49 protein-coding genes (2 of these 49 only partly in view) are annotated in these 57,671 nt (G+C 74.5%); 29 read left to right on the top strand and 20 right to left on the bottom strand.

Translation table 11 applies throughout. From position 1 onward, the window contains the following. A protein-coding gene (locus tag GA0070558_RS07310) for a 4a-hydroxytetrahydrobiopterin dehydratase (RefSeq protein WP_043965764.1) crosses the window boundary here: on the bottom strand, positions 1–131 show its start. 178 nt of this gene lie to the left of the window's left edge; the window shows 131 of its 309 coding nt (coding positions 1–131); its start codon is at positions 129–131; its stop codon lies off the left edge, out of view. A 183-nt stretch (positions 132–314) separates the two neighbouring features. Between GA0070558_RS07310 and GA0070558_RS07305 the strand changes: the two genes are divergently transcribed. Next, positions 315–767: a (deoxy)nucleoside triphosphate pyrophosphohydrolase gene (locus GA0070558_RS07305; protein WP_091277097.1), complete on the top strand. Its 453-nt coding sequence runs from the start codon at positions 315–317 to the stop codon at positions 765–767. Positions 768–870: 103 nt separating this feature from the next. Here the strand turns inward: GA0070558_RS07305 and GA0070558_RS07300 are convergent, their stop codons facing one another. The 6 genes from GA0070558_RS07300 to GA0070558_RS07275 all read right to left on the bottom strand — a co-directional run bounded on the left by GA0070558_RS07300 (position 871) and on the right by GA0070558_RS07275 (position 8,626). Then, the gene (locus tag GA0070558_RS07300) at positions 871–1,935 is read right to left on the bottom strand and encodes a succinate dehydrogenase/fumarate reductase iron-sulfur subunit (RefSeq protein ID WP_091277095.1); all 1,065 of its coding nucleotides are present in this window, start codon (positions 1,933–1,935) and stop codon (positions 871–873) included. Continuing rightward, positions 1,935–3,851, bottom strand: a complete 1,917-nt coding sequence (locus tag GA0070558_RS07295; protein WP_091277092.1) for a fumarate reductase/succinate dehydrogenase flavoprotein subunit — start codon at positions 3,849–3,851, stop codon at positions 1,935–1,937. The genes GA0070558_RS07300 and GA0070558_RS07295 overlap by 1 nt, the downstream gene beginning before the upstream one ends. A 10-nt stretch (positions 3,852–3,861) precedes the next feature. After that, positions 3,862–4,668 carry a succinate dehydrogenase subunit SdhC gene (gene sdhC / locus GA0070558_RS07290; RefSeq protein ID WP_091277089.1) on the bottom strand — a complete coding sequence of 269 codons (807 nt, stop codon included), beginning with the start codon at positions 4,666–4,668 and terminating at the stop codon, positions 3,862–3,864. Between the two features lie 286 nt (positions 4,669–4,954). Then, positions 4,955–6,454, bottom strand: a complete 1,500-nt coding sequence (locus tag GA0070558_RS07285; protein WP_091277088.1) for a metallopeptidase TldD-related protein — start codon at positions 6,452–6,454, stop codon at positions 4,955–4,957. 76 nt (positions 6,455–6,530) lie between these two features. After that, a complete protein-coding gene (locus tag GA0070558_RS07280) occupies positions 6,531–7,967 on the bottom strand; it encodes a TldD/PmbA family protein (RefSeq protein WP_074472625.1) in 1,437 nt (478 codons plus the stop codon). A gap of 110 nt (positions 7,968–8,077) precedes the next feature. Continuing rightward, positions 8,078–8,626, bottom strand: coding sequence for a Uma2 family endonuclease (locus tag GA0070558_RS07275; protein ID WP_091277206.1), 549 nt, complete (start codon positions 8,624–8,626; stop codon positions 8,078–8,080). A gap of 225 nt (positions 8,627–8,851) precedes the next feature. Between GA0070558_RS07275 and GA0070558_RS07270 the strand changes: the two genes are divergently transcribed. The 6 genes from GA0070558_RS07270 (at position 8,852) to GA0070558_RS07245 (ending at position 15,685) form a co-directional block, all read left to right on the top strand. Next, positions 8,852–9,907 carry an ABC transporter ATP-binding protein gene (locus tag GA0070558_RS07270; RefSeq protein WP_091277204.1) on the top strand — a complete coding sequence of 352 codons (1,056 nt, stop codon included), beginning with the start codon at positions 8,852–8,854 and terminating at the stop codon, positions 9,905–9,907. Further along, positions 9,904–10,971, top strand: coding sequence for an ABC transporter ATP-binding protein (locus GA0070558_RS07265; protein ID WP_091277085.1), 1,068 nt, complete (start codon positions 9,904–9,906; stop codon positions 10,969–10,971). Before GA0070558_RS07270 ends, GA0070558_RS07265 begins: the two co-directional genes overlap by 4 nt. Next, positions 10,968–11,969, top strand: a complete 1,002-nt coding sequence (locus GA0070558_RS07260) for an ABC transporter permease (protein ID WP_091277082.1) — start codon at positions 10,968–10,970, stop codon at positions 11,967–11,969. The genes GA0070558_RS07265 and GA0070558_RS07260 overlap by 4 nt, the downstream gene beginning before the upstream one ends. 12 nt (positions 11,970–11,981) lie before the next feature. Then, the gene (locus GA0070558_RS07255) at positions 11,982–12,968 is read left to right on the top strand and encodes an ABC transporter permease (RefSeq protein ID WP_091277080.1); all 987 of its coding nucleotides are present in this window, start codon (positions 11,982–11,984) and stop codon (positions 12,966–12,968) included. A 37-nt stretch (positions 12,969–13,005) separates the two neighbouring features. After that, on the top strand, positions 13,006–14,748 hold the full coding sequence (locus tag GA0070558_RS07250; RefSeq protein WP_091277077.1) for an ABC transporter substrate-binding protein: 1,743 nt from the start codon (positions 13,006–13,008) through the stop codon (positions 14,746–14,748). 169 nt (positions 14,749–14,917) lie between these two features. Continuing rightward, positions 14,918–15,685, top strand: a complete 768-nt coding sequence (locus GA0070558_RS07245) for a hypothetical protein (protein ID WP_141722171.1) — start codon at positions 14,918–14,920, stop codon at positions 15,683–15,685. 60 nt (positions 15,686–15,745) lie between these two features. On the opposite strand, the gene GA0070558_RS07240 is transcribed toward GA0070558_RS07245, so the two are convergent. Next, on the bottom strand, positions 15,746–17,890 hold the full coding sequence (locus GA0070558_RS07240; RefSeq protein WP_091277071.1) for a S9 family peptidase: 2,145 nt from the start codon (positions 17,888–17,890) through the stop codon (positions 15,746–15,748). A gap of 86 nt (positions 17,891–17,976) precedes the next feature. Between GA0070558_RS07240 and mshB the strand changes: the two genes are divergently transcribed. The 3 genes from mshB to GA0070558_RS07225 all read left to right on the top strand — a co-directional run bounded on the left by mshB (position 17,977) and on the right by GA0070558_RS07225 (position 19,910). Next, positions 17,977–18,906, top strand: coding sequence for an N-acetyl-1-D-myo-inositol-2-amino-2-deoxy-alpha-D-glucopyranoside deacetylase (mshB, locus tag GA0070558_RS07235; protein ID WP_091277068.1), 930 nt, complete (start codon positions 17,977–17,979; stop codon positions 18,904–18,906). A 17-nt stretch (positions 18,907–18,923) separates the two neighbouring features. Continuing rightward, positions 18,924–19,364: a hypothetical protein gene (locus GA0070558_RS07230; protein ID WP_091277202.1), complete on the top strand. Its 441-nt coding sequence runs from the start codon at positions 18,924–18,926 to the stop codon at positions 19,362–19,364. Between the two features lie 81 nt (positions 19,365–19,445). Further along, positions 19,446–19,910 (top strand): hypothetical protein, encoded by a 465-nt coding sequence (locus GA0070558_RS07225; RefSeq protein ID WP_091277065.1) that lies wholly within the window; start codon positions 19,446–19,448, stop codon positions 19,908–19,910. An 18-nt stretch (positions 19,911–19,928) separates the two neighbouring features. On the opposite strand, the gene GA0070558_RS07220 is transcribed toward GA0070558_RS07225, so the two are convergent. After that, the gene (locus GA0070558_RS07220) at positions 19,929–21,035 is read right to left on the bottom strand and encodes a GNAT family N-acetyltransferase (RefSeq protein WP_091277062.1); all 1,107 of its coding nucleotides are present in this window, start codon (positions 21,033–21,035) and stop codon (positions 19,929–19,931) included. Between the two features lie 78 nt (positions 21,036–21,113). Here GA0070558_RS07220 and fdxA point away from each other — a divergent pair, with 78 nt between their 5' ends. The 5 genes from fdxA to GA0070558_RS07195 are packed head-to-tail and all read left to right on the top strand — an operon-like array spanning position 21,114 to position 25,040. Continuing rightward, complete coding sequence (fdxA, locus tag GA0070558_RS07215) at positions 21,114–21,440, top strand: ferredoxin (RefSeq protein ID WP_007072862.1); 327 nt, start codon at positions 21,114–21,116, stop codon at positions 21,438–21,440. Continuing rightward, a complete protein-coding gene (gene dapC / locus GA0070558_RS07210; RefSeq protein WP_091277200.1) occupies positions 21,437–22,552 on the top strand; it encodes a succinyldiaminopimelate transaminase in 1,116 nt (371 codons plus the stop codon). Before fdxA ends, dapC begins: the two co-directional genes overlap by 4 nt. Before the next feature lie 9 nt (positions 22,553–22,561). After that, a complete protein-coding gene (locus GA0070558_RS07205) occupies positions 22,562–23,683 on the top strand; it encodes a prephenate dehydrogenase (RefSeq protein ID WP_256091797.1) in 1,122 nt (373 codons plus the stop codon). Positions 23,684–23,742: 59 nt separating this feature from the next. Further along, entirely contained in the window at positions 23,743–24,393 is a 651-nt protein-coding gene (locus tag GA0070558_RS07200) for an SIMPL domain-containing protein (protein WP_091277059.1), read from the top strand. Continuing rightward, positions 24,393–25,040: a nucleoside/nucleotide kinase family protein gene (locus tag GA0070558_RS07195; RefSeq protein ID WP_091277056.1), complete on the top strand. Its 648-nt coding sequence runs from the start codon at positions 24,393–24,395 to the stop codon at positions 25,038–25,040. The genes GA0070558_RS07200 and GA0070558_RS07195 overlap by 1 nt, the downstream gene beginning before the upstream one ends. A gap of 91 nt (positions 25,041–25,131) precedes the next feature. On the opposite strand, the gene GA0070558_RS07190 is transcribed toward GA0070558_RS07195, so the two are convergent. Both GA0070558_RS07190 and GA0070558_RS07185 read right to left on the bottom strand, forming a co-directional pair. Beyond that, complete coding sequence (locus GA0070558_RS07190; protein WP_091277051.1) at positions 25,132–27,747, bottom strand: hypothetical protein; 2,616 nt, start codon at positions 27,745–27,747, stop codon at positions 25,132–25,134. Positions 27,748–27,864: 117 nt separating this feature from the next. Next, positions 27,865–28,422: a sugar O-acetyltransferase gene (locus GA0070558_RS07185; RefSeq protein WP_091277048.1), complete on the bottom strand. Its 558-nt coding sequence runs from the start codon at positions 28,420–28,422 to the stop codon at positions 27,865–27,867. A gap of 190 nt (positions 28,423–28,612) precedes the next feature. Here GA0070558_RS07185 and GA0070558_RS07180 point away from each other — a divergent pair, with 190 nt between their 5' ends. Further along, complete coding sequence (locus tag GA0070558_RS07180; protein ID WP_091277045.1) at positions 28,613–31,945, top strand: S8 family serine peptidase; 3,333 nt, start codon at positions 28,613–28,615, stop codon at positions 31,943–31,945. A gap of 103 nt (positions 31,946–32,048) precedes the next feature. On the opposite strand, the gene dapD is transcribed toward GA0070558_RS07180, so the two are convergent. Continuing rightward, positions 32,049–33,008 carry a 2,3,4,5-tetrahydropyridine-2,6-dicarboxylate N-succinyltransferase gene (gene dapD / locus GA0070558_RS07175; protein WP_091277042.1) on the bottom strand — a complete coding sequence of 320 codons (960 nt, stop codon included), beginning with the start codon at positions 33,006–33,008 and terminating at the stop codon, positions 32,049–32,051. A 24-nt stretch (positions 33,009–33,032) separates the two neighbouring features. Here dapD and dapE point away from each other — a divergent pair, with 24 nt between their 5' ends. After that, on the top strand, positions 33,033–34,106 hold the full coding sequence (gene dapE, locus GA0070558_RS07170; RefSeq protein WP_077936743.1) for a succinyl-diaminopimelate desuccinylase: 1,074 nt from the start codon (positions 33,033–33,035) through the stop codon (positions 34,104–34,106). Between the two features lie 139 nt (positions 34,107–34,245). On the opposite strand, the gene GA0070558_RS33295 is transcribed toward dapE, so the two are convergent. After that, positions 34,246–34,413 (bottom strand): hypothetical protein, encoded by a 168-nt coding sequence (locus tag GA0070558_RS33295; protein ID WP_176734129.1) that lies wholly within the window; start codon positions 34,411–34,413, stop codon positions 34,246–34,248. Between the two features lie 162 nt (positions 34,414–34,575). Here GA0070558_RS33295 and GA0070558_RS07165 point away from each other — a divergent pair, with 162 nt between their 5' ends. The 7 genes from GA0070558_RS07165 (at position 34,576) to GA0070558_RS07135 (ending at position 46,037) form a co-directional block, all read left to right on the top strand. Continuing rightward, positions 34,576–35,460: an LOG family protein gene (locus GA0070558_RS07165; protein WP_091277038.1), complete on the top strand. Its 885-nt coding sequence runs from the start codon at positions 34,576–34,578 to the stop codon at positions 35,458–35,460. 4 nt (positions 35,461–35,464) lie between these two features. After that, positions 35,465–36,010 carry an LOG family protein gene (locus tag GA0070558_RS07160; RefSeq protein WP_091277035.1) on the top strand — a complete coding sequence of 182 codons (546 nt, stop codon included), beginning with the start codon at positions 35,465–35,467 and terminating at the stop codon, positions 36,008–36,010. Between the two features lie 503 nt (positions 36,011–36,513). Beyond that, on the top strand, positions 36,514–40,026 hold the full coding sequence (locus tag GA0070558_RS07155; protein WP_256091807.1) for an ATP-dependent helicase: 3,513 nt from the start codon (positions 36,514–36,516) through the stop codon (positions 40,024–40,026). A gap of 37 nt (positions 40,027–40,063) precedes the next feature. Next, entirely contained in the window at positions 40,064–43,558 is a 3,495-nt protein-coding gene (locus GA0070558_RS07150) for an ATP-dependent helicase (protein ID WP_091277032.1), read from the top strand. 222 nt (positions 43,559–43,780) lie between these two features. After that, the gene (locus GA0070558_RS07145) at positions 43,781–43,984 is read left to right on the top strand and encodes a cold-shock protein (RefSeq protein WP_043965813.1); all 204 of its coding nucleotides are present in this window, start codon (positions 43,781–43,783) and stop codon (positions 43,982–43,984) included. Between the two features lie 196 nt (positions 43,985–44,180). Further along, the gene (locus GA0070558_RS07140) at positions 44,181–45,593 is read left to right on the top strand and encodes a DEAD/DEAH box helicase (protein WP_077938420.1); all 1,413 of its coding nucleotides are present in this window, start codon (positions 44,181–44,183) and stop codon (positions 45,591–45,593) included. Positions 45,594–45,815: 222 nt separating this feature from the next. Further along, positions 45,816–46,037 (top strand): hypothetical protein, encoded by a 222-nt coding sequence (locus tag GA0070558_RS07135; RefSeq protein WP_043965817.1) that lies wholly within the window; start codon positions 45,816–45,818, stop codon positions 46,035–46,037. 107 nt (positions 46,038–46,144) lie between these two features. Here GA0070558_RS07135 and GA0070558_RS07130 read toward each other — a convergent pair whose 3' ends face one another. The 4 genes from GA0070558_RS07130 to GA0070558_RS07115 are packed head-to-tail and all read right to left on the bottom strand — an operon-like array spanning position 46,145 to position 49,367. Further along, complete coding sequence (locus GA0070558_RS07130) at positions 46,145–46,654, bottom strand: RrF2 family transcriptional regulator (protein ID WP_091277028.1); 510 nt, start codon at positions 46,652–46,654, stop codon at positions 46,145–46,147. 1 nt (position 46,655) lies between these two features. Then, positions 46,656–47,537: an ABC transporter permease gene (locus tag GA0070558_RS07125; RefSeq protein WP_091277025.1), complete on the bottom strand. Its 882-nt coding sequence runs from the start codon at positions 47,535–47,537 to the stop codon at positions 46,656–46,658. After that, positions 47,527–48,306, bottom strand: coding sequence for an ABC transporter ATP-binding protein (locus GA0070558_RS07120; protein ID WP_043965821.1), 780 nt, complete (start codon positions 48,304–48,306; stop codon positions 47,527–47,529). Before GA0070558_RS07120 ends, GA0070558_RS07125 begins: the two co-directional genes overlap by 11 nt. Continuing rightward, complete coding sequence (locus tag GA0070558_RS07115; protein ID WP_091277022.1) at positions 48,303–49,367, bottom strand: ABC transporter substrate-binding protein; 1,065 nt, start codon at positions 49,365–49,367, stop codon at positions 48,303–48,305. The genes GA0070558_RS07120 and GA0070558_RS07115 overlap by 4 nt, the downstream gene beginning before the upstream one ends. Positions 49,368–49,510: 143 nt before the next feature. On the opposite strand from GA0070558_RS07115, the gene GA0070558_RS07110 reads away from it, so the two are divergent. Genes GA0070558_RS07110 through nudC form a run of 4 tightly spaced genes read left to right on the top strand, consistent with a single transcriptional unit; the run spans position 49,511 to position 54,234 of the window. After that, entirely contained in the window at positions 49,511–50,590 is a 1,080-nt protein-coding gene (locus tag GA0070558_RS07110; RefSeq protein ID WP_077938424.1) for an LLM class flavin-dependent oxidoreductase, read from the top strand. Between the two features lie 22 nt (positions 50,591–50,612). After that, on the top strand, positions 50,613–51,923 hold the full coding sequence (locus tag GA0070558_RS07105; protein ID WP_091277019.1) for a M16 family metallopeptidase: 1,311 nt from the start codon (positions 50,613–50,615) through the stop codon (positions 51,921–51,923). Beyond that, positions 51,920–53,260: a M16 family metallopeptidase gene (locus GA0070558_RS07100; RefSeq protein ID WP_077938426.1), complete on the top strand. Its 1,341-nt coding sequence runs from the start codon at positions 51,920–51,922 to the stop codon at positions 53,258–53,260. Before GA0070558_RS07105 ends, GA0070558_RS07100 begins: the two co-directional genes overlap by 4 nt. Continuing rightward, entirely contained in the window at positions 53,257–54,234 is a 978-nt protein-coding gene (gene nudC, locus GA0070558_RS07095; RefSeq protein WP_091277016.1) for an NAD(+) diphosphatase, read from the top strand. Before GA0070558_RS07100 ends, nudC begins: the two co-directional genes overlap by 4 nt. A 473-nt stretch (positions 54,235–54,707) precedes the next feature. Here the strand turns inward: nudC and GA0070558_RS07090 are convergent, their stop codons facing one another. The 3 genes from GA0070558_RS07090 to GA0070558_RS07080 all read right to left on the bottom strand — a co-directional run bounded on the left by GA0070558_RS07090 (position 54,708) and on the right by GA0070558_RS07080 (position 56,478). After that, a complete protein-coding gene (locus GA0070558_RS07090) occupies positions 54,708–54,953 on the bottom strand; it encodes a hypothetical protein (RefSeq protein ID WP_043965829.1) in 246 nt (81 codons plus the stop codon). 221 nt (positions 54,954–55,174) lie between these two features. Beyond that, positions 55,175–55,414, bottom strand: a complete 240-nt coding sequence (locus GA0070558_RS07085; protein WP_091277014.1) for a DUF397 domain-containing protein — start codon at positions 55,412–55,414, stop codon at positions 55,175–55,177. A 65-nt stretch (positions 55,415–55,479) separates the two neighbouring features. After that, complete coding sequence (locus tag GA0070558_RS07080) at positions 55,480–56,478, bottom strand: helix-turn-helix domain-containing protein (RefSeq protein ID WP_091277010.1); 999 nt, start codon at positions 56,476–56,478, stop codon at positions 55,480–55,482. Positions 56,479–56,645: 167 nt separating this feature from the next. Here GA0070558_RS07080 and GA0070558_RS07075 point away from each other — a divergent pair, with 167 nt between their 5' ends. Further along, positions 56,646–57,671, top strand: partial view of an MFS transporter gene (locus GA0070558_RS07075; RefSeq protein ID WP_091277007.1) — the 5' portion only. 243 nt of this gene lie beyond the right edge of the window; the window shows 1,026 of its 1,269 coding nt (coding positions 1–1,026); the start codon lies at positions 56,646–56,648; its stop codon lies off the right edge, out of view.

Genomic DNA, 57,671 nt, shown 5'->3' with positions numbered 1-57,671 from the left:
GCGGCGTGCTGGGTGTCGTCGATCACCAGCGTGCGCCGGATCTGCTCGCCCTCGCGGGTCCACCCGGTCAGCAGGGTGAGTGCGTCGCTCAGGTAGTCGTGCTTCGCCCGGCTCCTGAACAGCACCCGCATCACCGCACCTCCCAGGCGTCGTTGCCGGCTTGTGGCCAAATCGTCGCCGTCCCGTGTCTAAGTCGGTAACCCCAGTCTGTCGTCCGACCGAGGGTGTGTCCACGCCCACACTTCCCACTTCTACTGGCCTAGCGGACGGCCACGGTACCCAAACCGCCGATTGATCTGGCACGCTGGGAGCCCGTGCGGACCGAACGGGCTAACGAAAGCGGACAGACCGAGCGACGGGATCCGAAGGTGGTCGTCGGCGCGGCGATCATCGCGGACGGGCGGGTGCTCGCCTGCGCCCGGTCGGCCCCGCCCGAGGTGGCCGGCATGTGGGAGTTCCCCGGCGGCAAGGTCGAGCCGGGCGAGAGCGAGACCGCCGCGCTGGTCCGCGAGTGCGCCGAGGAACTGGCCGTACGCGTGGAGGTCGGCGACCGGGTCGGCCGCAACGTGCGGATGGCCCACGGCCGTTCGGTGCTGAAGGTGTACGCGGCCCGCCTGCTGCACGGCGACCGGCCGAAGGCCCTGGAGCACTCGGCGCTGCGCTGGCTCTCCGCGGCCGAGCTGGACACCGTGACCTGGCTGCCCGCCGACGCCCCCATCGTCGCCGCCCTGCGCCCCCTGCTCGCCGCCGCCCGAGCCGCCGACTGAGCCGCCGCCCGAGCCGCCGACTGGACCGCAGGCGCAGCAGCCCGCGGAAACGCCGACGGGGGCCGGCGGCCTGTGCCGCCAACCCCCGCCGTCGCTGTCGTCGTCAGTGCTTGTCCTGCTCCGGGTGGGCGAAGTTGAGGTGCTCCGGGGGCAGCGGGAACTGCACGTCGTCGCCGAACGGCGACGGCGCGGCGGCCCGGTCGAAGGTGAGCTCCGTCAGCGGCAGCTTGCCGTTGTCGTCCACGGCCGGGGCCGTCGGCTTCGGCACCTCGCGGTGCCAGTTGACGCCGGCCTGGGCCTGCGCCTCGGCGGCCGGGTCGTGGGAGCCACCCGCGTGCGAGTGGACCCCGCCGGCGGCGGCGTGGGAGTGCACGGCGCCGCTGTGCGAGCCGCTGGTCACGCTGGTCTGAGGCACCTGACCCCTCCGGAAGATCTTGCTACCGAGCCATACCAGGGGATCGTACCTGCGGTCGACCACGCGTTCCTTCATGGGGATGATCGCGTTGTCAGTGATCTTGATGTGCTCGGGGCAGACCTCGGTGCAGCACTTGGTGATGTTGCAGAAGCCGAGGCCCTGCTCCGCCTGCGCGTACTCCTTGCGGTCGGTCTTCGCGTCGAGCGGGTGCATGTCCAGCTCGGCGGCCCGGATGAAGAACCGGGGACCCGAGAACGCCTGCTTGTTCTCCTCGTGGTCGCGGACCACGTGGCAGACGTTCTGGCACAGGAAGCACTCGATGCACTTGCGGAACTCCTGCGAGCGCTCGACGTCGACCTGCTGCATCCGGTACTCGCCCGGGGCCACCCCGGCCGGCGGCGCGAACGCCGGGGTCTCCCGCGCCTTCTCGTAGTTGAACGAGACGTCGGTGACCAGGTCCCGGATGATCGGGAACGTGCGCAGCGGCGTGACCGTGACGGTCTCGGCCTCCTCGAACGTCGACATCCGGGTCATGCAGCCCAGCTTGGGCATCCCGTTGATCTCCATCGAGCAGGAGCCGCACTTGCCGGCCTTGCAGTTCCACCGGCAGGCCAGGTCCGGCGCGTCGGTGGCCTGGAGCCGGTGGATGACGTCGAGGACCACCTCGCCCTCGTTGACCTCGACCTGGTAGTCCTGCAGGTCGCCGCCGCTCTCGTCGCCCCGCCAGATCCTGAAGTGACGCTTGGTTCCCATTACTTGCCCGCCTCCTCAGCGAGGGCGTCGAAGTCCGCGAGCTCCTCGTCGGTCAGGTACTTGGCCAGTTCGGCCCGGTCGAACAGGCCGACCAGCTCGGCGCGCATCTTCGGCAGCGGCTTGTGGGTCAGCCGCACCGTGTCGCCGTCTAGGGCGCAGACCAGGTTGACCCGGCGCCACTTCGGGTCCATCGCCGGGAAGTCCTCCCGGGTGTGGCCGCCGCGCGACTCCTGCCGCTCCAGCGCCGCCTTCGCGGTGCACTCCGACACCACCAGCATGTTGCGCAGGTCCAGCGCGAGGTGCCAGCCCGGGTTGTAGCGCCGCCCACCGGCCGCGCTGACCTTCGCCACCCGCTCGCGCAGCTCGGCCAGCCTGCTGAGCGCGTCCTCAAGCTCGCCGTGACGGCGGATGATTCCTACTAAATCTCCCATGACCGCTTGCAGGTCCTGCTGGAGGTGGTACGGGTTCTCCCCGGTGTCGCGCTGCAACGGCGCGAGCGCCGTCTCCACGGCGGCCTCGACCGCGCCGATCGACACCTTCGGGCGCGAGGTCAACTGATCGGCGTACGACGCCGCGTGGCCGCCCGCCCGCTTGCCGAAGACCAGCAGGTCCGACAGCGAGTTGCCGCCGAGCCGGTTGGAGCCGTGCATGCCGCCCGACACCTCACCGGCGGCGAACAGACCGCGCACCGTGCCATACGCCGCGCCCGAGTCCGGGTCCACCTCGACGCCGCCCATCACGTAGTGACAGGTCGGCCCGACCTCCATCGGCTCCTTGGTGATGTCGACGTCGGCCAGTTCCTTGAACTGGTGGTACATCGACGGCAGGCGACGGCGGATCTCCTCGGCCGGCAGCCGGGACGCGATGTCGAGGTAGACGCCGCCGGCCGGCGTGCCCCGACCGGCCTTGACCTCGCTGTTGATCGCGCGGGCCACCTCGTCGCGGGGCAGCAGCTCCGGCGGACGCCGGTTGTTGTCCGGGTCCTTGTACCAGCGGTCCGCCTCGGCCTCGTTGTCCGCGTACTGCTTGCGGAACACGTCCGGGACGTAGTCGAACATGAACCGCTTGCCGTCGGAGTTCTTCAGGATGCCGCCGTCGCCGCGCACCGACTCGGTGACCAGGATGCCCTTCACCGAGGGCGGCCACACCATGCCGGTCGGGTGGAACTGGAGGAACTCCATGTTGATCAGCGTCGCCCCGGCGCGCAGGGCCAGCGCGTGCCCGTCGCCCGTGTACTCCCAGGAGTTCGACGTGACCTTGTACGACCGGCCGACGCCACCGGTGGCCAGCACCACGGCCGGGGCCTCGAACAGGATGAACTCGCCGGACTCCCGGTAGTAGCCGAACGCCCCGGCGACCTTCTCGCCGTCGAGCAGCAGCTCGGTGATCGTCGTCTCGGCGAACACCTTGATCCGGGCGTCGTACGAGCCGAACTCGGCCTTGTCCTCCTGCTGGAGGGAGACGATCTTCTGCTGGAGGGTGCGGATCAGCTCCAGGCCCGTCCGGTCGCCGACGTGCGCCAGCCGGGGGTACTCGTGGCCACCGAAGTTGCGCTGCGAGATCTTCCCGTCCTTGGTGCGGTCGAACAGCGCACCGTACGTCTCCAGCTCCCAGATGCGCTGCGGCGACTCCTTCGCGTGCAGCTCGGCCATCCGGAAGTTGTTGAGGAACTTGCCGCCGCGCATGGTGTCGCGGAAGTGCACCTGCCAGTTGTCCCGGCTGTTCACGTTGCCCATGGCGGCGGCCGCGCCGCCCTCGGCCATCACGGTGTGCGCCTTGCCGAACAGCGACTTCGAGATGATCGCCGTCTTCTTGCCCGCGAGCCGGGCCTCGATCGCCGCGCGCAGGCCGGCGCCGCCGGCCCCGATCACGACGACGTCGTAGTGGTGTCGTTCGATGCGATTCGTGGTCGTCATGTCAGGCCCTCTAGTTGATGAACCGCAGGTCGTTGAACCAGCCGGCCGCGACCGCCATGACGTAGAAGTCGGTCAGCGCCAGGGTGCCGAGGGTGATCCAGGCGAGCTGCATGTGCCGGACGTTCAGCCAGGACACGCCGGTCCAGGCCTTGTATCGCACCGGGTGCTTGGAGAAGTGCTTGAGCCGCCCGCCGATGATGTGCCGGCAGGAGTGGCAGGAGATCGTGTACGCCCACAGCATGACCACGTTGACCAGCAGGACGATGTTGCCCAGCCCGAAGCCGAAGCCCTCCGGCGAGTGGAAGGCCAGCACCGCGTCCCAGGTGTTGATCAGCGAGATGATCGCGGCGGCGTAGAAGAAGTAACGGTGCAGGTTCTGGCCCAGCAGCGGGAACCGGGTCTCGCCCGAGTAGCTGTCGTGCTTGTCCGGCACGGCGCAGGCCGGCGGCGACAGCCAGAACGACCGGTAGTACGCCTTGCGGTAGTAGTAGCAGGTGAGCCGGAACAGCAGCAGGAACGGCAGCGTCAGCGCCGCGTCCGGGATGATCCACCAACCGGGCAGGAAGCGGCCGAAGTGGGCGGCCCCCTCGACGCACCGCTCGGTGACGCAGGGGGAGTAGAACGGGGTCAGGTAGTGGTATTCGTCGACCCAGTAGAAGTCGTGCATGAAGACCCGGACCGTCGCGTACGCCACCCAGGCGCTGAGCCCGATGACGGTGATCAGCGGAGCGAACCACCACCGGTCCGTCCGCAACGTCTTCGCCGCTATGGCGGCGCGCGCTCGCGCTCCCCGCGGCCTCGTTGCCGTTGAAGTCATTCGGTCGTCTCCCTGACGGGGCCCTCACGGGCGGCAGTTGTTCCGGTCGGCACGCGGACCGGCGACCCCGTACCCGCTGCCACCTCACCGCGCACACCAACGACCACACCGGCCGTACCGGCGCAGCTAGTTGACACACGTTACGCCGATCTCCGTGGGCCGTCCGCGCAAGGGAGTGTCCCGTGTGTCCGGCCTGCGGAAAAGTCTCCGCAACACGATCGATGTCGGATGTTAAGAACCTCACTCCCCGGCCGCCGCCAGAACCGGCGAGGATCATCCGCCCGGGTCAGCCGGATGCGCCCCCGGTGAAGTTCCAGGCCGCCAGCCGCAGCGCCGGCGCGTCCCACCAGACGCCGTCGACGCGGTCCGGCTGCCGGACCGCCCGGCGGCCGATCCCGAGCACGGCCCCCGGCCCCAGCGCCCGGGGGTAGGACTCGGTGAACCGGAAATTCTGCACCGCCCGCACCGGCACCCCGCCCTCCACGAGCCAGACCCCGTTGCGGGTCAACCCCGTGATCACCAGGCTCTTCGTGTCCAGCACCCGGGTGTACCACAGGTCGCTGACCAGCAGGCCGCGTGCCATCCCGGCGACCAGGTCGGCCGTGGAGTCGTCGACCAGCGGCCCCGCCGGTGCCGGCGACCCGTGCCGAGCCCCGTCGCCGTGCCCTGCCCCGTCGCCGTGCCCTGCCCCGGCGGCGTGCTGAGGCCTGTAGCCGCCCGCCGGCGCGTGCGCCGGAGCACCGGCGTCGCCCGCCGGGGCGGGGCCCGACAGCCGCAGGTTGACCGGCATCGGGCCGAAGGTGGCCGCGTCCAGCGACGCGTGCCCGGTGGAGCCCACCCCGGCCGCCGCGCCGCTGCGCCGGTCGTGCGCCACCGCGACGGTGGTGCCGGCGTCGACAAGCGTCAGGGCCCGCCGGCCCGTGCCCTCCACGTCGAACGGCAGCCCCGACCCGGCGAGCGGGTCGTCGACCAGCGTGACCGCCGGGTCGAACTGGGCCACGCCCGGCTCGGCGAAGGACTGCCGCTCGGCGTGCCGCTTGCCGTTGAAGCCCCACAGGGCGAAGTTGTGCAGCAGGTCGGCGACGGCGGCCGGCTCCAGCACCACCTCGTAGCGGCCCGGAGGCAGCTCGACCGGGTCCACGGCCGCCCGTGCCTTCGCGGCGGCCCGGGCCCCCAGCGCCGCCCCGTCGAGGTCGGCCAGCCGGTCGACGTGCAGCCGGGCCACCCCGTCCGCGCCGCCGGTGCGGGCGATGCCGTCCATCGCGGCCTCGGCGGCGACGCCCTGCGCCGAGTGCCCGGTGGAGTTGGCGAACGCCGCCGCCCGGTAGCCGGTGCGGCAGTAGCCGGCGGCCTCCAGCCCACCCACGGCGTCGACGAACGCGCGCACCCGCTCGGCCCGTTCGCCCGGCTCGGCGAAGGCCGTGGCCTCGTCCCAGGCCGGGGCGGCGGGCACCGGCGAGCGCGGGGTCAGCCCCGGCCAGGCCGGATCCGGCGGGCAGAGGCGGGCCGCCGCGAGGGCCCGCTCGACCAGGGCGGCCAGCCCGTCCGGGGTGACCACGCTGCCGCCGCCGGCCGCCGTGCGCCCCTCGGCGTGCACGCGCAGCCGCACGGAGACGCCCGACTCGGCGACGTTCTGGTGCACGAAGGAGTTGGCGAACCGGGTCAGCGCCAGGTCGGCGCGGGTGACCACCACCTCCGCCTCGGCCCGCGGCCCGGCCAGCCGGCGGACCAGGTCGACCACCTGGTCGGCGAGCCCCAGCACCTCACCCGAAGCGTCCAGCCTCATGCGACCACCTCGCTGCGCTCGGCGGCCGCATGAGACCTCACCGCACCGAGCCTGATGATTCGCTCGCTCCGCTCGCTCATGCGCGCACCCCCACTCGGACGTTGCGGAACCGGGCCGGTGCGGCCGGGTGACCCGTGTGGCCGACCTGGCCGGGCTGGCCCTTGCCGCAGTTGGGCGTGCCCCAGGCGACGGTCTCGGCGGAGAGCATGTCCATCGAGCGCCAGAACAGCGGGCCGATGCCCGTGTAGGTCGGGTTGCGCAGCATCCGCCCCCGCCGGCCCCGCTTCACCTCCCAGCCGATCTCGCAGCCGAACTGGAAGTTGAGCCGCTTGTCGTCGATCGACCAGGAGCGGTTGATGTCCATCAGCACCCCGTCGTCGGTGGCGGCGACGATCTCGTCGAGGGTGTGCGGGCCGGGCTCCAGCCCGACGTTCGTCATCCGCACCATCGGCAGCCGGGCCCAGCCGTCGGCGCGTACGCTGCCGCCGTAGTCCAGGCCGGCGACGGCGGCCGAGTCGCGGCCGGCGAGCACCCCCACCCACCGGCCCTCGCGCACCGCGTCCCGCCGCACCGCCGGGGAGCCCTCGTCGTCGAAGCCGAAGCTGCCCAGCGCGCCGGGGATGGTCGGGTCGATGGTGACGTTCATCAGCTCGGAGCCGTAGCGCAGCGAGCCGAGCTGCGCCAGGTCCAGCCAGGAGGTGCCGGCGAACGCGGCCTCCCAGCCGAGGATGCGGTCCAGCTCGATGGCGTGCCCGACGGACTCGTGGATCTGCAACGCGAGCTGCTCGCCGCCGAGGATCAGGTCGGTCTCGCCCGCCGGGCACTCGGGCGCGGTGAGCAGCGCGCGGCTCTCCTCGGCGACCCGGGCGGCGTGTGCGGCCAGGTCGAGCCTGGTGACCAGCTCCCAGCCGGTCGTGCCGTACTGGCCGCGGTAGCTCGGATAGGACCGGCGCTGGGTCTCGCCGTCGCCGATCGAGGTGGCCGAGATGCCCCCGCCGCACTCGCGGATGCGCTGGTCGATGCGGTGCCCCTCGCTGGAGACGAACCACTTCGTGGTGTCCCACACCTGGTAGAGGCCCTCGGCCAGGTCGGCGCCGTGCTCCCGCATGGTCGCGGTCGCGCCGACCAGCAGGTCGCCCTTGTCGGACAGGGCCACCCCGAGCGGGTCGACCTCGCACGCCGAGGACCAGCTCGCGACGACCGGCTCGGCCGGCACCAGGTCGACCGGCGGGCCGGGGACCCGGGCGCTCGCGGCGGCGATCAGCGCGGCCCGCCGGCCGGCGTCGCGGGCGGCGGCGTCCGACAGCTCCGGTACGGCGTGGAAGCCCCAGCCCGACCCGACCAGCGCCCGGACGCCCAGCCCGAGGCTCTCGTCCTGGGTCAGCTCCTCGACGTCGCCGTTGCGGGCCGACATCGACTCGTAACGGCGGTGCATCACCCGGGCGTCGGCGTACCGCGCGCCCGCGTCCAGGGCGGCCTGCACGGCGGCGGACGCCGCATCGAATCCGGTCATGACGACGCCCCGCTGCGCTGCGCGCCGCCCGGGGACACCGGGCCAGATGGATGGTTCGCTCGCTGGCGCTCGCTCATGCGCCCGACCCTAGGGGACGGGGCCGACATCCGTCAGGGGACGAGATCCTCGGGTCGGATCTTCGCCCGGACGGGCTCGACCAACTCCAGCACCTCGCCCCGCTTGGCGGCCGAGTGCTCCACGTAGTGGGCGTGCCGACGCCGGTGCAGGCGCAGCGCGCCGGTCTCCTGCTCGACCAGCAGATACCAGTCGATGCGGGCTGCGGCGTAGTAGTGCATCTTCAGCACCTTGTCGGTGGACGCGTTGCCCGGCGAGATGATCTCGCAGACCAGCCGGACGTCGTCCGCCGTCACGAAGGGATCGTCGAGGTCGACCGGGTCCGTGACGACGAGGTCGGGGACGGGGACCCGCCCGGACCGGAGCCGGACGTTCACCGCCTCCAGCAGCTCCAGCCCGACCACCTCGGCGGCCGGTTCGAGGATGTTGCCCAGCTTGCGGGAGATCCGTTGGTGCCGTGGGGTGGGGGCCGAGGTCAGGTGGAGGCTCCCGTCGAAGAGTTCGACCCGTTGCGACGTCCCGCCGAGGGCGAGCTGCTCCTCCTCGGTCCACGGTCCGTCGTGGTCGAACACCGCCGCGGTCATGGCCACCCCCACCTCGATCGATCGGGCCCGGATCCTCTCCCGGCCGTCCCCACCGCGGTCGCACCCGACGTGCGATCGGTGCCGCTTCGGCGGGCCGCGCGGCACGGGGTGTCGGCACAGTTGCCGAGTCGTTACGCTGGGCACCGCTGACAGTCCACCGCTTGTAGCTTATTTTCAGCCTCAGTGATCTGTTGTAGTTTCTCTTCGTCACTGGGGGAGGTGGTCGTGGGCGAGCCAGCACCGGCGTCCGACCCGTACCTGCGGGTCGACGACCTGCGGGTGCGCTTCGACACCGCCGACGGCACCGTCCGCGCGGTCGACGGGGTCTCCTTCGCCGTCGAGCGGGGCCGCACCCTCGCCGTCGTCGGCGAGTCCGGCTCCGGCAAGAGCGTCACCTCGCTGGCGATCCTCGGCCTGCACGACCCGAGGCGCACCACCGTCACCGGCGGGATCTCCGTCGGCGGCCGGCAGCTCGTCGGCCTGCCCGAGGAGGACGTCCGCCGGCTGCGCGGCCGGGACGTCGCGATGATCTTCCAGGACCCGCTGTCGGCGCTGCACCCCTACTACACGGTGGGCCGGCAGATCGCCGAGGCGTACCGGGTGCACCACCCGCGGGCCGGGCGGCGGGAGGCCCGGCGGCGGGCCGTCGACATGCTCGGCCGGGTCGGCATCCCCCAGCCGGCGAGGCGCTACGACCAGTACCCGCACGAGTTCTCCGGCGGCATGCGGCAGCGGGCGATGATCGCCATGGCCCTGGTCAACGACCCGGCCCTGCTGATCGCCGACGAGCCGACCACCGCCCTCGACGTCACCGTGCAGGCGCAGATCCTCGACCTGCTCGCCGACCTCCAGGCCGAGTTCCGCTCGGCGATCATCCTGATCACCCACGACCTCGGCGTGGTCGGCCAGGTCGCCGACGAGGTGCTGGTCATGTACGCCGGCCGGGCCGTCGAGCACGGCAGCGCCGAGCAGGTGCTGCGCCGGCCCCGGCACCCGTACACCTGGGGTCTGCTCTCCAGCGTGCCGTCGCTGCACGGCGACGCCGACGCGGACCTGGTGCCCATCCCCGGCAACCCGCCCAGCCTGATCGACCTGCCGCCCGGCTGCGCCTTCCACCCCCGCTGCCGGTACGCCGACCGCACCGGCGGCCGCTCGCACGCCGAGGTCCCGGCGCTGGCCCCGGCCGGCGAGCCCGGCCACCTGGCGGCCTGCCACCTGCCGGCCGACGAGCGCGCCCGGCTGCACGCCGAGGGCGTCGGGCGGACGGGGGCGGCCCGATGAGCGAGCCACTGCTGCGGGTCAGCGGGCTGACCAAGCACTTCCCGGTGCGCACCGGGTTCCGCGCCACCGGCCTGGTGCGGGCCGTCGACGGCCTCGACTTCGCGGTGCGCCCCGCCGAGACGCTGGGCCTGGTCGGGGAGTCCGGCTGCGGCAAGAGCACCACCGGCCGGCTGCTGGTGCGGCTGCTGGAGCCGACCGCCGGGCGCATCGAGTTCGCCGGCCGCGACATCACCCACGCCGGGCGGCGGGAGCTGCGCCCGCTGCGCCAGGACCTCCAGATCATCTTCCAGGACCCGTACGCGTCGCTGAACCCCCGGCACACCGTGGGCCGGATCGTGGCCATGCCGCTGCGGGTCAACGGGATCGACCCGCCCGGCGGGGTGCGCCGCCGGGTGCAGGAGCTGCTGGAGCTGGTCGGGCTCAACCCCGAGCACTACAACCGCTACCCGCACGAGTTCTCCGGCGGGCAGCGCCAGCGCGTCGGCATCGCCCGGGCCCTCGCGCTGCGGCCGAAGCTGATCGTCGCCGACGAGCCCGTCTCCGCCCTCGACGTGTCGATCCAGGCGCAGGTCGTCAACCTGCTGCGCGACCTGCAACGCGACCTCGGCCTGGCGTTCGTGTTCATCGCCCACGACCTCGCGGTGGTGCGGCACTTCTGCCAGCGGGTCGCCGTCATGTACCTGGGGCGGATCGTGGAGATCGGCGACCGGGCGGACATCTACGAGCGGCCCCGGCACCCGTACACCCGTGCCCTGCTGTCGGCGATCCCGGACGCGACGCGGCTCAGCCCCGGCGGGCGGATCCGGCTCACCGGCGACGTGCCGACACCGCTGGACCCGCCGTCGGGCTGCCGGTTCCGCACCCGCTGCCCGAAGGCCCGCGACATCTGCGCCACCGAGGAGCCGGCGCTGGTGCCCCGCGACGGCAGCGGGCAGTCGGTCGCCTGCCACTTCCCGGAGCCGGACGGGGCCGGCGACTTGCCTGGGCACGACGGGGCCGGCGACTTCCCGGAGCCGGACGGGCGCGACGCGGCCGGCACGAGCGGTGCGGAGGTGACGGCGTGAGCCTGTCCCCGGTCGAGGGCGTGGCCCTCGCGGAGATCGAGTCCACCGGCGACGGCCCCGGGGGCTCCCGCGTCGTCGGCCGCTCGCCCGGCCAGCTCGCCTGGGCCCGGCTGCGCCGGGACCGCACGGCGCTGGTCAGCGCCGCCATGCTGGTCTTCTTCCTGCTCGTCGCGCTGGTCGTGCCGCTGATCGAGGCGCTGTACGGCATCGGCCCCCGCGAGCAGTTCCAGAGCCGGCTCGACGGCTTCGGCATGCCGCTGGGCTACGCCGGCGGCGTCACCGGGGAACACTGGTTCGGGCTGGAGCCGGGCCTGGGGCGGGACATCTTCATCCGGATGGTGCACGGGCTGCGCACGTCGCTGTTCATCGCGATCGCCGCCGCCGTGATCACCGCCGCGATCGGCGTCGTGCTCGGCACCCTCGCCGGCTACCTCGGCGGCTGGCTCGACGCGGTGGTCAACTGGGTCACCGACCTGACCCTGGCCATGCCGTTCCTGATCATCGCGCTGGCGCTGACCCCGACGATCGCGCTGCGCTTGTACGGCCAGCGCGAGGAGGTGCCGCCCACGTTCCAGATCGGCGTGCTGATCGCCATCTTCGCCCTGTTCGGCTGGACCAGCACCGCCCGGCTGGTGCGCGGGCAGGTCATCGCGCTGCGCGAGCGGGAGTTCGTGGAGGCCGCCCGGGCCAGCGGGGCCGGGCTGGGGCACATGCTGTTCCGCCAGCTCCTGCCGAACCTCTGGGCACCGATCCTGGTGTCGTTCTCGCTGGCCGTGCCGTCGTACATCACCAGCGAGGCGGCGCTGTCGTTCATCGGGGTCGGGCTCACCGACGCCACGCCGAGCTTCGGCCGGATGATCTACCGCAGCCTCGACTACCTCCAGACCGACCCCGCGTACGTCTTCTTCCCCGGCGTCACGATCTTCGCGCTGGTCTTCGCCTTCAACCTCTTCGGGGACGCGCTGCGCGACGCGCTCGACCCGAAGTCGTCCCGGTAGGAGGGCTGCACGATGGCGCGGTTCCTGGTCAAGCGGCTGCTCTCGGCGACGCTCACCCTGTTCGCGGTGAGCGTGCTCAGCTTCCTGATGTTCTTCGCCCTGCCGCGCGACCCGGTCAGCGGCATGTGCCCCAAGAACTGCAACCCGGAGCGCCTGGAGCGGGTCCGCCAGGAGTTGGGCCTGCGCGACCCGCTGGTCACCCAGTACGCCGGCTACATGAAGGGCATCGTCACCGGGCGGGACCTCGGCAGCGCCCAGGGCGGCCGGTGCGACGCGCCCTGCCTGGGCTGGTCGTACGTCACCAACGAGGCCGTCAGCGACACCATCGCCCGGGTGCTGCCGGTGACCCTGAGCATCGTGATCCCGGCGGCGGTGCTGTGGCTGCTGCTCGGCGTCGGCCTCGGCATGGTCTCGGCGCTGCGCCGGGGCACCTGGCTGGACCGGCTGGCCATCGGCTTCTCGCTGACCGGCGCGTCGTTGCAGCTCTACTTCGTCGGGGCGGTGCTGCTGCTGGTCTTCGTCTACCACCTGCGGCTGCTGCCGGTGCCGAGCTACACGCCGCTGCTCGACAACCCGCTCAAGTGGGCCAGCGGCCTCGTGCTGGCGTGGGTCTCGCTGGCGTTCCTCTTCTCCGCCATCTACGCGCGGCTGTCGCGGGCGCAGATGCTGGAGACGCTGTCGGAGGACTTCGTCCGCACGGCCCGCGCCAAGGGCCTGACCAAACCAAGGGTGTACGGGCGGCACGCGCTGCGCGCGGCCATCACCCCGGTGGTGACCATCGCGGGGCTGGACGTGGGCGGGGCGCTGGGCGGCACCGTCATCACGGAGACCACGTTCGGCATCCAGGGGCTGGGGCGTACGGCCGTCGACGCCGTCCGCGCCGGTGACCTGCCCACCATCATGGCGACCGTGCTCATCGCCGCGGTGTTCGTGGTGCTGGCCAACGTCGTGGTGGACCTGCTCTACGCGGCGATCGACCCTCGGGTGCGGCTGCGCTGATCGTTTCGACCGGATACATCGACAGAGGAGGTAGGAGATGCGACCACGCGCAGCGGCCGGCGTCGGCGGCGCCATCGCACTGGTGGTGGCGTTGGGGGCGTGCTCGGAGAACACGGGCGAGGGCACCACGGTCGACACCGGCCGGCAGCAGACCGGCGTCATCGCCACCGACCCGAAGGACTCGCAGGGCCCGGCGGCCGAGGTGAGCGGGGCGCGCAAGGGCGGCACGTTCACCATCATCCGGGAGACCCCGATCTCCCACCTGGACCCGCAGCGGACGTACTCGTTCGCGGGCCTGATGGCCAACCCGCTCTTCGCCCGCTACCTGACGACCTGGAAGGACGACGGCAAGGGCGGGCTCGTGCTCGTCGGCGACCTGGCCGAGACCCCGGGCACCAACGTCAACAACGACTGCAAGGTCTGGCAGTTCACGATCAAGCAGGGCGTGAAGTTCGAGGACGGCAGCCCGATCACGTCGAAGGAGATCGCGTACGGCATCGCCCGCTCCTTCGACCCGGACCTCGCCGGCGGCCCCACCTACCTCCAGGAGTGGCTGGCCGACACCCCGCAGTTCGACACCAGGTGGGACTTCAAGAAGAACAAGGGCGCGCTGCCGCCCGGCCTGACCACCCCGGACGAGCGGACCCTGCGCTTCGAGTTCGCCAAGCCCCGCTGCGACCTGCCGTTCGCGGTGTCGCTGCCGACCACCGCGCCGCTGCGGCCCGACAAGGACACCGGGGTCAACCTGGACCAGCGGCCGTTCTCGTCCGGGCCGTACAAGATCGCCAACAACCAGGTCGGCGTGCAGCTCACCCTCGACCGCAACCCGAACTGGGACCCGGCCACCGACCCGGTGCGCCACCAGTACCCGGACCAGTTCGTGTGGAGCTTCGGCCCGACCGCCGACGCCGCCAACAACCGGGTGATCGCCGACAACGGCCCCGACCAGAGCGCGCTCGCCTTCAACTCGGTGCCGCCCTCGCTGGTCGCCCGGGTGGCCCAGGACGCGGCGCTGAAGTCGCGCACCATCCTCTCGCCGACGCCGAGCGCCAACCAGCTCGTCATCAACAACCAGCGGGTGACCGACCTGAAGGTCCGCCAGGCGCTGAACTACGCCATCGACCGGGAGGGCCTGGTCAAGGCGCTCGGCGGGCAGACCGTCGCCCAGCCGCTGACCACCCTGATGCCGCCGGCCACGATCGGCTTCCAGGCGTACGAGGCGTACCCGGCCGGGGCGAACGGCGACGTCGACAAGGCCAAGGAACTGCTCGGCGGGCAGACGCCGGAGCTGGTCCTCGGCGTGGCCGACAACACCGACGAGCAGGTGCAGGCGACCCAGCTCAAGGGCAACCTGGAGCGGGCCGGCTTCAAGATCACTGTGCGGAACATCCCGGACGACGCCAAGCTCGACGAGGTCAAGAAGAAGAACAACCCCTGGGACCTGTACATCGGCAACTGGGCGGCGGACTGGCCCAGCGGCGCGTCGATCCTGCCGGTGCTCTACGACGGCCGCACCATCAAGGCCGAGGGCAACAGCAACCAGTCGTACTTCAACGACCCGGCGATCAACGCCGAGTTCGACCGGATCCTCGCCCTGGAGCCCGCCAAGCAGGGCCCGGAGTGGGCCAAGCTCGACCAGCGGATCATGAAGGAGCACGCCCCCGTGGTGCCGCTCTACGTCGACGTGGCGTACAACGTGCACGGCTCCAAGGCCGGCGGGGTCTTCATCTCCAGCGTCTTCGGCTACCCGTCCTTCGTCAACGCACACGTCAAGGGCTAACCCCCACCCCCCGCTGCCCCGCCCGCCCCGCCCCGCCTTGGTGATCAAGAGGTTTGCGTCATCGTCGAGATCAAACTTGACGCTTTCCTCTTGATCGCTGAGGGCGGGGCGGGGCGCGGCTGGTGGGTGGGGTAGGGGATCATGTCGCCTTCGACTCAGAGAAGTCCTGGTGTTCAGCATGATGGTGCGTGGCTCAGTCGCGGTGGTGGCCGTCTGCTTGGCGACCGCGTGCGGTCCTTCGACGGCTCACCCAACGGATCGGTCAGCGGGCGAGACGATCCCCGCCACGGCGCGGGCAACAGGCTCCGCCCCAGCCACGAAGCCCGCCTCCCCGGCCGTGCCGGCGACCGGCGGACCCGGCTACTCCGCGACCCTGTCCGCGCGCCTGCTGACCACGGACTCGCTGCCGCCCGGGTTCACCGTGCAGATCGCGACGGTCATGGCGCGGGATGCAGGGAATGCGGGGGATCGACGCGCAGACAGCGGCTGCTCGGACCACATGATCCCGCTGCTGTCGGCATCGCGGCTGACGGGGACTCCGTCTGCGATGGCAGCAGCCACCCTGGCCTATGACGTGGATCCCGACAACTTCTGGGTGGGAACCGAGATCATCCGGACGTATGCCGACGACGGGGCACGACGGGCGATGACCGACCTGCGCACCTTCGTCGGCCGTTGCCCCACCGTCGCGTCTGGTCCGGGCGGCGGCAGCTACCGCTTCGCACTGGCACCAGGGCCAGGGCTGGGCGATGACAGCCTGCGGGTCAGCAGCAGCTCGACATCCGGTGCCGACACGCTGACCTTCGACAGCATTGTCGTCCGGACCGGCACCGCTCTGATCGTCGTGAAAGAGCAGGGCAACAACCCTGACGACGACAAGCTCCTGGCCCAGGTCGCCGAGGCCGCGCTCCGCAGATACCAGGCGACCGGGTCCTGACCACGGCGTCGTTAACAAGGGGCCCCTGCTATACAGAAAGCGTTAACAAGGTGCCCCTCCTTACCCCAAATGGGTGCGGAGGAAGTCGAGTTCCAGGCGGAGCAGGCGTTCCGACAGGCCGCCGGCCGCCAGGTGGGTGGCCCCGGGTAGCGGCAGCACCGAGTGCGGGCGGCCCGCCGCCAGCAGCGCCGCCGACAGCCGCAGCGTGTGCGCGGCCACCACGTTGTCGTCGACCAGGCCGTGCACCAGCAGCAGCGGCCGGGCCGGCTCGCCGGGCACGGGCGACTCGGCCGCCAGCTCCAGCAGCGAGTGGTGCGCGTACACGTCCATGCCGTCCTCCGGCAGGCCCAGGTAGCGCTCGCTGTACGCCGTGTCGTACAGCGTCCAGTCGGTGACCGGGGCGCCGGCGATCCCGCAGCGGAACAGCTCCGGGTGGCGCAGCACGGCCAGCCCGGCCAGCCAGCCCCCGAACGACCAGCCCCGGATGCCGACCCGCTCCAGGTCCAGGTCGGGATGCTTGTCGGCGAGCGCGGTCAGCGCGTCGACCTGGTCGGTCAGCACCACGTCGGCGAGCCGGCGGTGCACCGCCTTCTCGAACGACGGGGCCACCCCCGGGGTGCCCCGGTTGTCGACCGTCACCACTGCGAAGCCCGAGTCGGCCCACCACTGCCGCTCCAGCCAGGCCGCCCGCGCGGCCACCACCTCCTGGTGCCCCGGCCCGCCGTAGACGTCCAGCAGCACCGGCAGCCGGGTGCCCTTGACGTGCTGGGTGGGGTAGACCACCGCGCTGGGCAGCCGCCGGTCGGTCACCCGCACCATCGTCGGCCGGGGCGCGTACGGCGGGGCGGCGGCCAGCGAGCGGAGCTGGGCGACCTCCCGGTCACCGCGCCACACCGCCCAGGTGGTGCCCGGCTGGTCCAGCGACGCGGTGCCGACCACCAGCGTGTCCCCGCCCACGGCGGCCGTGTGCCAGCCGGGGGTGCCGCTCATCCGGCGGGCGTCCACCCCGCCGCCGATCAGGGTGCGCACCCGGTAGAGGTGCCGCTGGCTGGGCTCGCCCTCGCTCGCCTCCACCAGCAGGTCGGCCGGGCCGTTGCCGGCGGGCAGCCGGCCCACCACCCGGCGCACGTACAGCGACGGCGGGGTGAGCAGGGTGCCGTCGGCGAACAGGCAGCGGGCGTCGTACCCGTCGTGGGCCAGCTCGCCGCCGACCAGCACCCGCCCGTCGGGCAGGTGGGCCGGGGTGCCGGGGATCGGCTCGACCCAGCGCGGGTCGGCCAGCTCGGCGTGCACCTGCGTCTCGCCGGTGCGCGGGTCGACGGCGAGCACCAGGCCGTGCTGCTGCGACCGGCGCAGCACCGTGAGCAGGGGGTTGCCGTCGGCCCAGTCGACCGAGGCGAGGTACGGGTAGGTCTCCCGGTCCCAGTGCACGTCGACCCAGCCGTCGTCGAGGTCGAGCAGGTGGAGACTCACCTCCGCGTTGGGCCCGCCCGCCTGCGGGTACGCCACGGTCGTCGGCGGGCTGGCCGGGTCGGCCGGGTCGTGCAGGTGCCAGCGGGGCAGGCGGGACTCGTCTACGCGGGCGGCCAGCACGCCGCGCCCGTCGGGCGCCCACCAGTAGCCCCGGAACCGGTGGAACTCCTCGGCGGCGACGTGCTCGGGCAGCCCCCAGGTGACCCCGCCGTCCTCGCCGGCCAGCAGGCTGTCGGTGCCGTCGGGGGCCACCACCCGCAGCTCGCCCCGGCGGACCCCGTCGGCGGCGTCGGTGACGTACGCCAGCCGCTCGCCGGTGGGATCGGGGCGCGGGTCGAGCGCCGGGCCGACGGTGGCCACCTCGACCACGTCGCCGTGCACCAGGTCGGCCCGGAACAGCCGCCCGGCCAGCGCGAACACCGCGATCCGGCCGGCCGCGTCCAGCGCGTACGAGCCGATGCCGGCGGCGCTGAGCCGCCGCCGCTCGCGCAGCGCCCGCTCGCCGGGGGTGAGCGCGGCCGGGTCGCCGCCCGCGCCGAGCAGGGCCGTCGGGTCGGCGACCAGCCGTTCCTCGCCGGTGGCCGGGTCGAGCAGCCAGAGCGCGTCGGCGGGATCCTCCGGGCCGGCCGAGCGCAGGAAGATCACCCGGGAGCCGTCGCCGGCCACGGTGACGGCGCGCGGCGCCCCGTGGCCGAACCGGCGGGTACGAGCGGCCAGCTCCGGAAAGTCCACACGTCGGATCGTAGAGCCGCCCCGGGGGTGATGTGGCGGACCTGGCGGGACGCGTCGGGGCCGGCGCGGGCGAACCGCCGGTTAGAGTGACCGTCGTGACGACGCTGCCCGACCGCCGCCTCCTGCTGGTCCACGCGCACCCCGACGACGAGTCCATCGGCACCGGTTCGACGATGGCCCACTACGCCGCCGCCGGTGCCCACGTCACGCTGGTGACCTGCACGCTCGGCGAGGAGGGCGAGATCCACGTGCCGGAGCTGGCGCAGCTCGCCGCCGCCGAGGCCGACCAGCTCGGCGGGTTCCGGATCGGGGAGCTGACCGCCGCCTGCGCCGCGCTCGGCGTCACCGACCACCGGTTCCTCGGCGGCGCGGGCCGCTACCGCGATTCCGGGATGATGGGGATGGCCACCAACGAGCACCCCCGGGCGTTCTGGCAGGCCGACCTCGACACGGCCGCCGGGTTCGTCGTCGAGGTCATGCGGGAGGTACGCCCGCAGGTCATGATCACGTACGACCCGAACGGCTTCTACGGCCACCCCGACCACATCCAGGCGCACCGGGTGGCGATGCGGGCGCACGAGCTGGCCGCCGCCGAGGGGTTCGCTCCGGCCAAGGTCTACTGGACGGCCATGCCGCGCAGCGTGCTGGAGGCCGGCCTGAGCCACTTCACCGAGGCGGCGGACAACCCGTTCGAGGGCATCGGCAGCATCGACGACCTGCCCTTCGGCACCCCGGACGAGCAGATCGCCGCCCGGATCGACGCCACCGACCAGCACGCCGCGAAGGAGGCGGCGATGCGGGCGCACGCCACCCAGATCCCGGCCAACTCCTGGCTCTACTCGATCGCCGGCAACTTCGGGGCCGAGTTCATGGGCGTGGAGTACTTCACGCTGGCGGTGGGGGAGAAGGGGCCGGGCAGCGGCCCGTACGGCTGGGAGGACGACCTGTTCGCGGGGCTCGACCTCGACGGGGACGGCGCGGGGCGGACCCCGGTCGCGGCGGCCGGCGTCCGGTGACCCTGCCCGCCGCGCCGATGTCGGTCCTCCCGCCGCAGGCCCCCGTCCCGTCCCCGCCGGGGCGGTCGTGGCGGCTGCTCGACCTCGCCCTGCGGGTCGCCGGTGGCGTGGTGGCCGTGGTGGGCGCGGTGGCGACGGGCCTGCTGGAGCTGATCCTGTCCACCGTCCGGGTCTCCGGGACGCTGGTCGGCGCGTCGGTGCCGGTGGTGGTCCTCGCCAACGTGGCGTTGAGCTGGTTCGCCCACGCGGCGGTGGGCCGCCGCTGGGCGGTGGTGCTGCCCGCCACGCCGTGGTTCGTGCTGATGGGCGCGGCGGCGATCCGGACCAGCGAGGGCGACCTGCTGCTGGCCGGGGACAACTGGGTCGGGCTGGCGATGATCGTGGCGGGCGCGATGACGTTCGCGGTGATGGGGTTCCGGCAGGTGCTCGCACCGCCACCGGTCGGTCGCGACGGGTGATGACGACGCACAGGTTGCGGTGGTAGATATTCCTGCCAGGAGGCCCGCCGTCGGGGTGGGCGGTGCGGCGGGAGGCGTGCGATGAGGGATCGGTGGCGGGCGGTCGGGCTGCTCGCGGTGGCGTTGTTCGCGGTCAACGTGGTCGCCCGGGTGGTCATCCGGCTCGGTTTCGACGGCGACGACACTGCCGCCGACCGGGTGTCGCTGGCGATGTTCCTGGTGATCGGGCTGATCCTCGCCGGGCTGGCGTTCCGCTGGGGGCAGGACCGCCCGCTGGGCCGCTGGGCGGCCGACGTGGCCGCCGGCGTCGGGGTCGCGCTGCTGCTGACCGTCCTGGTCGGGCCGCTGCTGGTCGGGCATAACCCGTTCGGGGGTGGGGCGGGCACCTTCTTCGCCCAGATCTGGCTCTACCTCGCGGCGACCGCCGCCGGTGTCCTCGTCGGCTACCTGACGGTCACCGCGCTCGGCCGCGACCACCGCTCCCGGATGCTCAAGCGCTACGCCGAGATCAAGACCGCGAAGCCGCGCCGCCCCGTGCGCCGCTGACCGTCTGCCCGTCGAGGGTCAGGGCGCGACGCGGGTGAGGTAGGTGTGGTGCGTGGTGAAGCCCAGGCGTCGGTAGAGGGTCACCGCCGGGGTGTTGCGCTGCTCCACCTGGAGGAACGCGCCGGAGGCGCCCAGGGCGGCACCCCAGTCGGCCAGGGCGCGGACGACGTGGGTGGCCAGGCCCTGGCGGCGGGCGTGCGGCAGCGCCTCGATCAGGCTCAGCCCGAGCCAGCGCCCGTCGCCGGTGACCGTGCCCCGGCCGACGGCGAGCAGCACGCCGTCGGCGTACACGTGGGCGAAGCGGACCTGGCCCACGGCGGTGAGCACGTGGCGGGCGGCGTCCGGGAGGCCGCCCTTGCGCCCGGCGGCGACGGCGAGCCAGTCGTCGGACGGCGCGGCGGCCAGCTCCACCGGCGGCAGGCCGGCGCGGCCCGGTGCGGCGGGCGGGGTGCCGGCCCCCGGCTCGACCTCGCCGTGCCGGCCCGGCGGCGCGTCGACCCGGCCCGGCGAGGCGTGGCCCGCCGGTTCATCGTCCGGTCCTGCGTGCTCCGGTCGTGCGTCGACCGGGGCGGCTCGGCCCTGCGGCGGGCCGGCTCGCAGCGGGGCGAGGGGCGCGGTCTGCACCAGCGTCAGCGGCCGGGAGGTCCAGCCCCGCGCGTCCAGCTCGGCGCCGACCGGGGCGGCGAGCGGCAGCGGCGTGTTGACCAGGGCGGGCTGCCCGAGGTCGGCATACCAGCGCTCGACGGCGTCCAGCGCGGCCGGCAGCGGCCGGTCCGGGTCGCCGACCGGCAGCGCCGAGTTCGCCCGGCCGGTCCAGCCCTCCGCGCTGCGCAGCAGCCAGTCGCCGAGCCGGCCCCGGGTGGGCGCCGGCCACGCCTCGTCGGAGGCCAGCTCCAGCGCCACGACGGCGGCGGCGGTCGGCCGCCGTGCCGGCGGCACCCGCTTGGCCCGGTGCACCTCGGCCACCGGCACCCGCAGCCGGCCCTGGTCGGTGGCCAGGGTGACGTGGGTCTCGGTCAGCTCGACCAGCTCGCCGAGGGCATCGGAGAAAAGCGGGCGACCCTCGCGAACCCCCACAATCCGGCGGACCACGATCCGGTGTCCCACATCCTGCTGTCGGAGCACGATCGACCCCCTCCCCGGCGAGATACTAGGCTCTAACCGTCGCGGTGATCGCGGCGTGTCTTGCGGAGGAGAAGACCGGTGACCTACATCATCGCCGAGCCCTGCGTGGATGTGCTCGACAAGGCATGCATCGAGGAATGCCCGGTCGACTGCATCTACGAGGGCAACCGGATGCTCTACATCCACCCCGACGAGTGCGTCGACTGCGGTGCCTGTGAGCCGGTCTGCCCGGTCGAGGCGATCTTCTACGAGGACGACGTCCCGGAGCAGTGGAAGGACTACACCGGGGCGAACTACGAGTTCTTCGAGGACCTGGGCTCGCCCGGTGGCGCCTCGAAGATCGGCAAGGTGGAGAAGGACGCGACGTTCGTCGCGGGCCAGCCGCCGCGCGGAGAGGGCCACTGAACCGGCCCGCGCCGGTCTCGTCGCGGCTGCCCGAGTTCACCTGGGACACCCTGGACGCCGCGGCCGCCCTGGCCGCGGCGCACCCGGACGGCCCGATCAACCTGTCGATGGGCACTCCGGTCGACCCGGTGCCCCCGGTGATCCGGCAGGCTCTGGCCGACGCGTCCGACGCACCCGGATACCCGCTGACCGCCGGCACCCCCGCCCTGCGGGACGCCGTCGCGACGTGGGTGGCCCGGTCCTGCGACGCGCGCGTCGACGGCCTCGGCGTGCTGCCCACCATCGGCTCCAAGGAGCTGGTGGCGTGGCTGCCCACCCTGCTCGGCCTCGGGCCCGGTGACGTCGTCGTGGTGCCGTCGATCTGCTACCCGACGTACGAGGACGGGGCGCGGATCGCCGGGGCCACCACCGTGCGCACCGACTCGCTGACCGCGCTCGGCCCCGACCCCCGGGTCCGCCTGGTCTGGGTCAACTCGCCCGGCAACCCGACCGGCCGGGTGCTGCCCGCCAACCACCTGCGCAAGGTGGTCGACTGGGCGCGGGAGCGGGGGGCCGTCGTGGCCAGCGACGAGTGTTACCTGCCGCTGGGCTGGTCGGCCGCCGCCGAGCCGGTCTCGGTGCTCGCGCCCGAGGTCAGCGGCGGGTCGTACGACGGGCTGCTGGCGGTGCACTCGCTGTCCAAGCGCTCCAACCTGGCCGGCTACCGTGCGGGCTTCGTCGCCGGGGATCCCGCCCTGGTGGCGGAGCTGCTGAAGGTGCGCAAGCACGCCGGCATGATCGTGCCGGCCCCGGTGCAGGCGGCGATGATCGCCGCGCTGGGCGACCAGGAGCACGCCGACGCCCAGCGGGAGCGCTACCGGGCCCGGCGGGAGCGGCTGCTGGCCGCGTTCACCGGGGCCGGGTTCACCGTCGAGCACTCCGAGGCCGGGCTCTACCTGTGGCTGACCCGGGGCGAGGACTGCTGGGCGACCGTCGACTGGCTGGCCCGCCGGGGCATCCTGGTCGCGGCCGGCGTGTTCTACGGGCCGGGCGGCGCGCAGCACGTCCGGGCGGCGCTGACCGAGTCCGACGAGCACGTCGCGGCGGTCGCCGCCCGCCTCGCCCAGCCCTGACGGCGCGTGATGGTGGACAGTCTCCGGGCCGCGGTGGTGGGCACCGGGCTCATCGGCGGCTCGATCCTGCTCCGGCTGCGGGAGCGGGGCGTCGACGTCGCCGGCTGGGACCCGGACGCCGCCACCCGGGCGGAGGGCCGCGCGCGGGGGATCGACTTCCCCGACGCGCTCGCCGACGCCGTCCGCGACCGGGACGTGGTGTTCCTCTGCGGCCCGCTGTCCAGCCTGCCGGAGACCCTGCGCACCGTCGGCGGGCTGACCGGCACCGACTGCGTGCTCACCGACGTCGGCAGCACCAAGGGCGGGATCGCCGCGTACGCGGCGGGGCACGGGCTGACCGGCCGGTTCGTGCCGGGTCACCCGATGGCGGGGACGGAGCGCGCCGGGCTGACCGCCGCCAGCCCCGCCCTCTTCGACGGGGCGGCCTGGGTGCTCTGCCCCACGGCGGCGGGCCTCGACCGGTTCCGGACGCTGGCTGCCCTGCTCGTGGACGTGTTCGGCGCGCGGATCGTACCGCTGGATCCGGACGCCCACGACGCGGCGGCGGCCCTCGCCTCGCACCTGCCGCACCTGCTGGCCGGCGCCCTGGCCGCGACGGTGGCGGAGGCCGACCTGCGCGACGCCGCGCTGGGGCTGGCCGCCGGCAGTTTCCGCGACGGCACCCGCGTCGTCGGCACGCCGGCCGCCCGCACGGTGGACATGCTGCTGAACAACCGCGACCAGGTGCTCGCCCAGCTCGACCGGGTGCGCGGTCTCCTCGACCGGTATGCAGCCGCGCTGCGCGGCGGCGACGCGGCGGCCCTGGCCGACCTCCAGCAGCGGGCGCGCGGGCTCCGGCTGGCGCTGCTCGACCGGGAACTGCCCGCCGCCGCCCCCCGCACCTTCCCGCGCGCCCTCCCGCCCGGCGCGGAGCCCGACGGCGCGGAGCCCGACGGCGCGGAGCCCGACGGCGCGGAGCCCGACGACGCGGCGGCCGACGGCGCGGCGGCCGACGGCGCGGCGCGTGGCGCGGCGGCCGACGGCGAGCTGGCGTACCTGCTGTCGCTCGGTGCGGCCGGCGGCTACCTGACCGGCTGCGCGGTCACGGACGCCACGGTGACCTACGCCGCCCACCTGCCCCGCGGGTGTTAAGAAGGGGCCCCTGCCCTACAGAATGCGTTAACAGGGTGCCCTTCCTTTAGGGTGAAAGCATGGTGGACGGACCGGTCGTGGCGGTGCGCGGCGAGGCGTACCGGGAGGTTCCGCCCGAGCTGGCGCGGTTCACGGTGACCGCGACGGCCCGGGACCGCAGCCGGGAGGCCGTGCTGAGCCGGCTCGCCGAGCGGGCCGCCGCCGTGCGGGTGCTGCTCGACGCCGCCGAGCCGGCCGTGGACCGCCGGGAGACCGGCGACCTGCGGGTGTGGCCGCAGACGCGCCGCTCCGGCGAGCGGGTGGTGGCCTGGCACGGCAGCGTCGGCACCACCGTCACCGTCACCGACTTCACCGCGCTGGGCGAGCTGATGCTGCGGCTGGCCGACCAGGACCAGGTCGAGATCGCCGGCCCGTGGTGGTTGCTGCGGCCGGACAGCCCCGCCCACCGCGACGCCCGGCACGCCGCGATCGCCGACGCGCTGGCCCGCGCCCGGGAGTACGCGGAGGCGCTCGGCGCCCGGGTGACCGCCCTGCTGGAGCTGGCCGACACCGGGGCGGCCCCGCAGCCGATGTTCGCCCGCGCCGCGTTCGCCGGTGGCGGCGGCGGGGAGTCCGGCGGCCCGCCGGAGCTGGACCTGGACCCGCAGCCGCAGTCCGTGCACGCGGCGGTGGAGGCCCGGTTCACGATCTCCGAGCCGGTGCTGGGCTGATGCCGACCGCCGACGGGCTGGCCGCCGAGGAGCTGGTGGCGCGGGCCCGCGCCCTGGCCGACGCCGGCCCCCGCCAGCTGCTGGGCATCGCGGGCGCGCCCGGGGCGGGCAAGTCGACGCTGGCCGAGCGGGTCGTCGCCGAGCTGGGCGGGGTGGCCCGGCTGGTGCCGATGGACGGGTTCCACCTGGCCCAGGCGGAGCTGCGCCGGCTCGGCCGGGACGCGCGCAAGGGCGCGGTGGACACGTTCGACGTGGTCGGGTACGTGTCACTGCTGCGCCGGCTGCACCGGCTGGAGCCGACCTCGGTGTGGGCGCCGGAGTTCCGCCGGGACCTGGAGGAGCCGGTCGCCGGGGCGATCGAGGTGCCGCCGGAGGTCCGGCTGGTGGTGACCGAGGGCAACTACCTGCTGCTGCCGGACTACCCGTGGGACGAGGTGCGGTCGCTGCTGCACGAGGCGTGGTTCCTGGACCTGGACGCCGACGTGCGGCACCGTCGGCTGACCGCCCGGCACGAGGCGTACGGGCGGTCGCCGGAGCAGGCGCGGGCCTGGGCGCTGGGCAGCGACGAGACCAACGCGGCCCTGGTGGCCGGCACCGCCGGCCGGGCCGACCTGGTGGTCCGGCTGGCCGACCCGCCGCCGGCCTGACCGGGGCGGCGGCACCGACCGCGCCCCGGCGGGCGGTCCGGCCGACGCCGTGCCAGCCGTCGCCCCGGCGAACGGAACCTGCCCCGGCAGGTCAGCCGACGCCCTGCCGGGGCGAGGGGACGCCGCGCCGCAGCAGCCACGTCACCCGGGCCCGCTCGCGGCGGAACTCGGCGGCGTCCGGGTAGGCGCTGTGGTTGCGGATCGGCGGGTCGGCGACCTCCCCGCCGGTGGGGTGCAGCGCGTCCGGGTCGTGGACGGGCAGGTTCCGTTCGCCGGCCGTCACCGGCCAGCCCAGCGGGTCGGTGTCCCGCCAGAAGTTGGTCCAGCCGGGCCGCCCGGACGGCCCGCGCAGCGCGTCGGCCAGCGCCGGCAGCCGGTCCGGCCCGAAGTACGCGGGGAAGATCCGCCCGTACAGCCGGGTGAGCTGGCAGCCGTAGGAGAAGAACCAGATCCGCCGTCGCCACCGGGCGGGGAGCTGGAGGAGCACCGCCGCGCAGATCACCGCGCCCTGGCTGTGCCCGGAGAGGATGATCCCGTCGACCCGGCGGGGGTCGTGCTCGCCGAGCGCGAGCAGGCCGGCGGTGCGGGTCTGGAGTTCCGGCACGGCCCGTTCGGCGTAGCTGGGCGGGGCGAGGGGGTGCGCGGCCCGGGGCCAGAAGGTGCCGATGTCCCAGAGCACGCCGACCGAGCGGCGCACGGTGTCGTTGCGGTAGACCATGAGCCCCACGGCGGCGATGGCCACCGGCAGCCAGCCGAGCAGGGTGTCGCCGGCGTCGGCCACGGCCTTGACCACCGTCGGCCAGCCGGTCACGGCGGTCACGTCCGGCGGGACGTGGGAGAGGGCGGCGGCGGAGCCGAGGGTGGCCAGGGCGGCGCCGACCGCCGCGTACCAGCCGATGAGGCGCAGGGCGTGCTCGCCCACCAGCCGGTGCAACGCCCGGTACGCGCTCACGTCGCGGCAACGCCGCCGGTCGTGCGCGGAGAGGGTGTTGTCGGCGGGCACCAGGGCGGCGTACTCCTGCCGGCGGAGCCGGTGGAACAGCAGGCCGGCGCGGAGCGCGACGCCGGCCAGGGCGAGCACGGCGACGGCGAAGGCGAGGCCGGCCCACATCACCGGCAGCGGCGGGACGACCCCGGTCCGGCCGCCCGCCGGGTTGCCGTCGGTGAGCCGGTCGGTGACCCAGTAGAGCACCCCGGAGCAGTACGCGATGCCGAGCAGCCAGCCGAACCCGGCGATCACGGCCGGCCCGCGCCCGCCCCAGGCGAGGTCGGCGTGCGGCTGCCCGGGTCGGGGCGGCGCGGCGGGGCCGGTGCGGGGCAGCAGCAGGCCGCCGCCGGCCAGCGCGATCGCGGGGACGGTGAGCATCCAGTCGTCCAGCCGTTGCGGGGCCGGCGGGGTGGCGGGCAGCCAGCCGGCGATCCAGGCGACGCCGAGCGGCAGGAGCAGCGCGGCGGCGACCGGCGCGGCGAGCGCCCGCCGGCCGGACCGGGCCACCGCGCCGATGGCGGCGAGCAGGAGCACCTGCCCGGTGCCGTACCAGGCGATGATCCAGTCGTAGCCGGGCAGCGAGCGGTCGATGAGGCAGCCGGCCTGCGCCGGGTCGCGGATGCACCCGGCGGGTGGGCGCAGTTGCGCCAGCGGGGTGCCGGCCGGGCCGTCGGGCAGCAGCAGGAGTAGCACCGTGCCGGTCACCCCGGCGCAGGTCAGCACGATGACCGTCGCGCTCCACGGGCCGAGGGGGGTGTCCCCGGCGCGGCGGCTCAGCCAGGGGCGGCCCAGGGCCACCACGGCGATCAGCACCACCGCGCCGAGCAGCGCCACGGTGGGCCAGGCGACGGCGGCCCGTACGCCCAGCGGCGGGTCCATGGCGAGCACCGCGCCGAGCGGCACGGCCACCGCGACCACCGCGCCGACGCAGAGGTGCAGCACCCCGGCACGACGCAGCTGCCCCTCCCCGCACCAGAAGGTGGGGTCCTGCAACGGGTTGGCGCTGGCGGCCTGCTCCTGCGGGGGGCCGCCGCCGGCGGGGTCGCGGGGCGGGGCCGGGTCGTGGGAGGGTTCGGCGGCCGGGCGGGCGGCCGGCGCGGCGGGCATCTCCGCCTCGTACTGGTAGGTCCGCCAGGCGAGCAGGCCGAGCAGCGCCAGCAGGCCGAGGGGGATCGCGAGGCCGACGACGAGGGAGTGCGCGCCCTGCCGCCACCAGCCGTGGGCGAGGAACTCCCACACGCCCGGGACGCGGCGCAGGCACTCCTCGTCGACGCACTGCCAGGCGACGAGGTCTACGCCGATGCCGGTGGCGGCGAGGACGAGCGTCCCGGTGAGGCTGAGGCAGAACAGCCGGACGAGCCAGGCGGTGATCCCGGACCGGCTGCCCCAGCGTTCCTCGTCGGGGTCGGGCGGGATGCCGGGCCGGGCGTGCAGCGCCACGTTGGCCAGGGTGAAGGGCAGCAGCAGCGTCCAGAGGGCCCGCTCGACGTCCCGCGCGGTCCGCGCGCCGGAGGTCAACTGCCCCCAGCTGTACGCCTCGACGACCACCGAGTCGTCCGGCCCGACGTCGGTGGAGCGGTAGAAGCCGGTGACCTCGTCGCCGGCGACGAGCCAGGGGCGGGGGCCGTCGTCGCCGGGTTGTGGGTCCAGGCCGAGCACCTGGTCCGGGGGAGTGTTGGACACCCCGTGTACGCGTAGTTCGAGCACCCGACCGGCCATCGGTACCTCCTAGTGATGGCTCCACTACCCAGAGTGCACCTCCCGGGCTCGCTTCTGCCACCCCTGGGGCGAGATGTTTTCGCAGGTAAGCGCCGTGTTGACCGGATCTTCGGTCGCTCAGCCGATGGGGCGTACCACCCGGGCGGGGTTGCCCACGGCGACGACGTTCGCCGGCAGGTCGCGGTTCACCACGGCCCCGGCGCCGACGACCGTGTTGTCGCCGATGGTGACTCCGGCGAGCACGATCACCCCGCCGCCGAGCCAGACGTTGTCGCCGAGGGTGATCGGCTGTCCTGCCTCCCACTTCTGCCGCCGGGGCTCCGGGTCGACGGGGTGGGTGGCCGTCAGGAGCTGCACGTTCGGTCCGATCTGGACGTCCGCGCCGATGGTGATCGGGGCGACGTCGAGGAAGACCCCGTTGAAGTTGACGAACCCGCGCGGCCCGAGGTGGATGTTCCAGCCGTAGTCGCAGTGGAACGGCGGGCGGACCGCGGTGCCCTCGCCCACCGAGCCGAGCAGTTCGCGCAGCGCGGCCAGCCGGGCCTCGGGGTCGGTGGCGGAGGTGCGGTTGAACGCCTCGTTGCGGCGCGCGGCGAGGTCCAGGTCGGCCAGGAGTTCGGGCCCCTCGGCGCGGTAGAGCTCGCCGGCCAGCATGCGGTCCTTCATGGAGGTCATCGGACGATGATGCCCCGCCGGATCTCGACTCTGTGCGAAGTTCGTCACGTTTATGTCTTCACCTATGCATACCGAGTATGCAATTCTTCTCCTGTCAATGCGACCCCGTCATTGATGACGCCTCATGAGGAGGATCGAGTTGCCTCGAAAGGGAAGAAAACCGGCCAGCCTGGCGCTGGCCCTGGGCCTGGTGCTCGCCGCGCCCCTGACCGGCCCGGCCGCCGCCGCCCCGGCCACGGCCCCCGCAGCCGGGTCACCGGCGACGCCCGCCGCGACCGGCGGCACCGGTCCGGCGGGGCCCGTCGCTGGCCGACCGGCCACCGTCACCCTGGTCACCGGCGACCGGGTCACCGTCACCGGCTCCGGCGCGGTGAGCATCCGCCCCGGGTCGGGGCGCGACAAGCTGCGCTTCCTGGTCCGGCGTGACCGGGGCCACGTCACCGTGCAGCCACAGGACGCCCTGCCCCTGCTGCGCTCCGGCCGGGTGGACCCCCGGCTGTTCGACGTGACCGAGCTGATCGCCGCCGGCTACGACGACGCCCGCCGCGACAGCCTGCCGCTGCTGGTGTCGTACCGACCGGGTGACGCCCGCCGGGCCGTCGCCGGCATCGCCGGCACCCGGGTGACCCGCGACCTGCCGGCCATCCGGGGCGCGGCCGTTACGGCCGAGAAGGCCCGGGCCGGCGCGGTCTGGGGCGCGGTGACCACCGGCCGGGCGGCGGCCCGTGTCGACACGGCGGGGGGTGTCGACCGGCTCTGGCTGGACGGCAGGCGCCGGGTCACCCTCGACCACAGCGTGCCGCAGATCGGCGCCCCCACCGCGTGGGCGGCCGGCCTCACCGGCAGGGGCGTCACCGTCGCGGTGCTGGACACCGGCGTCGACGCCGAGCACCCCGACCTCGCCGGCCGGCTCGCCGAGTCGCGCAACTTCAGCGAGGTCGCCGAGCCGGGCGACACGATCGGCCACGGCACCCACGTCGCCTCCACCATCGCCGGCAGCGGCGCGGCCTCCGGCGGGAAGTACCGGGGCGTCGCGCCGGACGCCACGCTGGTCTCCGGCAAGGTGTGCGAGGACAACGGCTGCTCCGACTCGGCGATCCTCGCCGGCATGCAGTGGGCCGCCGTCGACAAGCGGGCCACCGTGGTCAACATGAGCCTCAGCGGCTGGGACACCCCTGAGGTCGACCCGCTGGAAGAGGCGGTGCAGACCCTCACCGCGCAGACCGGCACCCTGTTCGTCCTCGCCGCCGGCAACTACGGCACGGACGCCTCCGTCGGCTCCCCGGCCAGCGCGGACGCCGCCCTCGCCGTCGGCGCGGTCGACCGGGACGACGAGCTGGCCGACTTCTCCAGCCGCGGCCCCCGCACCGGCGACGACGCCCTCAAGCCGGACATCACCGCCCCCGGCGTGGACATCGTCGCGGCCCGCGCCGCCGGCACCACGCTCGGCGAGCCGGTCGGCGACCAGTACGTGGCGGCCTCCGGCACGTCCATGGCCACCCCGCACGTCGCCGGCTCGGTGGCGCTGCTCGCCCAGCGGCACCCCGACTGGAAGGCCGGCGCGCTGAAGGCCACCCTGATGGCCGCCGCGAAGCCGCACCCCGAGCAGACCGCATACCAGCAGGGCGCGGGCCGGGTCGACGTGGCCCGGGCCATCGGGCAGCAGGTCACCAGCGACCCGGCGAGCGTGTCGTTCGGCCGGGCGCAGTGGCCGCACGACGACGACCCGGTGCTCGACCGCACGGTCACCTGGCACAACTCCGGGACCGCCCCGGTCACCCTCGACCTCACGATCGAGGCCACCGGGCCGGACGGCAAGCCGACCCCCGCCGGTCTGTTCCGCCTCGGCGCGTCCCGCGTCACCGTGCCGGCCGGCGGCACGGCCGGGGTGCAGGTCAGCGCCGACACCCGGGCCGACGCCCCGGACGGCTACCACACCGGCCGGGTCGTCGCCCGCTCCGGCGACACCGTGGCGGTCACCCCGATCGCCGTGCACCGCGAGGTGGAGAGCTACGACGTCACCATCAGCCACCTCGGGGTCGACGGCAAGCCCACCACCGACTACGGCACCAGCCTGATGAACCTGGACGGCTTCACCTTCCCCATCGACATCTACGGCGGCGTCTCGACGACGACCGTGCGCGTGCCGAAGGGCCGCTACGGGCTGGCCAGCTACCTGTTCGCCACCGACGAGGCGGGCGAACCCACCGGGGCCACCCTGCTCGCCCGGCCCGAGTTGGTCGTCGACGGGCCGGTCAAGCTCACCCTCGACGCCCGCGCCGGCAAGCCGGTGCTGGCCACGGTGCCGCAGCGCGGTGCGACGGCGGAACTGGTCGACGTGAGCGCGATCTTCTACGGGGCCGACGACAGCATCTACTCGTTCAGCCTGTGGAGTTACGGCTTCGACGGGCTGACCAGCGCGCAGGTCGGCCCGGCGAGCACGCCGGACCGCTTCGTCGCCACCATCGGCAGCCAGTGGGTCGACGCGGACGCCGAGAGCAGCCCGTACCTCTACGCGCTGTTGGAGGCGTTCCCGGGTCGGCTGCCGACCGGCTTCGTCAAGCACTACCGCGCCAAGGACCTCGCCACCGTCGTGCACACCTTCCGGGACGCGTACCCGGGGATGGAGGCGGAACGGATCGTCTACGGCGAGCCGGAGTACAACACCGGCACGTCCGCGCTGGTCGTGTCCACGGCGGTGCCCGGCAAGCGGGTCGAGCACTACAGCACCAACGCCGTGAGCTGGAGCACCGAGCTGGACTTCGGCACCCCGACCGAGGACGGCTGGCTGGACGTGAAGGCGCTGCTGATGTCGCCGTCGACGACGTACCGGGCCGGCAGCACCGGGCACGAGACGTGGGGCGCGGCCCCGTTCGCGCCGTCGTTCCCGGCGCGGCGCTGGGGGACCGAGGGGATCACCCGCCAGGGCGACCTCATCGTGGTCGACCTGGCCGCGCACAGCGACGCGGCCGGGCACGTCGGCGGGTCCCGCAACGAGACCCAGTGGACCCGGCTCTACCGCAACGGGAAGCTGGTCGGCGAGAGCGGATATCCCGGCTACGGCGAGTTCGAGGTGCCCCCGGGCGCGGCGAACTACCGGGTGGAGACCCTGGCCACGCGCGACATCGCCGACCTGAGCACCGAGGTGACCGCCGCGTGGACGTTCCGCTCGAAGCACGCCGCCGGTGACGAGTTCGTGCCCCAGCCGGCGGCGGCGGTGCGCTTCGCCCCGGCGCTGGCCGCCGACAACAGCGCCCCGGCCGGCCGCACCTTCACCGTGCCGGTGCGGGTCGAACCGCAGGAGGGCGCGCCGACGGCGAAGGTGGCCTCGCTGACCGTCGACGCCTCCTACGACGGCGGCAAGACCTGGCGCAAGGCGGAACTGCGCCGCCAGGGCACCGGCTGGGTGGCGACGCTGCACCACCCGGCGGGCACCGGCTACGCGTCGCTGCGCGCCACCGCGAAGGACACCGCCGGCAACACGGTGACCACGCGGATCATCCAGGCGTACCGGCTGAAGTGACCCGGCGTCCGGGCCCGGCGGTCCCATCCCGCCGGGCCCGGACGTGCGGCCCTACCGTCGCCCGTCGGCGCGCAGGCCGCCGTCGCCCGTCCCGCGCGGGGCGTCAGTCGTTGGCGTGCAGGGCGGCGTTCAGCTCGATGCCCCGGCCCGTGCGCGGGCGGGCCTCCAGCGCGCCGGTGACCGAGTTGCGCCAGAACAGCAACCCGTCCACCCCGGACAGCTCGCGGGCCTTGACCACCCGACCGTCCGGCAGGGTGATCTTCGAGGCCGCCGTGACGTAGCAGCCGGCCTCGACCACGCAGTCGTCGCCGAGCGAGATGCCGACGCCCGCGTTCGCACCGACCAGGCTCCGCTCGCCGATGCGCACCCGGTCGGTGCCGCCGCCGGAGAGGGTGCCCATGATCGACGCGCCGCCGCCGATGTCGGAGCCGTCGCCGACCACCACGCCCTGCACGATCCGCCCCTCGACCATCGAGGTGCCCAGCGTGCCGGCGTTGAAGTTGACGAAGCCCTCGTGCATGACCGTGGTGCCGGCGGCCAGGTGCGCGCCGAGCCGGACGCGGTCCGCGTCGGCGATCCGCACCCCGGAGGGCACCACGTAGTCGGTCATCCGGGGGAACTTGTCCACCCCGTGGACGGCCAGGTGGCGGCCGGCGGCCCGCTCGATCACCCGCAGCTCGTCCACCCGCTCCGGCGGGCACGGCCCGGCCGACGTCCAGGCCACGTTCGCCAGCTTGCCGAAGATGCCGTCGAGGTTCAGCTCGTTGGGCCGCACCAGGCGGTGGGACAGCAGGTGCAACCTGAGGTACGCGTCCGCGGCGTCGGAGATCGGGTCGTCCAGCGAGCCGATCACGGTGACCACCTGGACCGTACGCAGCCCCGGCAGCGCCCGCTCGCCGACCGCCCCCGGCGGCAGGTCCAGCACGTCCGCCTCGTCCTCGCCCGGGACCAGCGGCAGCTCGCCGAGCCCCAGCTTGCCCGTCGGATACCAGGTGTCGAGCACCTGCTCGTCAGCGGTGATCGTGGCCAGGCCGATGCCCCACGCAGGCTGTGCAGTCGTCACGCCTGTGACGGTACCGTGCGAACCATGGAGAACCCGCTGACCCCCGAGGTCCTCGCCGATCCGGTGGCGTTGACCCGTGCACTGGTCGACATAGAGTCCGTCTCCCTCCACGAGAAGGCCATCGCCGACTGCGTCGAGGAGGTGCTGCGCGGGGTGCCGCACCTGACCACGTTCCGGCACGGCAACACCGTGATGGCGCGCACCGACCTGGGGCGGGCCTCCCGGGTCGTGCTCGCCGGGCACCTGGACACCGTGCCGCTGAACAACAACTTCCCGTCGACCATGCGCGGCGACCTCATGTACGGCTGCGGCACCTCCGACATGAAGTCCGGCGTCGCGTACGCGCTGCACCTGGCGGTCACCCTGCCCGACCCGCGATACGACGTGACGTACTTCTTCTACGAGGCCGAGGAGATCGAGTCCAAGTACAACGGGCTCTTCCTCGTCGCCGAGGCGCACCCGGAGTGGCTCCAGGCGGACTTCGCCGTGCTGCTGGAGCCGACGTACGGCATCGTCGAGGCCGGCTGCCAGGGGACCATGCGGTCGGTGGTGACCACCACCGGCGTACGGGCCCACTCGGCGCGCTCCTGGCACGGGGTGAACGCCATCCACGGCGCGGGCGAGGTGCTGCGCCGCCTCTCGACGTACGAGGCGCGGCGCGTCACCATCGACGGCTGCGACTACCGCGAGGGCATGAACGCGGTGCGGATCAGCGGCGGCGTCGCCGGCAACGTGGTGCCCGACCGGTGCGAGATCGAGGTCAACTACCGGTTCGCGCCCGACCGGACGCCGGCCGAGGCCGAGGCGCACCTGCGCGAGGTCTTCGACGGCTTCGAGCTGCGGGTGACCGACGTGGCCGCCGGGGCGGCGCCCGGGCTGGAGGCGGCCCCGGCGAAGGAGTTCCTGGCCGCCGTCGGCGCCGCGCCGATCGGCAAGCTCGGCTGGACGGACGTGGCCCGGTTCGCCGCGATGGGCATCCCCGCGCTCAACTTCGGCCCGGGCGACCCCAACCTGGCCCACCACCCCGACGAGCACGTCGAGATCGGCAAGATCCGCGACGGCGCGGCGACCCTGCACCGCTGGCTCGCCCCGGCCTGAGCGCCCCGGGGCCGGCGCGGCCTGAGCGCACGGGTGCCGGCCCGGCCCTGAGCGCACGGGTGCCGGCGCGGACGCGCCGGGGCGGCCCGCTGCACCGCGCTGCGGTGGGCGGGCCGCCCCGGCGACGTGCGTCGGTCGGTCAGGCGGTCGGGGCCAGGGACGACTCGGGGCGGGTGTCGGTCGGGTCGCCGGTGAGGTCGGCGACGGGGGCTTCCATCTGCCGGGCGCGGCGGCGCTCGGCCACCACGTCCCGGATCCGCCGCTGCATCTGCCGACGGATCCGGATCATCTCGCTGTTGCTGATCACGCTGGCTCCTCCCCCGAAGGCGCGTGCCGGGGCATACCCGGTATATGAATGGTAAGACGTACGGGCGAGCGAATTAGTTGCCCTGGTCGCGGAAAATTTCTCCGACCCGCCCCTGGTGCGGGCGTCGCACCCCGCTACCGCCCCTCCACTACGGTTGCTTCCATGAGTGACAGGGCTGCCAGGAGCGACAGCGGCGGGCGCGGTCCGGCCCGCGAGCCGGGGCGGGAGCGGCACCGGGGCGCGGTCACGCTGCGTCGCGGCGCGATCCCGACCAGCACCGCCGACCAGCGGCTGCTGGACTCGCGTGGCCGTGGCGACTGGAAGACGAAGGACGCCTGGCGGGCGCTGCGCATCCTGTCCGAGTTCGTGGAGGGTTTCGACACCCTGGCCGACCTGCCGCCCGCGGTCAGCGTCTTCGGCTCCGCCCGCAGCAAGCCGGACAGCCCCGAGTGTCGGCTGGCCGAGGAACTGGGCGCCGCCCTGGCCCGCGCGGGCTACGCCGTGATCACCGGCGGCGGGCCGGGCGTGATGGAGGCGGCCAACCGGGGCGCCAGCGAGGCCGGCGGGCTCTCCGTCGGGCTCGGCATCGAGCTGCCCTTCGAGCAGGGCCTCAACGACTGGGTCGACCTGGCCATCGACTTCCGCTACTTCTTCGCCCGCAAGACCATGTTCGTCAAGTACGCCCAGGCGTTCGTGGTGCTGCCCGGCGGGTTCGGCACCATGGACGAGCTGTTCGAGGCGTTGACGCTGGTGCAGACCGGCAAGGTCACCCGGTTCCCGGTGGTGCTGATGGGCACGGACTACTGGCGGGGCCTGCTCGACTGGCTGCGCGACACGATGGCCGCCGACGGCAAGATCGGGCCGGTCGACCTGGAGCTGATCTGCCTCACCGACGACGTGGACGCCGCCGTGCGGCACATCGTGGCCGCCGAGGCGGCCCTCTCCGCCGAGCAGGAGGCGATCCGCGAGGAGGCGGTCGCGCGCACCGAGGCCGACCAGCGGGCCGCTGCCGAGGGTGCCGCCGCCGACCAGGCCCGGGAGGGCTGAGCCGGTGGCCGCGATCTGCGTGTTCTGCGCGTCCTCCCGCACCCTCGACCAGCGCTGGCTGGACCTCGCCGCCGAGACCGGCCGGGAGATCGCCCGGCGCGGGCACACCCTGGTCAGCGGCGGCGGCTGCGTCGGGATGATGGGGGCGGTGGTGGACGGTGCCCGGTCGGCCGGCGGCCGCACGGTCGGGGTGATCCCGCAGTCCCTGGTCGACCTGGAGGTCGCCGACCTCGCCTCGGACGAGCTGCTGGTCACCGCCAGCATGGCCGACCGCAAGACGCTGATGATCGAGAAGTCGGACGCCTTCCTCACCCTGCCCGGCGGGCTGGGCACCCTGGACGAGCTGTTCGAGGTGTGGACGACCGCCACCCTCGCCCTGCACACCAAGCCGATGGTGCTGGTCGACACGGACGGCTTCTACCGCCCCCTGCTCGACTGGCTCACCACCCTCACGGACCGCCACTTCCTCAAGCCGGCGGGCCAGGACCTCCTCCTGGTGGCCGACACCATCTCCGCCGCCCTGACCACCCTGGAATCCCACCTCCCCTGACCCGCCCCCTTGCCCCTTGCCCCTTGCTCCACCCCGCCCTGCCTCCTCCCGCCCCCCGCAGGGCGAGGCTGCGGAGGGAGGGGCCGGGGCGGGGGTGGGAGGAGGCGGAGCGGGGCGGGGAGGCCCGGGGTGGGGTGAGTGTCGGTGGGGCGTGGTGGGATGGGGGGATGCAGGCGTACCGGCTGGTGCGCCGGCCTGTCGAGGCGGCCCGGGGGGACCGCCGGTCCGACGGGGCGGCGTTGGGGGGCGGTCGGCCCGAAGGGGCGGCCGGGCGGGAGCGTCGGGCCGGCGGGCCGGGCGGCGATGGCGCGCAGGCCGACCACGGCGGGCAGACCGGTCACGGCGGGTTCGACAACGGCGCGCGGCAGGGCGTTGGCGTGCGGCCGGGCGACGACGTTCGGCAGCCCGTTGGCCTGCGGCAGCGCGTTGACCTGCGGCAGGACGTCGACGTGCGGCAAGACGATGGCACGCGGCACGACGATGACACACCGCCGGGCGACGACGTGCGGGGTGGCGCGGCGGGGCTGGCGTGGGGCGACGGGTGGCGGGACGACCCGGTGCAGGCCGAGGTCGTGGCGCACACCGACGGGCCGATGCTGGTCGTCGGTGGGCCGGGCACCGGCAAGAGCAGCGTGCTGGTGGAGGCGGTCGCCGCCCGGGTGGCCGAGGGGGTCGACCCGGAGCGGGTCCTGGTGCTCACCTTCGGCCGGCGGCAGGCCACCGACCTGCGCCGCCGGATCGAGGCCCGGGTGGCCGGCGACGGGCAGCGGGTGCTGCGCGAGCCGCTGGTGCGCACCTTCCCGGCGTACGCCTACGGGCTGCTGCGCCGGGCCGCCGCCGAACGGGGCGAGCCGTCGCCGCGCCTGCTCACCGGCCCCGAGCAGGATCTGATCATCCGGGAGTTGCTGGACGTGGTCGGCGAGGAGCCCGACGACGACCCGGTCGGCTGGCCGGAGGACCTGCGGCCGGCTCTGCGTACCCGGGCGTTCGCGGCCCAGCTTCGCGACCTGCTGATGCGGGCGGCGGAGCGCGGGGTGGGCCCGGTGGAGCTGGCCCGGTTGGGCGAGCGGCTGGGCCGCGCCGACTGGCCGGCCGCCGCGCGTTTCCTGCGGGAGTACGTGGCCGTGCTCGCGCTGCGCGACGTCAGCAACCGCGGCTCGGTCGCGTACGATCCGGCAGAGCTGGTCCGGGCCGCCACCGGCCTGCTGCTCGACGACCCGGGGCTGCTGGACGCCGAGCGCCGCCGCCTCGCCCACGTCTACGTCGACGAGCTGGCCGACACCGACCCCGCCCAGCTCGACCTGCTCGCCGTGCTGGCCGGCGGCGGCAAGTCCCTGGTCGCGTTCGCCGACCCCGACTCGGCCACGTACGCGTTCCGGGGCACCGACCCGGCCGGGGTGGCCGCCTTCCCGCACCGCTTCCGCACCGCCTCCGGGGCGCCGGCCGCCCAGGTCGTGCTGACCACGTCGTACCGGGCGGGGCCGGGGCTGATCGCCGCGACCCGGCGGCTCGCCGGCCGGCTGCGTGGCCCGGCGGCCCACCGGCGGCTGCGCCCGCTGCCCGACGCCCCACCCGGCACGGTGGAGGTGCGCACCTTCCGCTCGGCCACCAGCGAGGCCGCCTGGCTGGCCCAGGCGCTGCGCGCCGCGCACCTGCTCGACGGGGTGCCGTGGTCGCGGATGGCGGTGCTGGTGCGCTCGACGGCCCGGCAGTTGCCGGCGCTGCGCCGGGCCCTGCACACGGCCGGGGTGCCGACCGTGGTGCACGGCGAGGACCTGCCGCTGCACCTCCAGCCGGCGGTCGCCCCGCTGCTGCTCCTGCTGCGCTGCGCCCTGGAGCCGGCCCGGTTGGACGAGGAGGCGGCGGTGGCGCTGCTGCACTCGCCGCTGGGCGGGGCCGACCCGCTGGCCGAGCGGCGGCTGCGCCAGGGGCTGCGGGCGCTCGCCCTGGCGATCGGTGACCGCCGCCCCTCCGGCGAGCTGATCGTCGACGCGCTGCGTGACCCGGAGGAGCTGTCCGGGATCGACCGGCACTGGGCGGAGCCGGCGCAGGCGGTGGCCGGGCTGCTGGCGATCGCCCGGGAGGCGGCCCAGCGACCGGGTGCCACCGCCGAGGACGTGCTCTGGGCGGTGTGGGACGCCAGCGGCCTGGCCGAACGCTGGGCGGGCGCGATCGCGCTCGGCCGGGCGGCGACCGGGGAGCACGAGACCGCGCGGCGGTGGCGGGCCGAGGCCGCCGACCGGGATCTCGACGCCGTGCTGGTGCTCTTCGACGCGGCGGCCCGGTTCGCCGACCGGCTGCCCGGTGCGCGCACCGAGGTCTTCCTCGACCACGTGCTCGGCCAGGATCTGCCGGCCGACACCCTGGCGCCGACGGCGGACCGGGGGGAGGCCGTCCGGCTGCTCACCGCGCACGCGGCGAAGGGGCTGGAGTGGGACCTGGTCGCCGTCGCCGGGGTGCAGGAGGGCGTCTGGCCGGACCTGCGGCTGCGCGGCAGCCTGCTCGGCTCCGAGCGCCTGGTGGACGTGCTCGCCGGCCGCGACGCCGGCGGGCACGACATCGGCGGGTACGACATCGGCCAGACCGGGCGGGCCGCCGGCGACGGCGGCCGCGGTGGGCAGGCTCCGGGCGACGGCGGGCGGGCGGTCCTCGTCGGGCAGACCTCCGCCCTGCTCGACGAGGAGCGCCGGCTCTTCCACGTGGCCGTGACCCGGGCCCGCCGCCGGCTGCTGGTCAGCGCGGTCGCCTCGGCCGCGGTGGGCGGCGACGACCACGAGGAGCAGCCCAGCCGGTTCCTGTACGAGCTGGACCCGACCCCGCCGCCGGGCGGCGACTCCGCCGGCCAGACCCCCGACGGCGGCCCGGACGGCGGTGGCGACACCGGCCCTGTGCCGAGCGGCGAAGCGGAGGCCACCCCTGTGGCGAGCGGTGGCCATGCGGGCGGCGCGGCGGGGGCCGGCACTCCGGCCGACGGCGGTGCGGAGCCTGGCCGGGGGAGTCTGCCGGTGGCCGGGCCGCCCCGGGCGCTGACCCTGCCGGCGTTGGTGGCGGAGCTGCGTACCGCCGTGGCCGACCCGGCCGCGCCCTACCACCGGCGCAGCGCGGCGGCGGCCGAGCTGGCCCGCCTCGCCGCCGCCGGGGTGTCCGGCGCGCACCCCGACGACTGGTGGGGGCTGCGCGGCCTCTCCGACGACCGGCCGCTGGTCGACGAGGGGGAGCCGGTGCGGGTCACCCCGTCGGGCATGGACAGCGCTTTGCGGTGCAGCCTGCGCTGGCTGCTGGAACGGCACGGCGGCAGCGGCCCGGCCAGCGCCGCGCAGGGGGTGGGCAACCTGGTGCACGCCGCCGCGATGCTCGCCGAGGACGCCAGCGCCGACCGGTCGGCGCTGCTGGAGTACGTGGCGGCCCGGTTCGACGCGATCGAGCTGGCCGCCCGGTGGATGGTGGGCCCCGAGCGGGAACGCGCCGAGGCGATGGTGGACAAGCTGCTGCGCTGGCTGGCGGGCAACCCGCGCCGGCTGCTGGCCATCGAGCACGAGTTCGCCGTGCGCCTGGACGACCCGCAGCGGCCCGTCGAGCTGACCGGCCGGGTCGACCGGCTGGAGGTCGACGCCGACGGCCGGCTGGTGGTGGTCGACCTGAAGACCGGCAAGTCCACCGTGGTCACCGAGCGGGAGATCGGCGAGCACCCGCAGCTCGGGGCGTACCAGGCGGCGGTCGAGGCGGGGGCGTTCGCCGAGTACGGCGACGAGTCCGGCGGGGCGGCCCTGGTGCAGCTCGGCACGGGGGCGCGCGACGCCCGGGAGCAGAGCCAGCCGGCGGCGGGGCAGGGGCCGGCGGCCGGCTGGGCGACCGCGCTGGTCCGGCGCACCGCCGATACGATGGCCGCCGCCACCTTCGCCGCGGTCGCCAACTCCAAGTGCCGGGTCTGCCCGGTGCGCACGAGTTGCCCGGTGTCCGGGCAGGGGCGCCAGGTGGTCGAGCCGCCGACCCTCCGCCGGGAGCAGCCAGAGTGAGCTTGCGAGTCGCGCAGTCGCGAACTGAGGACCTCCCGTGACCCAGCCCGCCCTGTTCAGCGCCGCCACCCCGGCGCCCCGGGCCGCCGACTCCGGCCCCCGCTACACGCCGGTCGAGCTGGCGAAGCTGCTCCGGCTGCCCGCGCCCACCCGGGAGCAGGCCGCGATCATCGCCGCGCCGGTCGAGCCGCTGCTGGTGGTCGCGGGGGCCGGCTCGGGCAAGACCGAGACGATGGCCGCCCGGGTGGTCTGGCTGGTGGCCAACGCGTACGTCCGGCCGGAGCAGGTCCTCGGCCTGACGTTCACCCGCAAGGCGGCCGGCGAGCTGGCGCACCGGGTGCGTACCCGGCTCGACCAGTTGGTGCGCCGGCTGGGGCGGCGGGGCCGTGACCCGCTCGACGACCCGCTGGCCGGCGAGCCGACGGTGTCCACCTACCACTCGTACGCGGGGCGGATCGTCACCGAGCACGGGCTGCGCGCCGGGTACGAGCCGACCACCCGGCTGCTCACCGAGGCGTCCCGCTGGCAGCTCGTGGACCTGCTGGTGCGCAACTACGACGGCGACATGACCGGCGTGGACCGGATGCCCAGCACGATCACCGACGCGGTGCTGGCCCTGGCCGGCGAGCTGGACGAGCACCTGGTCGACCCGGACGCCCTGGCCGCCTGGACGGGCCGGTTCTTCGCCGACGTGCAGTCCCGCCCCGGCCGGGTCTACGCCGACGTGCGCAAAGCGCTCGCCCTGCAGCAGACCCGGCTGAAGCTGCTGCCGCTGGTCCGCGCGTACGGCCGGCGCAAGGACGACTTCGAGGCGATGGACTTCGCCGACCAGCTCGCCCGGGCGGCCCGGGTGGCCCGGGACCACCCGGCGGTCGGGGCGATCGAGCGGGACCGGTTCCGGGTGGTGCTGCTCGACGAATACCAGGACACCAGCCACGCGCAGGTGGTGCTGCTCAACGCGCTGTTCGGCGGCGGTCACCCGGTGACCGCCGTCGGCGATCCCTGCCAGTCGATCTACGGCTGGCGCGGGGCCAGCGCGGGCACCCTGGACCGCTTCCCGGCCGAGTTCGCCCGCGTCGACGGCACGCCCGCCGCCGTGCTGGGGCTCACCACGAGCTGGCGTAACCGCCCGGAGATCCTGGGGGTGGCGAACGCCCTGGCCACGCCGCTGCGGGCGGCGGGGGCCCGGGTGCCGGAGCTGCGCGCCGCGCTGAGCGTCGCCGACCCGATCGGCCACCGCACGCCGGGTGGCCTGGCCGCCGGCACCGTGCACTGCGCTCTCCTGCCGACGTACGCCGACGAGGCCGACTGGATCGCCGACAGCGTTCTCGCGGCGTGGCGGGGGGCGGCGGGGATGCCGGGCGCGCTGCCCGAGCACGTACCGGTGCCGTTGCGGCCCACCACCGCCGTGCTGGTGCGGCTGCGCAGCCAGATCCCGGCGCTGGCCACGGCGCTGCGCGCCCGGGGGCTGCCCGTCGAGGTGGTGGGGCTGGGCGGCCTGCTGGACACCCCCGAGGTGCGGGACGTGGTGTGCACCCTGCGGGTGCTGGCCGACCCGACCGACGGGGCGGCGCTGCTGCGGCTGCTCACCGGGGCGCGTTGGCGGATCGGGCCGCGCGACCTGGTGGCCCTGCACCGGCGGGCCCGGTCGATCGCCGCCCAGCGTCGCCGGCTCGCCGCCGGGGACGAGCCGGAGGTCGCCGTGGACCTGCTCGACGAGGCCACCCTCGTGGAGGCGCTGGCCGACCTCGGGCCGGCCCAAACGTACTCCGACCAGGGCTACGCGCGGCTGCGCGCGTACGGCGAGGAGCTGGCCCTGCTGCGCTACCGGCTGGACCAGACGCTGCCGGAGCTGATCGCGGACGTGGAGCGGACCATCGGCCTGGACGTGGAGGTGGCGGTGCGGGCGGGCCGGGACGGCACCGGCGACGCCGGCCTGGCCCGGGGCCACCTGGACGCCCTCGGCGACGTGGCGGCCCGGTTCAGCGGTGAGTCCCCGGCGGCGACCCTGTCGGGGTTCCTCGCCTACCTGGCCGCCGCCGAGGACGAGGAGCGCGGCCTCGCCCCGGGCGAGGTGGAGGTGGTCGACGGCGCGGTGCAGATCCTCACCGCGCACGCCGCGAAGGGCCTGGAGTGGGACGTGGTGGCGGTCGCCGGCCTGAGCCGGGGCGTCTGGCCGGGGCCGGTGCGCAACTCCGACCACTGGCTGGGCGGGCTGGGGGTGTTGCCGTTCCCGCTGCGCGGGGACGCCGACGGGCTGCCCGAGCTGGGCCTGGCCGACGCCGCCGACCAGCGCGCGGTGGCGCGGGCGCTGGCCGACTTCACCGACGCGTGGCGGGCGCACGACGAGCGGGAGGAGCGCCGCCTGGCGTACGTGGCGGTGACCCGCCCCCGGCGGCTGCTGCTCTGCTCCGGCTACTGGTGGGGCGAGGGGACGAAGCGCCCGCGCGGCCCGTCGGCGTTCCTGCGGGAGGTGTACGACGCGTGCTCCGGCGGCGACGGGCTGCTGGTGGACCGGTGGGCTCCGGAGCCGGCCGGTGACGCGGTGAACCCGACCTCGGAGGTGGTGCTGCGCGCCGAGTGGCCGGCCGATCCGCTGGGCGGTCGCCGTCCGGCGCTGGCCGAGGCCGCCGCGCTGGTGCGCCGCTTCCTCGCCGACCCGGACGCAGAACCGATCGCCCCGGGTGCAGGCCCGGCCGCCCCCGGTGGCGAGGCCGCCGTCCCGGGTGGACGCTCCGGCCGCGCCGGCGACGAGCGGGGGCCGGTCGTCGCCGAGGACCCGGAGGTGGCGCGCTGGCGGCGGGAGGCCGACCTGCTCCTCGCCGAGCGGGCCGAGCTGGTCGCCGGGGCGGGGGCGGTCGAGGTGGTCCTGCCCGGGCAGCTTTCCGTCACCCAGCTGGTGGCGCTGCGCCGCGACCCGGGTGAGCTGGCCCGCGCCCTGCGCCGGCCGATGCCGAGCGCGCCGAACCCGTACGCCCGGCGGGGCACCGCGTTCCACACCTGGCTGGAGCAGCGCTTCGGCGCGGACCGGCTGCTCGACGTGGACGAGCTGCCCGGGGCGGCCGACGCCGACGCCGCGCCGGACGAGGCTCTCGCGGAGTTGCAGGCGCGCTTCCTGGCCGGAGAGTGGGCGCAGCGGGTGCCGGTGGAGGTGGAGGTGCCGTTCGCCACGGTGATCGCCGGGGTGGTGGTGCGGGGCCGGATGGACGCGGTGTTCGCCCGGCCGGGCGGGCGGTTCGACGTGGTGGACTGGAAGACCGGGCGGCAGCCGGTCGGGGTGGAGGCCGAGGCGGCGGCGGTGCAGCTCGCCGTCTACCGGCTGGCCTGGGCCGAGCTGGCCGGGGTGCCGGTCGACCGGGTCGGCGCGGCCTTCCACTACGTGCGGGACGGGGTGACCGTCCGCCCGGCGGACCTGCTGGACGCCGATGGGCTCACCGCGCTGGTCGCGGGCGTGCCGGAGGCCGGCCGCGGCCACGTCGCCACGGGCGCCGACGCCCCGGCGGCCGGGGCGCGGCCAAGAATTTCCGGGTGACGGGCGACAAGATCCGTGCTAGCCTTGCTGCGTTGCAGTTATGGTTCCCAGAGACTCTGTGTGCGCCTGGCGGATTGTGGCCCCAGGCGCTCTTTGTTGTGTCCGGAGTTCTCCGGGCGGGGCGACCAGAAGCGACAGGCGATTCGCGCATCCCGCGCGGAGCGCTCCTCTTCGGGCCCGCAACAGGTGCGGGTCCGACGTTCCGTCAAGGAGACGAAACACATGGCAATTGGCACCGTCAAGTGGTTCAACGCTGACAAGGGCTTCGGCTTCATCACCCCGGACGGCGGCGGCGCCGACGTCTTCGCCCACTTCTCGGCGATCCAGACCTCCGGCTACCGGAGCCTGGACGAGAACCAGCGGGTCGAGTTCGAGATCACCCAGGGCCAGAAGGGCCCGCAGGCGGAGAACATCCGCCCGCTCTGATCTCCGGCACCCGTTCCACCCGTAACATCCGTCGCGCCCTCCGGGCGTGACGACGTGGCCGGTCCGCCCCTCGTGCGGCGGGCCGGCCACGACCCCATTCGGTTCGTGCTTGTGAGTCCCGGCGGCCCCGCCGCCGGTCGACAGCGCCATCCCGGCGCCCTCCCTCGACACGTGCCGCGTCGAGGAAGGCTTCGCCATGACCACCGTTCTGCCCTCTTTCTCTGCCACCGGCCTGGCGCCCGCGCTGCTCGCCGAGCTGACCGCGCAGGGCATCACCGAGCCGTTCCCGATCCAGTCGGCGACGCTGCCGGATTCGCTGGCCGGCCGGGACGTGCTCGGCCGGGGCCGCACCGGCTCGGGCAAGACCCTCGCCTTCGGGCTGCCGCTGCTGCACCGCACCGCCGGCCGCCGCGCTCGCCCCGGGCGTCCGCTGGCGCTGGTGCTGGTGCCGACCCGTGAGCTGGCCCAGCAGGTCACCACCGCGCTCGCCCCGTACGCCCGGGTGCTGGGGCTGCGCGTCGCCACCGTGGTCGGCGGCCTGTCGCTGGGGCGGCAGGCGGACGCGCTGCGCGCCGGTGCCGAGGTGGTCGTGGCCACCCCCGGCCGGCTGCACGACCTGATCAACCGCGGTGACGCCCGGCTCGACCAGGTGGCCGTGACGGTGCTGGACGAGGCCGACCAGATGGCCGACATGGGCTTCCTGCCGCAGGTCACCAAGCTGCTGGAGCAGGTGGCCGGCGACGGCCAGCGGATGCTCTTCTCCGCCACCCTCGACGGCGGCGTGGACAAGCTGGTCCGCCGGTTCCTCACCGACCCGGTCTCGCACTCCGTCGACCCCGGCACGGCCACGGTCACCGCGATGACCCACCACGTGCTGCACGTCGAGGCGGAGGACAAGCCGGCCACGCTGACCCGGATCGCGGCCCGCGAGGGCCGCACCATCCTGTTCATGGGCACCAAGCACCGCGCCGACCGGCTGGCCCGCCAGCTGCTGGCCAAGGGCGTGCGGGCCGCCGCCCTGCACGGCGGCAAGTCCCAGCCGCAGCGCACCCGGATCCTGGAGCAGTTCCGCACCGGTCAGGTGACCGCGCTGGTCGCCACCGACGTGGCGGCCCGGGGCATCCACGTCGACGGCCTCGACATGGTGGTCAACGTCGACCCGCCGACCGAGGCGAAGGACTACCTGCACCGGGGTGGGCGCACGGCGCGGGCCGGCGAGTCGGGGACCGTGGTCACCCTGGTCCTGCCCGAGCAGCGCCGGGAGGTGTCCCGGCTGATGGCCACCGCCGGCATCCGGCCGCAGGCCACCCAGGTCCGCCCGGGCGAGGAGGCGGCGCTGGCCCGGGTCACCGGTGCCCGCGAGCCGTCGGGTGTGCCGGTGACCGTCGTCGCCCCGCCGCCGCAGCGGTCCGCCCCGGCGGCATCCGGCCGGGGCTCCCGGTCCGCCCGCGCCGCCCACGGCACCGCCGCGTCCGGCGGCACGCCCCGTTCCGCCGGTGCCCAGGGGGACACCCCGGCCGGCCGTGACGCGGCGGGCGGTGACGGGCGACGCACCGGGCACCGCGCGTCGGGCCGGTCGCGTCGCCCGCGTCGCCCGCGTTCCGCCTGACCCGTCGCCGCCCGGAGGGGCCGTGCTCCGGCTCCTGGCTGCCCCACTCGCCGGTCGTGGACCGCGCCCCGGCTCCTGGCTGAGTCGATAATCAGGCTACTGAGTCGGGAATCAGGCAGGCGCGGGTCCGATCGGTGACTGTCGCCCGCGCGCCTGGTGGAAGATGCTAGCTGTGGGGGAACACGGCCGGTGGGGACCGGCCTTGCTGGGGGGAGGAAGACCATGACGGGCGACGTCGAGTCGGGGGCGGCACGGGAGCTGCTGGTGGTGTTGGCGGTCGCGGGGGCGGGGCTGCTGCTCGCCACGGCGGCGGCCTTCTCGCCGTGGCATCCCACCCGCAGTGCCCGACAGCCCGCCGGGGTGGTGGGGCTGCACAACCCGGACGGGGCGGACGCGAAGCTCACCGGCGCCGTCATCGGGGTGACCGACCGGTCCGCCGGCTGATCCCGCACCTCCGACTGCCGGGGTGGTGCTGCCGGCCGGCGCCCAGTCGGGGAGCCCGTGCCGCCCAGCCCGCTGAGCCGGCACCGCCTCGCCGGTGGACCGGCCGGTCAGGCCCCGCCGACCGGGTCGGCGACGGGCGCGGCGGCGGCCCCGGCCGTCGCCGCGGCCCCGTCCCGGGCGGCCGGCTCCCGGCCCTCACCGGTGAGCAGGTCGGCCAGGGTCGTCCGGTCCACCACCAGGGCGATCGCCCCGTCGACCGCCAGCCACACGTCGCGCAGTCCGGCGGCCACGCCGTGATAGCCGGCGACCTCGGCCGGCAGGCCGCGCACCGAGGTGAGCGACCCGCCGACCGCGCGGAGCACGTCTCCGACGCTGATCTCGGTTGCCGGCCGGGCCAGGGCGTAGCCGCCGTCGGTGCCCCGGTGGCTGAACAGCAGCCCGGCCCGCCGCAGGTCGAGCAGGATGCCCTGGAGGAAGCTCAGCGGGATGGCCTGGCTCTCCGCCAGGGCCGCCGCCTTGGCCAGTTCGCCGCCGGGCGCGGGGCCCGGGCCGCGGGCCGTGGCGGCGACGGCCAGCATGGCCCGGAGCGCGTAGTCGCTGCGCGCGGAGACGTACACGTCACTGCCCGGCCTGGTCCAGCACGCCCCAGCGGCGGCGGATCGCCCTGTCCGCCGCCCCGAACGCGGCGTCGACCCCGAGGCCGACGACCAGGATGACAATCATCGTGGAGAGCAGCCAGGGCGCGTCGGCCAGTTCCCGGGCGTACGTCAGTTGCGCGCCGAGCGAGGTCTGCGAGATGCCCACCACGATCAGCTCGCCGGCCATCAGGCTGCGCCAGGAGAACGCCCAGCCCTGCTTCAGCCCGGCGACGATGGCGGGCAGGGCGGCCGGGGCGATGACGTACCGGTAGAGGTTGAACCCCCGGGCGCCGAGGTTGCGCCCGGCCCGCTGCAGCAGCGGCGGCACGTAGTCCACCCCGCTGATCACCCCGTTGGCGATGGACGGGGCCGCGCCGAGCACCACGACGAAGAAGATGGCCTTCTCGCTGAGCTCGAACAGCAGGATCGCCAGCGGGAACCAGGCGATCGACGGCATGGTCTGCAACGCGGTGATCATCGAGCCGATGGCCGCCCGCAGCACCCGGAACCGGGCCACGGCGAGGCCGAGCAGCAGGCCGACGCCGACGGAGAAGACGTACCCGAGGGCGGCCCGGCGCAGGGTGGTGACCAGGCCGTCCCAGAGCTGCGGCCCGCTGGCCTGACGGACCAGCTCCTGCCAGACCGGGCCGGGCCCGGGCAGCGAGTACGGCGGCCAGATCTCCGCCCACACCACGACCTGCCAGACGGCGATGGCGATGGCGAGCGCGGCCAGCTTCGGCCAGGTGGACGCCCAGAGGGTCGCGGCCCGGGTGGTCGTCTTCTGCCGGCCGGCGATCTCCAGCGCATCGAGCCCGGAGATCTCCGCGTCGGCGCGCGCCTCGGCGATCGTGTCACTGGCCATGGCGGCCCACCTCCGTACGGAGCCGGTCGGTGACGTCGGCGGCGATCGACGCGATCTCCGGGGAGTCGATGCGTCGGGGCCGGGGCACGTCGACCCGGGTGGAGTAGATGATCCGGCCGGGCCGGCTGGACAGCAGGATGATCCGGTCGGCGAGCCGCGCCGCCTCCCGGACGTTGTGGGTCACGAAGAGCACGGTGAGCTTGCGCTCGGCCCAGATCCGCTCCAGCTCGTCGTGCAGGATGTCCCGGGTCATCGCGTCGAGCGCGCCGAACGGCTCGTCCATCAGCAGGACCGGGGTGTCCAGGGCGAGGGTGCGGGCGAGCGCGACCCGCTGCCGCATGCCGCCGGAGAGCTGGTGCGGGCGCTTGCGGCCGAACTCGGCCAGGTGCACCGTGCGCAGCAGCTCGGCGACCCGTTCCCGGCGCTGCGCCCGGGGCAGCCGGCGCAGCTTGAGCGGCACGTCGACGTTGCCCTCGACGGTGAGCCACGGGAAGAGGGCGGACTCCTGGAACATCAGGCCGGGGTTGACCCCGTCGCCCAGCTCGATCCGCCCGCCGCTGACCTTGTCGAGGCCGGCGACCAGGTTGAGCAGGGTGCTCTTGCCGCAGCCGGAGGCGCCCACGAGGCAGACGAACTCGCCGGGCGCGACGTCGAGGGAGACCCCGTCCAGGGCGAGGACGGCGTGCTCGCCCTGCCCGTACACCTTGGTCACGCCGTGCAGCGCGACCGAGCCGGTCGCGCTGCGTGGCGTCGTCGTGGTCGACGTCATGGTTGGGTGACCTCGGGCTTGCCCTGGGTCTTGAGCACCTCGTTGAGGTACTTCAGGTCGTAGAGCCCGTCGAGGCTGACCGGCTGGGTCAGCTCGACGGCGACGGCGTGGTCCAGGCCGGCCTTCAGCGAGGAGGCGATGGGGTCGTTGGTGAACTCCAGCGTCGGCCACGCCTGCTTGATGAGCTTGACGTCCAGCGGCTTGCCGGTGATCTTGCCGATGTGGTCGGAGATGGCCTGCTGCGACTCGTCGGGCTTGGTGTTGACGAACTCGTTGGCCGCCACCTGGCCCTCGACCAGCTTCTTCACCACGTCGGGGTGGGCCTTGAGGAACTTGGTGGAGACGATCAGGTTGGTGATGACGAACTTCTTGTCCGGCCACAGGTCGCGCTCGTCGACGAGCACCTTGCCGCCGGCGTTGACCAGCCGGGAGACGAACGGCTCGGGCACCCACGCCCCGTCGATCGTCCCGCTGTTGAACGTCTCCACGGTCTGGGCGTTCTCCTGGGGGACGACCTTGACGTCGCCGCCGCCCTCCTTGGTGGCGGTGAGCCCCTTCTCTTTGAGCCAGTAGCGCAGCGCCACGTCCTGGGTGTTGCCGAGCTGCGGGGTGGCGATCTTCTTGCCCTTGAGCTGCTCGACGGAGGTGATCTCCGGCTTGACCACCAGGGCCACACCGCCGGACGCCGCGCCGGAGATCACCCGGACCGCCTCGCCCTTGGACTTGGAGAACGCGTTGACCGTCGGGTTGGGACCGATGTACGTCGCGTCGAGCGCGCCGGAGAAGATCGCCTCGATGGCGGCCGGGCCGGCGTTGAAGGTCTTCGTCTCCAGCTTGACGTCGCCGCCGAGCTTCTCGGCGAAGATGCCCTTCTCCACCCCGACGACGGCCGGGGCGTGGGTGATGTTGGGGAAGTAGCCCAGCCGGAGCGTGACCGGGCCGGAGCCGCCCGCGGCCGCGCCGTCGTCCTCGCCGCAGGCGGCGGTGGCTCCCAGGGTCGCCGCGCCCAGCACGGCGAGGGCGGCCAGGGTCACCGTCCGACGGAGGGGTAGCCGTCTCATCGTATGTCCAATCCGCAGTATTCCTACTTAGTTGGTAGGAAGACTGGGGCAGCGTTCCGGCGGCGTCAAGAGTCGTCCACATCGCGGGATTCGCGCTCGGGATTATTCCCGGTTTTCCTACCTTCTTGCTAGGTTTGGTCGACGTGACCTACCACTGGTTCCTCCCCACGTCCGGCGACGGGCACCAGGTCGGCGCCGCCACCGTCACCGCCGGCGCGGCCCGGCACGAGCGGGCCGCCACCGTCGGCTACCTGGCCGAGGTCGCCCGGGCCGCCGAGGCGGCCGGCTTCGCCGCGCTGCTCACCCCGGTCGGCTCCGGCTGCCCCGACCCGTGGATCGTCTGCGCCGCCGTCGCCCAGCACACCGACCGGATCGGCATGCTGGTCGCCGTGCGGACCGGGTTCGCCCTGCCCACGCTGGTCGCCGCCCAGGCCGAGGCATTCCAGGCCGTCTCCGGCGGGCGGCTCGCGCTCAACGTCGTCACCGGCGGCGACCCCGCCGAACAGCGGGCGTACGGGGACTTCCTCGACCACGACGACCGGTACGCGCGCACCGGCGAGTTCATCGACGTGCTCCGCCGCACCTGGCGCGGTACCCCGTTCGACTTCACCGGCGCGCACTACCGGATCGCCGGCGGCGGCCTGACCGCCCCGCTGACCGAGCCGCCGCCCGTCTACCTGGGCGGGGCGTCCCCGGCCGCCGAGGCGGTGGCGGCGCGGCACGCCGACGCGTACCTCATGTGGGGTGAGCCGCCGGCCGCGATCGCCGCCCGGGTGGCCCGGGTGCGGGCCCTGGCCGCCGAGCGGGGCCGCACCCTGCGCACCGGCTTGCGGCTGCACGTCATCGCCCGGCCGACCGCGGGCGAGGCGTGGGCCGAGGCGGACCGGCTGCTGGCCGGGATGAGCCCCGAGCGGATCGCCGCCGCGCAGGCCCGGTTCCACCGGATGGACTCCGTCGGCCAGGCCCGGATGGCCGCCCTGCACGGCGGGTCCGCCGACGCGCTCACCGTCGCGCCGAACCTGTGGGCCGGGATCGGCCTGGTCCGCGAGGGCGCGGGCACCGCGCTCGTCGGCAGCTACGCCGAGGTCGCGGCCAGAATCGACGAGTACGCCTCGCACGGCGTCGACGAGTTCGTGCTGTCCGGCTGGCCGCACCGGGAGGAGGCCGAGCGGGTCGGCGCGGAGGTCCTGCCCCGGGTGGCCGCCGTCGCACCCGTGGGCTGACCCGACGCGCTAGGGTCGACCCGTGGCGGCGCGGAGATCCAGAATTCCAGCGACGAAGTACCCGGTCGAGCGGTTCACCCTCGACAACGGCCTGCGGGTGGTGCTCACCCCCGACCGCAGCGCACCGGTGATCGGGGTGGCGGTCGTCTACGACGTCGGCATCCGCTCCGAGCCCGAGGGGCGCACGGGCTTCGCCCACCTCTTCGAGCACCTGATGTTCCAGGGCTCGGAGAACCTGGAGAAGCTGGCCCACTTCCGGCACGTGCAGGGCGCGGGCGGCACCTTCAACGGGTCGACCCACCACGACTACACGGACTACTACGAGACGCTGCCGAGCAACGCCCTGGAGCGGGCGCTGTTCCTGGAGGCCGACCGGATGCGCGGCCCCCGGCTGACCGAGGAGAACCTGCGCAACCAGGTCGACGTGGTCAAGGAGGAGATCCGGGTCAACGTGCTCAACCGGCCGTACGGCGGGTTCCCCTGGCTGACCCTGCCGCCGGTCATGTTCGACACGTTCCCCAACGCGCACGACGGCTACGGCTCCTTCGACGACCTGGAGTCCGCGACCGTCGACGACGCGGCCGACTTCTTCCGCCGCTACTACGCCAGCGGCAACGCCGTCCTCGCGATCAGCGGGGACGTGGACGTGGCCGAGGCCACCGCGCTGGTGCAGCGGCACTTCGGCGACGTGCCGGCCCGGCCCGCCCCCGACCGCCCCGACTTCGCCGAGCCCGACCTGACCGCCGAGCGGCGCTCGTCGTACACCGACGCCCTGGCCCCGCTGCCGGCGGTGGCCTCGGCCTGGCGGGTGCCCGATCCGATCACCGACTTCGCCGGCTACCTGCCCTACGTGGTGCTCGCCGAGGTGCTTACCGACGGCGACGCGTCCCGGCTGGTCGAGCGGCTCGTCCAGCGGGACCGCGCGGTCACCAGCCTCGGCGGGTACGTGGGCTTCATGGGCGACCCGTTCGACGTGCGCGACCCCACCGCCCTGCTGCTCCAGGCGCACCTGCCGCCCGGCGGGGACGTCGACAAGGTGCTGCGCACCGTCGACGAGGAGCTCGACCGGCTGGCCACCGACGGCCCGACCGACGGCGAGCTGGCCCGCACCCAGGCCCGGATGGCCACCCACCTGCTGCGCGACACCGACGCGGTGCTCGGCCGCGCGCTGCGGATGGCGGTGCTGGAGCAGCAGCGCGGCGAGCCGGGGCTGCTCAACGACCTGCCCCGGCTGGTCGGCGAGGTCACCGACGAGCAGGTCCGGGCCGCCGCCGCCACCCTGCGGCCGGAGCGCCGCGCGTCCATCGAGGTTGTTCCTGGGGGTGCCCGATGAGTGTGGCAGACGTGTCGCCGCGGGCGTTGCCGCCGCTCGGCCCGAACCGCAGGCTCAAGCTGCCCAAGCAGGCCGAGCGGAGGCTCGGCAACGGGCTGACCGTCATCGCGGTACGCCGCCCGGCCGTCCCCCTGGTCGAGCTGCGGCTGTGGATGCCGACGGGCCGGACCCACCTGGCCCGGGGGGCGATGCTCGCGCAGACCATGCTCTCCGGCACGCAGTCGATGACCAGCGTGCAGATCGCCGCCGAGCTGCAGGCGGTCGGCGGCGGGCTGTCGGCCGGCATCGACCCGGACCGGCTGATGCTCTCCGGCGCGGGCCTGGTCACCGGGCTGGACCGGATGCTGGAGATCCTGGCCGACGTGCTGACCGGCGCGACGTACCCGGGTCAGGAGGTCGGCACCGAGCGGGACCGGCTGGTCGACCGCATCCAGGTGGCGCAGAGCCAGCCGGCCCACCTGGCCCGCACCGCCCTGCTGCGCCGGGTCTACGGCAAGCACCCGTACGCGGTGCAGACCCCCGAGCCGGAGCAGGTGCGCGCGGTCCGGCCGGCGGCGCTGCGCCGGCTGCACGCCGAGCGGGTGCACCCGGCCGACGCGGTGCTGGTGCTGGTCGGCGACGTGCAGCCCGAGCGGGCCCTGGACGCCGCCGAGAAGGCCCTCGCCGCCTGGAACGGCGCTGGCCACACCGCCGAGCTGCCGCCCGCCCCGCCGCTGGAGCCGGGCCCGCTGCTGCTGGTCGACCGGCCCGGGTCGGTGCAGTCGTCGCTGCGCATCGCCCTGCCGGCGGTGCCCCGCACCCACCCCGACCACGCCGCGCTGCAACTGGCCAACCTGCTCTTCGGCGGCTACTTCTCCTCCCGCTGGGTGGAGAACATCCGGGAGGACAAGGGCTACACGTACGGGCCGCACTCGCTGGTCGAGCACTCGGTGGCCGGGTCGGTGCTGGTCGCCGGCGCCGAGGTGGCCACCGAGGTGACCGGGCCGGCGCTGCTGGAGACGACGTACGAGCTGGGCCGCCTCGCCACGCTCCCGCCGAAGCCGGACGAGCTGGAGCAGGCCCGCCAGTACGCCCTCGGCACCCTCCAGCTCGGCATGTCCACCCAGGCCGGGCTGGCGTCACTGACCAGCGCGTACGCGGGCAGCGGGCTGCGCCTGGAGTTCCTCGCCGAGCACGCCGCCCGGCTGGCGAAGGCCACGGTCGACGACGTGGCCGAGGTGGCCCAGCGCTACCTGGCCCCGGCCCGGGCGGTCACCGTGGTGCTCGGCGACGCCGAGCGGGTCGCCCCCGCGCTGTCGGCCCTCGCCCCCGTCCGCACCGAGCCGGTCCGGCCGTGACCGTCGGGGGCGGGCCGGCCCGGGGCGGGGGCGGGGAGACCGCCCCGCCGCTGGCCCGGTCCACTCTGGACCGGGCCGCGCACCGGCGCACCGACCCGCAGTGGCTGGCCGAGGCGTGGGAGCGGGCCCGGGTCCTGGTGCTCGACTCCGCCGCCGACGGCCGGGCCCTGGTCCGCGCCGACGCGTCCCCGCCGGAGCTGGTGCTGCTCGGCTCGGGCGAGCTGCCCGAGGTGCCCCGCTCCGTGCCGATGTTCCTCGGCGTCGAGCCCGGCGGCGCGCCCGTGTTCGCGGTGGACTCGCCGCTGCCGGAGCTGCCGGGCACCCGGGCGGTGGGCCTGCGGGAGGTCGGGCACCTGCTGTTGGACCGCGACGCCGGCATCTTCACCGCCGCGCTGGCGCTGACCAACTGGCACGCCCGGCACGGCTACTCCTCGGTCACCGGCCAGCCGACCCGGGTCGACGAGGCCGGCTGGTCCCGCGTCGACGAGACCGGCGACCGGGTCTGGCCGCGCACCGACCCGACGATGATCGCGCTGGTGCACGACGGGGTGGCCGGGCCCGAGGGCACCTGCCTGCTCGGCAGCAACGCGGCCTGGCCGCGCACCGGGGGCGGCCTCCGCTTCTCCTGCTTCGCCGGCTACGTGGAGCCCGGCGAGTCGGCCGAGGACGCCGTCGTGCGCGAGGTCCACGAGGAGGTCGGCGTCGCGGTCGAGAACATCACGTACGCGGGCAGCCAGTCCTGGCCGTTCCCCGGCTCGCTGATGCTCGGCTTCGTCGCCCTGGCCGACCCGGCACAGCCGGTGCGTGTGGACGAGGCCGAAATCGCGTACGCCCGCTGGTTCAGCCGCCGGGAGATCGGCGCGGCGCTGGCCGGGCGGCCGGTGGCCGTCGACGGCGGCGGGCACCTGCTCCTGCCCCCGCCCTCGTCGATCGCGCTCTTCCTGATCCACCGCTGGCTCGACGGCCACTGCTGACACCGGCTCGGCTCGGCTCGTGCTCGCGGCGACCTGGCGGCGACGGCCGCGGCCGCGGCGGGTGCGGCGGGTGCGGCGGGTGCCCGACGCTCGGCCCGCAGGGGCGGCTCGTCGTCACCCTGAGTTCGCAGAATTCGCCCGCGTGGCTCCGGCGGCAACCCTGCGCTCCGCCCCCTTTGCTCTGCACCCAGATCCGCAACGGTTGCCGAAAGTAGTGGAACCATCTGGCCGCCGCCGGCCACCCCCTCGCAAAGCCTCTGATCACCACGGGTGCTGCGTGGGCGGGTGCAGAGCAAAGGGAGCGCGGGATGTGTGGCGGGGGCCGAGAGGCATGACGGAGGGTGAGATCGGCCAAAGCCCGGGAGCGCCTCGGTCGTCAGTGCGGAGAGTGAGCGGCGCAGGGGCCAGGTCAGCAGGGTCAGGTCCAGCAGCGGGCCGGGGCCAGCAGCGGGCCGGCTCCAGCGGGGCCGGGCTCAGCGGGGAGGGGCGTCGTCGAGCGGCAGCACCTTGACGCGCTGCCTGCCGCGGCGGACCGCGCCCACCGTGGACAGGGCCCGGGCCAGCAGCAGGGCGGCCTCCCGGTCCTCGGCGTGCACCACCTGGCGGCGCGGTTCGGGGGAGACGATCTCGTCGCGCACCCGGCCACCGCCGGCCCAGGCGACCGCGATGTCGACGTCGGCGGCGGCGCGGATGTCGGTGCGAACGATCAGGAACCGCATGATGGTCTCCGGATGCGACGGTGACGCACGGCACTCGGTGGAAGTTCCACGTCACTCTGTCGACACATGTTACGCGCGGCCCGCGTCCCAGCAAATGGAACGAGACGGTCGGAGCGCCGTATCCCCCGATCGGATAACGTCGCGCCGCGCGTGGTCGCGGGCCTGAACGGCAGATCGGGGCCGCCGGCTAAAGGCCGGCGGCCCCGATCGGGCCGGGACGATCAGCTCAGGTCGAACTGTCCGTCCTTCGTGCCGGCGATGAAGCCCGCCCAGCCGGCGCGGTCGAAGAGCAGCACCGGCCCGCTGCGGTCCTTGCTGTCCCGCAGCGCCACGGCCGCCGGGCCGCCGGGCAGCGGAGCCACCTCGACGCAGTTGGAGGTCTGGCTGCGGGTGCTGGTCCGCCAGGGCGCGTCGGCCAGCCGCCGGGCGAGAACGGAGGACATGTCGGGGATCTCGTTCATGGTCTGCTCCTGATTGGACTGTACCGATGGAACGAGTGGCTTCGCGCGCCCGGGCGAGCCGGTCCTCACCGATCCGTCAGGCGGTCGGAGTGCCGGCGGCGTTGGGCCGGCGCCGTTGCCGACCCGTGGGCCGCCGTGGACGGGCCTGCCGCCTCGGCCAGCCGCCCCGCCGCCTCGGCCAGCCGCCCCGCCGCCTCGAAGAGCCAGGAGGTGGTGTCCGTCGCGGAGAGCGCCGCCGAGCGCAACCACTCGAAAGCCACTTTATAGGCATTTAGGGTGTTTACCTCGGTCGACATGGCGTTGGTGAAGCCACCTTCTATCGCCAGCGTCTCCGGGTCGAGCGGGTCGGCGAACCGGTAGATCGAGAACGCGGTCGGCGGGAGATACCAGTTGCCGATCGGGGTGTCCCGCAACAGCACGTGCAGCGTGACGTGCGGCAGCATGGCCAGGTCGCACAGCTGGGCGAGCTGTTCCCGCAGCACCTCCGGCGGACCGGCCCGCCGGCCCAGCGCCGACTCCTCCAGCACCGCCGTGTAGCGCGGCGCGTCGGGATGGCTCAGCAGCGACTGGCGGGCCACCCGGGCGGCCACCTCGTCCTCCGGCGTCCCGCCGTGCTCCGACTCGCCGGCCCAGGACTCGATCTGGCGGGCGGAGACGATCCGCAGCCGGGCGTACCCGATGGTCTGCAACAGCCCCGGAACCAGGACCGGGTTGTACTCCAGGATCTCCGCGCAGCCCGCCTCCAGCTCGGCGAAGCTCCGCTGCTGCGGGGTCATCACCGAGTACTTGCGCAGCCAGCCCCGCATGTCCCCGGCCTCGCCGGTGATGCCGAGCAGCTCGTCGCGCTGCGCCTCGGTCACGCCGAAGAGGTCGAGCAGCGCGGCGACGTCGGCGGGGTCGGGGCGGCTGCGGCCGTTCTCCAGCCGGGACAGTTTCGACGCGGATGCCCAGCCGACCCGCGCGATGACCTGGTCGCCCGTCAGGCCGGCGGCTTCGCGCAGCTTACGCAGCTCAAGGCCCAACCTGCGGCGGCGCAGCACTGGGCTCGGTCCGGTAGGAGGCACGGTGTCCTCATCTCCGTCGACCGCCGCGGGACGCGACGGTAACTGTATGAAATTCGCCCCCCACGGTCAGTATGGACGGCGCGGCCGGCGTCGGGAGCCTCCGACAGGCGCGTGTCTTCCAGAAACCCGAGAACAGAAACCCTCCCCGCCCCGAGAAGAGGAACCCGATGCGCACCGTCCTGGGTCGCCCCGACTTCCGCCTGCTGTTCGGCGCACTCCTGGCCAGCATGGCCGCCGAGTCGATCCTGCTGCTCGCCCTGGCGATCTGGGTCAAGGACCTGACCGGCTCCGACGGGCTGGCCGGCGCGACCATCTTCGCGATCATCGCGCCGATGGTGCTCGCGCCGCTGGTCGGCTGGGCCGTCGACCGGTACCCCCGGCGGCCCTTCTTCGTCGCCGCGAACCTCGCCACCGCCGCCCTGCTCACCCCGCTGTTCACGGTCTCCCGGCCCGGCGACGTCTGGATCATCTACGTGGTCGCGGGCCTCTACGGGCTGTCGTACCTGACGCTGAGCGCGGCGCTGGCCGGGCTGATCCGGCAACTCGTTCCGGTCGAGCTGCTCGCCGACGCCAACGGCGTCCTGCAGACCGTGCGGCAGGGGCTGCGGCTGGTCGGCCCGCTCGCCGGGGCCGCGCTCTACGCCGCCGTCGGCGGCTGGCTGCTGACCGGGCTGGCGATGACCGGCTTCGTCACGGCCGCCGCCGTGGTCGCCCTGCTGCGCGCGCCCGAGGCCACGCCCGCCGACGGCGGGTCCCGCTGGACGGCCGAGCTGGGCGCCGGGCTGCGCCACCTGGCCGGCGAGCCGGCGCTGCGCCGCGCCTTGCTCGGCTACGGCCTCGGCTCCCTGGTGATGGGCTTCACCGAGTCGCTGATCTTCGCGTACGTCGACCAGGGCCTGCGCCGCGACGCCGCGTTCGTCGGCGTGCTGGTCACCGTGCAGGGCATCGGCGGCCTGGTCGGCGGCCTCTTCTCCGCCGCCCTGGTGCGCCGCGCCGGCGAGGTCGGCGCGCTGGCCACCGGGGTGACCCTGTTCGGCCCCGCCGCCGTCGCCCTGGCCTACCCGAGCATCTGGCTGGGGTTCGCGGCGCTGCTGCTGGCCGGGCTCTCGCTCCCGCTGATCGCGGTGGGCCTCAACACGCTCATCCAGCGCCGCACCCCGCCGGGCCTGCTCGGCCGGGTGGTCGCGGCGGCG

Source organism: Micromonospora haikouensis, assembly GCF_900091595.1.
Classification (GTDB): domain Bacteria; phylum Actinomycetota; class Actinomycetes; order Mycobacteriales; family Micromonosporaceae; genus Micromonospora; species Micromonospora haikouensis.
The sequence above is the reverse complement of the archived record's forward strand: the minus strand, read 5'-3'. Positions and strand labels throughout refer to the sequence as shown.

Coding starts and splice junctions, on each gene's coding strand:
- GA0070558_RS07300 (WP_091277095.1), bottom strand. CDS start 1,935: ATGGGAACCAAGCGTCACTTCAGGATCTGGCGGGGCGACGAGAGCGGC.
- GA0070558_RS07295 (WP_091277092.1), bottom strand. CDS start 3,851: ATGACGACCACGAATCGCATCGAACGACACCACTACGACGTCGTCGTG.
- sdhC (WP_091277089.1), bottom strand. CDS start 4,668: ATGACTTCAACGGCAACGAGGCCGCGGGGAGCGCGAGCGCGCGCCGCC.
- GA0070558_RS07285 (WP_091277088.1), bottom strand. CDS start 6,454: ATGAGGCTGGACGCTTCGGGTGAGGTGCTGGGGCTCGCCGACCAGGTG.
- GA0070558_RS07280 (WP_074472625.1), bottom strand. CDS start 7,967: ATGACCGGATTCGATGCGGCGTCCGCCGCCGTGCAGGCCGCCCTGGAC.
- GA0070558_RS07275 (WP_091277206.1), bottom strand. CDS start 8,626: ATGACCGCGGCGGTGTTCGACCACGACGGACCGTGGACCGAGGAGGAG.
- GA0070558_RS07265 (WP_091277085.1), top strand. CDS start 9,904: ATGAGCGAGCCACTGCTGCGGGTCAGCGGGCTGACCAAGCACTTCCCG.
- GA0070558_RS07255 (WP_091277080.1), top strand. CDS start 11,982: ATGGCGCGGTTCCTGGTCAAGCGGCTGCTCTCGGCGACGCTCACCCTG.
- GA0070558_RS07250 (WP_091277077.1), top strand. CDS start 13,006: ATGCGACCACGCGCAGCGGCCGGCGTCGGCGGCGCCATCGCACTGGTG.
- GA0070558_RS07230 (WP_091277202.1), top strand. CDS start 18,924: ATGTCGGTCCTCCCGCCGCAGGCCCCCGTCCCGTCCCCGCCGGGGCGG.
- GA0070558_RS07225 (WP_091277065.1), top strand. CDS start 19,446: ATGAGGGATCGGTGGCGGGCGGTCGGGCTGCTCGCGGTGGCGTTGTTC.
- GA0070558_RS07205 (WP_256091797.1), top strand. CDS start 22,562: ATGGTGGACAGTCTCCGGGCCGCGGTGGTGGGCACCGGGCTCATCGGC.
- GA0070558_RS07200 (WP_091277059.1), top strand. CDS start 23,743: ATGGTGGACGGACCGGTCGTGGCGGTGCGCGGCGAGGCGTACCGGGAG.
- GA0070558_RS07195 (WP_091277056.1), top strand. CDS start 24,393: ATGCCGACCGCCGACGGGCTGGCCGCCGAGGAGCTGGTGGCGCGGGCC.
- GA0070558_RS07190 (WP_091277051.1), bottom strand. CDS start 27,747: ATGGCCGGTCGGGTGCTCGAACTACGCGTACACGGGGTGTCCAACACT.
- GA0070558_RS07185 (WP_091277048.1), bottom strand. CDS start 28,422: ATGACCTCCATGAAGGACCGCATGCTGGCCGGCGAGCTCTACCGCGCC.
- dapE (WP_077936743.1), top strand. CDS start 33,033: ATGGAGAACCCGCTGACCCCCGAGGTCCTCGCCGATCCGGTGGCGTTG.
- GA0070558_RS07165 (WP_091277038.1), top strand. CDS start 34,576: ATGAGTGACAGGGCTGCCAGGAGCGACAGCGGCGGGCGCGGTCCGGCC.
- GA0070558_RS07145 (WP_043965813.1), top strand. CDS start 43,781: ATGGCAATTGGCACCGTCAAGTGGTTCAACGCTGACAAGGGCTTCGGC.
- GA0070558_RS07140 (WP_077938420.1), top strand. CDS start 44,181: ATGACCACCGTTCTGCCCTCTTTCTCTGCCACCGGCCTGGCGCCCGCG.
- GA0070558_RS07135 (WP_043965817.1), top strand. CDS start 45,816: ATGACGGGCGACGTCGAGTCGGGGGCGGCACGGGAGCTGCTGGTGGTG.
- GA0070558_RS07125 (WP_091277025.1), bottom strand. CDS start 47,537: ATGGCCAGTGACACGATCGCCGAGGCGCGCGCCGACGCGGAGATCTCC.
- GA0070558_RS07120 (WP_043965821.1), bottom strand. CDS start 48,306: ATGACGTCGACCACGACGACGCCACGCAGCGCGACCGGCTCGGTCGCG.
- GA0070558_RS07115 (WP_091277022.1), bottom strand. CDS start 49,367: ATGAGACGGCTACCCCTCCGTCGGACGGTGACCCTGGCCGCCCTCGCC.
- GA0070558_RS07100 (WP_077938426.1), top strand. CDS start 51,920: ATGAGTGTGGCAGACGTGTCGCCGCGGGCGTTGCCGCCGCTCGGCCCG.
- GA0070558_RS07090 (WP_043965829.1), bottom strand. CDS start 54,953: ATGCGGTTCCTGATCGTTCGCACCGACATCCGCGCCGCCGCCGACGTC.
- GA0070558_RS07085 (WP_091277014.1), bottom strand. CDS start 55,414: ATGAACGAGATCCCCGACATGTCCTCCGTTCTCGCCCGGCGGCTGGCC.